The sequence below is a fragment of the Gorillibacterium timonense genome, from assembly GCF_001457415.1.
GTDB lineage: Bacteria > Bacillota > Bacilli > Paenibacillales > NBRC-103111 > Gorillibacterium > Gorillibacterium timonense.
The window spans coordinates 288,358-346,028 of sequence record NZ_LN881724.1 but is presented as its reverse complement, the minus strand read 5'-3'; the positions used below and the strand labels follow the sequence as shown (position 1 = coordinate 346,028).

Here is a 57,671-nt window from a genome sequence, read left to right as displayed (position 1 = left end):
TTGGGGCACGTACGACTCCTTCGCAAGCATCTCCGCGATGCCCGCGTCTACATTCTCAAACTCGTAAGTGATGACATGACTGACGCGGGCGAGTTCCCTCGCAGCCTCGGCGTCGTCGTATGCGGCCGTGATTTGGCGGTCCGCCGTCTGCCCCATCGGGGAATCCGCGGACGGCTCCAGCGTCACGAAGCGATACCCCATCGCGCGGCCCGCGATCGCCAGCATTCTCCCGAGCTGTCCGCCGCCCAAAACCCCGATGGTGCTGCCGGGAAGTATCCGCGGAGCAAGGGGCGATTTATCGGAGCTTGCCGCAGCGGGCTGCTGAGCGGCGACGGCTTTCGCGGCAGCATCGCCAGATGTTGCCGCCTTCGGCTGCTCAGCTGCGGCTCCTACGGACGGCTCGGTTGCACCCGCAGCCCCACCGGTGCGCTCTGCCTCGCCTTCGAGCGGCATCCGACCCGCCCCCGTTTCGTTCGGCATCACTGGTCGCCCTCCAATCCGAGCTTGTCGCTCGACTCCAACACCGTCGCCTTGATCCGCTCGCGGCGTTCGCTCACGCGCTGTCTGAGCTCGGGGTCGATCGTTCCGAGAATCTGCGCGGCGAGCAAGCCCGCGTTGACGGCTCCCGCCGTTCCGATAGCTACCGTAGCCACGGGAATGCCTCCCGGCATCTGGACGATAGACAACAGGGAGTCCAGCCCGTTCAGGGTGGACGTCTTCACCGGTACTCCGATGACCGGAAGAACGGTTTTGGCTGCCACCATTCCCGGCAGATGCGCCGCTCCGCCCGCTCCCGCGATGATGACGGCAAGTCCACGCTCCTCCGCCGTCTCTGCATACTGGAACATCAAGTCCGGCGTACGGTGCGCTGATACGACTTTCTTTTCATATGGGACTTGAAGCTCCTCCAGAATTCGACAGGCTTCCTTCATCGTCGCCCAATCGGACTCGCTGCCCATGATCACTCCGACACGTGCCGGCATAAGTGCCTAATCCCCTTTCTGCAAACAAAAAAGTCCAGCCTGGGTCACATAAGCCCTCAGCCGGACGAGAAAGAGCGCCTGGCCTTGCGCCGGAGCCAGTCCATAACGATACGGTCTGAATTCCATGCCAAAAAGCCAAAGCGGCGATCTTCCTCGTAGTCCAAAAATTTACGGTCTTTGGGTAGAGACTTTCGGGCCATATCCCCGATATTATACGAGAATCGTAATATCATCATTCATAGGCATATCATTGTCAGCGGACCGCTGCCATCAGCCAAAGCCGTGGAGCCGGAATTCCGCCGGTGAACATCTTTTTGCATATTTCGCTTTTCTATCTTACCAGCCGCAAGCAGGAGATGTCAACGAAAGACGAACATTATAAGTTTAAACATTCGTAAAGTTCGTATTTTCGTTACTTTTCCAAGCAAAAAACCTTCTTGTTGTGTTCAGCCTGTCCGGAATGGGTCATTCAGGGGTATAATGAAAGAAACCAACGAAGTCCGGAGGAGAGATCAACATGAAGATTGTCGTATTGGACGGCTACGCCCTGAACCCGGGCGATTTAAGCTGGGACGGGCTGTCTCGCTATGGAGAGGTAACCGTATATGACCGCACCCCTGCCGATCAAGTCATTGAGCGAGCGCTCGGTGCGGAGATTCTGCTGACGAATAAGACCGCGTTCCCTGCCTCCGTTCTGGAGCAGTTACCTGGACTGAGATACATCGGAGTGCTGGCTACCGGCTTCAACATCGTCGACACCGAAGCTGCCAAGCGGCTCGACATCTCCGTCACCAACGTGCCTGCTTACAGCACCGACTCCGTGGCTCAGCTCGTATTCGCCCTACTGCTCGAAGTTGCAAGCCGAGTCGGTCTGCATGATGAAGCGGTACATAACGGAGAATGGGTCGGCAGCACCGACTTTAGCTTTACGAAGGCGCCGCTTATGGAGCTTGCGGGCAAAACCATCGGGCTCGTCGGCTTTGGCAGCACGGGGCGTAAAGTCTCCGAGATCGCTCGCGCCTTCGGTATGCGAGTGCTGGCTTCCACAAGCGGACGCCGAAGCTATCCGGAGACGGAAGGAGTTTCCTTCGTTTCCCTGAATGAGCTGTTCGAACAGGCGGATATCGTCTCCCTGCATTGCCCACTCACACCCGAGACGAAGGATCTCGTCAACCGGGACAGCCTTGCCCGGATGAAGCCCGGAGCCATCCTCATCAATACTGCACGCGGCCCTGTCGTAAACGAGGCCGATCTGGCCGACGCGCTTAATCGCGGACACTTGCTTGGAGCCGGTGTTGACGTTCTCTCCACAGAGCCGCCTCAAGCGGACAACCCTCTGTTGAACGCCCGCAACTGCGTCATTACGCCTCACATCGCCTGGGCCACGAAGGAAGCACGAATTCGGCTCATGCAGATTACGACAAATAACGTCGGCGCTTATCTCCAAGGGACTCCGGTTCACGTGGTGAACGCGTAGCGCTTTGCCGCCGACAACCGGTATCGCCTCGTCTGTGCTAAGCTGAAAATCGCTAACTGACGAATTGGAACACTCTTCGCATAGACAACCGGTTACCCCTCGTCTATGCCACGCCTTCTACGAGATCGATAAACGACAAACGGGAACTCCTCCGATGCTGAGCGCTGGCCGGAAGAGTTCCCGTTTTATTCTGTTCGAGGCAAAGCCACTTCAAATTCCGCGCCTTCACCCGGGCGGCTCTTCACAGCAATCGTACCGCCATGAAGATCGACAATCTTCTTGACGATCGACAACCCGAGACCGTTGCCTTCCGTCGTGCGGTTCCGGGATTTATCACCGCGGTAAAAACGCTCGAATATCCGAAGCTGGTCGGCTTGAGGAATACCCGGGCCGGAATCGGCGATCTTCACGACAGCCTTCCTATCCATCCCTACCGTTCTCTCCTCTACGATCACGCGGATAGTTCCCCCAGAGGGAGTAAATTTTATCGCGTTGTGCAGCAGGTTGATCCAGACCTGGTCCAGGAATTGCTCGTCGCCCGATACCGTTAACGGGGCAAGCTCGACGTCCATCTCCTGCCCTTTGTCGAGCCACTGCGGTTCAAGGGTCAGAACCGCCTTGCGGATCTGACTATCAAGCCGGTAGGCGTGAATGTTGAGAACGGGACCGTCTCCCTCCAGCGTCGTCAGCCGCAGCAGATTGTCACCGAGTCTGGATAGGCGAATGCTCTCCGCTTCAATGATGCTCAAGTAATGCCGCCGTTCGGCTGGGCTAAGTCGGTCATCCTGAAGCGCAACCGCAAACCCGCGGATGGAGGTAAGCGGAGACTGGATCTCATGCGAAACCGTGGAGATGAACTCCTGCCGCATCCCCTCCACCTGCTTCAGCTCCTGAACCATCTCGTTAATGCTCTCGCGGAACTCCCGGAGCCGACCGTCCTCATCTCCCCGTTCCGGCAAAATCACATTGAAATCGCCGCGGGCGACGCGTCGAAGCGCTTCGTTGACTTCTTTCCACACCTCTCGTTTATTGGGACCGACAAAGAGATGAACGAGGAAGGCGCAGAGCATGAAGAGAAACATCCCGATCAAATCAGCGCCGAGGTAGGGGAGAAAGCTTCCTCTGTCCTCCAAGGGTCCGTATCCCGTCCAGCGGAGCACGAAGAAGCCGATTGTGAAGAATAGAGCGGACATCGTAATCAAGAAAAGCACGGTGCCGGATGCCCTGGCCGCTGCAACAAGCCGGGACGACTGCTTACTCATAGACGGCTTCCTCCAGCCTGTACCCTAGGCCGCGGACCGTGGTGATCCGCAGAGTCACACTCCAGTCGATCAGCCTCTCCCGAAGCCGGTTTATATGAACGTCCAGCGTTCGTTCATTTCCGTCAAAATCATATCCCCAGACCGTCTCGATCAACTGCTCGCGGGTGAGCGTACGGCCGAGATGGCTCGCCAAAAGAAAGAGCAGCTCGAATTCCTTCGGAGGAAGCTGCACGGGAGTTTGCCGCACGAGAAGACGATACGCCTGGCGGTCCAGCAGCAGCTCCGCTGCGCTCACTTGGCTGGAAGCCGCGATCCGGTAGCGCTTGAAGAGCGCCTTGACGCGGGCAGCCAGCTCCAGCGGGTCGAAGGGCTTCGCCAGATAATCATCCGCACCCAGCTCGAAGCCGCGCACCTTGTCAGCCGTCTGCCCCTTGGCCGTGAGGAGCAGGATAGGAATGTCATAGTCGCTGCGCAGCCGTCTGCATACCGTCCACCCATCCACTCGCGGCATCATGATATCGAGGACAGCCAGGTCGACTGGGTTGTCTTGCATCAGCTCCAATGCGGCTTGACCGTCTACGGCTTCGTATACCTTGAACCCTTCCTTTTCCAGGAACAGACGCACGAGCTCCCGGATATGCGGATCATCATCCGCGACGAGCACACTTGCCATTCGCTTCTCCTCCTCTCGCCTCTTCAGGATGCGGCAGTTCCGCCTATGCTTTACCTTCGCCGGTCGGTTCGATCAGCTCCATCTCCAGGAGCATAAGCTCCCTGGCATCGGCCATCACCAGCTTGAACACTTCCTCAAACTGCCGGTCCTCATCCGTTTGTTCCAGTGTAGCCGTCTGTGGCTCCATCCGCAATTGGCTGTCGGCAAACTCGCGGTACAGTGCATGGCTGACATACAACTCCTCGTGAGTCCCGGTTCCTGTCACGCGGCCCTTTTCGATGAAGATGATGGAATCGGCATCGATCACGGTAGACAGCCGATGGGCGATCACGAGGGTCGTCCGCCCTTTCATCAGGTTGGTCAGCGCCAGCTGGACCACCGTCTCCGAATGGCTGTCCAGGCTCGAGGTCGCTTCATCCAGCAGCAGAATGCGCGGATTGCGCAAGAGCGCCCGGGCGATGGCGATCCGCTGGCGCTGGCCGCCGGACAGCTTGATGCCGCGCTCGCCGACCTGAGTCGCGTACCCTTCCGGCAGCTCGGCGATGAATCCGTCCGCATAAGCCATCGCTGCCGCCTGTTCCATCTCCTCGTCCGAAACCTCGCGATCCAGGCCGTAGCAGAGGTTGTCTCGAATGGTTCCGGCCAGGAGCGGGCTTTCCTGCGAGACATAGCCGATCTGCTTCCGCCAAGTGGAGAGCGCAATATCGGCAATGTCTGTCTCTCCATAGCGGATCCGTCCCAAGCTCGGGGAATAGAAGCGTTCGAGCAGAGAGAAGAGCGTGGTTTTGCCGCCGCCGCTCGGGCCGACGATCGCCGTTACTTTTCCGGACTCGGCTTGAATCGTTATATCCTGAAGGATCGGCTCTTCCGGTTTGTACTCGAAGGTGATGTGCTCCAGGCTAAGCGTGCTTGCTTGCCCGTTTGCGAATTCTTGTTCTTGATGATGGCTTGATTCCATCGAAGGAGCAGTTACCGGGAGTTCTCTTTTCGACTGAACCGCTCTCTCCGGTTGTTCCGGGAGGCTCTTCTCTTCGGTAAGCGCGATCCCGTCCGCCGCTTCTTCGACTTCCTCCATAATCGCATTGATGCTGTCCGTCGCTCCGACGGCTTTTTGGAACTGGGTGAAAAATTGGGATATTTGCGTGATGGGCAGGATGATCTGGAACAAATACATGATGAACGCGACGAGCGAGCCTGCCGTCATCCTCCCGGAAGACACTTGAACGCCGCCAAAGCCGATCAACGCGACGAGCAGCACGACCATTAGAAACGAAATCAGTGGAGAGATCACCGCCGAGATGCGGGCTTCCTTCAACCCGAGGCGAAACAGTCGTTTGATGCGATCCGTGCCTTCCCCATATTCCGCCTGCTCGGCCCCCGATGCCTTGACGAGACGAATCTCCGTTACCACCCGGTTGACGACCGAGGTCAGCCCCGCCGTTTCCTCTTGAGTCGATTTGGAGATGCCGTACATTTTATAGCCGAGCGGTACCAGAATGACAGCCGCAAGCGGGAAAACCACCAGCATGAGCAGCGTCATCTGCCAGTTCATATAGAAGAGAATGGCGAGCGAGCCTACGATGGAGAGGATGCCGGTGAAAAAACCCGTAATCTGCTCGGTGATCAGTCCTTTGATGATCGCGGTGTCGTTGGTCAAGCGGCTGACGGTGTCCCCCGTCTGTTTGCTGTCGTAATACCCGACAGGGAGCCGGAGAAGCTTCGCCCAGAGCCGCTCGCGAATCGAAGAGACGATGCGGTTACCGCTGTAATGGAGCAGGTAGACCGAAACCGCTCCCGATACGGCTTGAGCGAGAAAAGCGAGGACGATTCCGACAATCTGCCCTCGGCCGAGCGAGCTCAACGAGAAGCCGTTGACGAGGTTCTTCGTGAACAGCGGGATTGTCAGACCGACCAGCGTGTTGATCAAACTGAGCAGAACGGCTGCCGTAAGCCATCCCTTCGGAGGATCGGAGTCGAGCAAAAAGCGTATAAAGCGGCGGACGCGGGTTTTATCTCGGCCAGCTTCTCCGGGATTGGGAATTTCATTTCTTTCCATGGTTCGGTTCACTCCTTAGTCTCGCGGAAAGCCGGGCATCTCGCGATTTTCTCTGTATTTGGTACACGATTCGTGCCTTCTGAGAAGAGCCTGGCGTCGTGGCTGAGGTTTCTGTTCTGTTAGGCCAATGCTGATTTTAAACGCCAAGAAACACAGCAACGCATTCAGTGTACCGGGTCCATGTAAACTCAATTTAAACAGCCCGCTCCCAAGACGGCTTAAAATCGATTCCATGAATCGAAGAATGCCAAAAAAGCCGCAGCATTGCGCCAACGGCTTTGAACCCGATCGGTTTAGTCTTGTCGGTTTAGTCTTGTCGGTTTAGTCTTGTCGGTTTAGTCATTCGTTCCGGTAAAACTCGTTGAGAGCGCGATATAACTTCCGGTATCGGGTATACAGCCGGTTGTAAGCCTCGTGCCGCTCCTCCGAGTAAGGAATGGGTGAGGAGACTCCAACGAGAGAAATAGCGGCGGTCTCAGCAGAAGAGAAACATCCACAGCCGACTCCAGCGAGTATCGCCGCCCCTACCGCAGAAGCATCCCGGTTGTTCAGGATGGAGATCTCCTTACCGAGCACATCGGCGATCATGCGGCACCAGACCGGATTGCGGCTGCCGCCGCCGCCGAGATGAACCCTCCGAACTTGGTATCCGCCAAGCTCGAATTGCTCCATGTTCTCCCGCACGTTGTAAGCCACCCCTTCCAGAACCGAATGCATCAGCAGAGCCGGGCTTTGCCCCGTCGATAACCCCAGCCAGGAAGCGCGGTCGTTTGGATCAAAATAAGGAGTGCCGCTGCCCATCAGAAACGGAAGAAACAGAAGTCCCTGGCTGCCCGGAGGAAATGGTTTCATCTGGCGAGTCCATTCATCGAGCCGGGCATAATCGTCATCCTGCATGGTCAGCTTGCCAGTGAGCATCCGATAGCACCAGTCTACGCCAAGGCCGCCGGTAAACACGCTCCCCATGCCATACATCAAACCCGTAATAGCAGAAGGATGAAAGGTCACGCTGCCGGTCATACAGGAGCTCGGACCTGCTGTCGGCAGTCCAGCTACCGGCATCACGACCTGGGCCGAAGTGCTGAGCGTAACCGCAAGCGTTCCCTCCTGCACCGCCCCTGTTCCAAGCTGGCTGCAGGCCATATCCGCCGCGCCGGCGACGACCGGCGTCCCCTCCGGAATACCGGTTAGGCGCGCCGCCTCCGCGCAAACCAATCCGACAACCACATCCGAATCGTAGATGTGGGGAAACCAATCCGGATTGAGGCCCAACTCGCTGATGAGGGTTCGATCCCACTCTCCCATCACCGGGTTATACAGCAAGCTATTGCCCGCATCGGTGCGATCGGTCCCGATGTCCCCCGTAAAGAGAAAGCGGACATAATCCTTGGGAAACATGATTTTCGCCGTCCGCGCCAGCAGATCGGGATGCCACTTTTTGATCCAGAGCAGCTTGGCCACGGCGAAGGCATCGACCGGCTCGTTGCCGGTCATCTCCACGAATCGCTGCCGATAGACATCGCGCAGAAAAGCGCTCTGCTCGTGCGACCGAGTATCTGCGATCAGAACGCTCGGCATCAAGGGAACGTCCGCATCGTCAAGCAACACCGGCGCACTCATATGCCCCGAGAAGGACAGAGCGGCAATCCTCGCTCCACCCAGCCGCTCCATACAGTCTCTTACCGCCATCGCCGACGCCTTTCCCCATTCCTCTGGCTCCTGCTCCACCCAACCTGAGCGCGGTGAATGCGTAACCGATAAAGCCGATGCGGAAGAGCGAATCTCCCCCTTCGCCGTCATCGCAACGACTTTAACCGCCGTCGATCCGATGTCGACCCCCATCAGCAGCGATTCCATCCTTCAGCACCTCCTTCATCTTTCATATCGTTAACCCGGGTTTACAGATGCTTGATCCTCTGCCGATACTGCTTGATATATTCTTCATTCTGCTCCGCTCCACCCGGAATATTACCGCTGACATAGACTGGCGGCTTTATCCCAAGCTCCACCAGCTTCTGTGCCGCGCCGGTCATGACCATATTCAGAATGATGCTGCCGATGATGGTGGAGCCCGATGCCATTTTCATCGAAGTACCGGGTATTTGAACCAATGCGTCCCCGTGCGGCAAATGATTGTTGATCACAAGATCAGCCAAATCATGAAGCTGTTGTCCGGAAGGATGGCGCGAAGGGTCTTCGAAATAAGAAGAGGAACATAAGGCGATCACCTTCAGCCCCTTCGCCTTCGCCGCTTGCGCCATCTCAATCGGCAGGCTGTTGATGCCCGAATTGGAGATCACGATCATGACCTCGCCAGCCGTCACCGAATAATTAGCGAGAATATGTTCGGCGTACCCCTGCATGCGCTCAATCTTTGAGCTTTTTACCGCGCCTTCATGAAGCATGAGGCTCGTCTCGAAGATCGCGTTAATCGGTACCATTCCACCGGCTCGATAGAAAAAATCCTCCACCAGCAAATGCGAGTGGCCGCAGCCGAACAAATGAACCAGTCCGCCTGAGGCGATGGTATCGGCCACCCAATCCGCCGCTGTATCGATCGACGTCTTCTCTTCTTCCTCTATGACCTGTATCTGCTGCTTAATGCGCTGGACAAAGTCATCTGCAAGTCTAGTCATGGATGATGCCCTCCCCGTTGTTGTATCCGGTCTTCTCTGGATGCATGGGCTTGCCATCCACCCGAAACATCCAGCTCCCCACTGCTCCTTTTCCATCATGCACGTTTTCTTCCTCATCAGCCCCGTTGCTATTTCACTGCCCCCGCCGTCAAACCTCTCACGAAGAACCGACCGACAAAGGCGAAGAAAACAACAACTGGAAGCAAGGTCAAGACAGCACCGGCAGTGGTCCAGCCCCAACGCACCGTATACTGCCCCATGATGGCATTCAGCCCGATCGGCAGCGTACGCAGCGACTCGCTTGAGATCAGAACGGAAGAGAAAGCGAACTCCGTCCAGGACGTGATGAACGCATAGATCGAGATCGTGGCGATACCGGGGCCGATCAGCGGAAGAATGATCTGCAGCAGCGTTCTCATTCGTCCCGCTCCGTCGATGGCGGCCGCTTCATCAAGCGCAATCGGAACGGAGTCGAAGAAGCCCTGCATCAGCCATACAGAAAACGGAGCCGCAAACGTCACATTGATCACGATCAATCCCCACAGGGAGTTCACCAGATGGATCGACGACATCATTTGATAGACTGGCACCAGGAGCAGTGTGCCCGGAAAAATATACGTCGCTAGAATAAGCCGAGATACCAGGAGCCTTCCGGGGAATTTCATCCGGTACAGGGCATACCCGGCGGGAATCACGATCAGGCCAGAACAGAGCATGGTTCCCAAAGCGACCAGGATGCTGTTGGATAAATTCGTTAGATAGGAGGTTTGCTCCAGCAATTCCCGATAATGCTGTAAGGTGAGCGCCCTTGGAAACAGGTCCGGCTTCAGAATCTGGTCTGCGGGCTTGAGAGAAGAAGCAATCACCCAGTAAAACGGAAACACAATCAGAAATGCAATCAGAATCCCGAAAAAGGATCGGATGGCTTTCACGTCGTTCACCTGCTTTCCAAATGGAATATCCGAGCGTATCGTTCAATGTTCCTTCGGAGTTCCGAACTTGATGAACCCTATGACGAAGAGGATCAGGAAGAATGCGGTGACGATAGAGGTTGCCGAGGCTTTTCCGATCTGAAACGACTCGAACGCCTGCTGATAAATGTACACCGGAACGGTCGTCGTAGCTCCAGCCGGTCCGCCGCTGGTCAGAATATAGATCGTATCGAATATGTTAAACGACCATAGTGTGCCGACGATGCCAAGCGCAAACGTAATAGGCCCGAGCGAAGGAAACGTGATTTTCCAGAACTGCTGCCATTTGTTTGCACCATCCACGTCGGCGGCCTCATAGATTTCGTGTGAAATCGTCGACAGTCCCGCCAGCACGATCACCGCCATGAAGGGGAACCAGTGCCAGGTATTGATGAAGATCGTGACGGGAAGCGACCAGGTGGAGTCTCCGATCAGATTGATCGGCTTGTCGATCAGATTCAGTGAAAGCAGCGCATGATTGAAAATCCCGTAAGAGCCGTTGAAGATCCACTGCCAGAAGATACCCACGACGATGGTTGGAATGACCCAAGGGATGATCATCCAGGTTCTCGCCCAGTTGGAAAAACGAGAGGGCTTGTTCAACAGCAAGGCGACGGCAAAAGCGAGCAGCGTCTGAGCGATACTGTTGCCCAGCACCCAAATCAGACTTTTCTTCCAGGCATTCCAGTACGAAGGGGAGGTCAATGTATTCTTGTAATTGTCAAACCCGACATACGTGCCTTTGGTGCCGACAAATCCTGTATTGTAAAAGCTTTCTTTGATCACACTGACCAAAGGAAAAAAGATCGTGACCACAATCCAGATGACAATGGGTGCGACGAGCAGGTAGGGCAGCAATCTGCCAAACCCTTTATTTTTGCCCAGGACCTCCATGTTCTCACTCCTCCAAATGCCCGCTTGCACTCGATGATTGGATAAAAGAGGCGGGAACGCCGTTCCCGCCCGAAAGTGAACCGCTTGTTCTATAGCGTGTTTGTTATTTTACCGCTTCTTCAATCTGGGCTTGTCCCCATTTGACGGCATCCGCTGCCGACATCCCCTTGCTTGTCATTTGCTCCAGCGTTTGGGCGATATAGTTCGGTCCGGCTACCTTTCCGATTTTGCTGGCTACGCCGTCCGTGAATCCGAACAGAGCGCCTTTGCCTGCGGCATCGATCAAGACTTGAACCTGGGATTTGTATTTGCTGATCACCGGATCATTCCAGAAGCTATCCGCCTTGCTTCCATCCTCCGTTACCGGCAGGAACAGTCCCGGTTCGGCATTGACAAACTTCCCGTAGGTTTCCGGTTCAAAGAGGAATTCGAAGAATTTCTTGATCGCTTCTTTTTTCGCTTCATCCTTCGTCAGCACCATAATGCCGTTGGAGTAATAAATGCTGCCTGCCTCGCCGCCGTCGGCAACCGGCATCGGGACAACTCCCAAATCGCTGGCCGGACGACCGGATTCGGATTCGAACGTAGAAAGGTACTGCCCTTTTTCAATGGCCATAGCGGCTTTGCCCGCGTTAAACTGCGCTTGCGGTTCTCCCCACGTGTAGGTGTTGCTGTCCGGCGGAGAGAATTTGAGCAGATCGCTGTACATTTGATAAGCCTTCACGGTTTTCTCATTGTCGAAGGTCACTTGATTGCTGCCGTTGATAATTGACTTAGCGCCGCCTGTAACGAGAAAGCTGTACAGCACTTGGTCGGTTGCCATCGATTTGGACGCCGGTAAGGCAATCCCGTAGGTATTCCCGTTGGTGAGCTTCTCAGCGTCCGTCTTTAGCTCGTCCCAAGTGGAGGGCGGCTGAAGACCGGCGGCGGAGAACAGATCCTTGCGGTACCACAGAGCCTGGACCATGCCGTATACCGGAACCGCCCAGGTATGGTCTTCATACTGATAAGGAGTCAAGGAAGTGGCCTGAAATTTATGAGTGGCATTGATCGAATTGATAATGTCGTCGACAGGCTGAACCACGCCTAGTTCCTTGATCAGCGTTGTGTAGTCAGGAATCGTGAAAAGAAGATCGGGACCGTTGCCAGCCTGTATGGCGGCCGGGAATTTCGAATACGCGTCATCCCAGCTCTGCACCTGCGGCGTAATCTTGATGTCCGGATTCGCAGCGTTGAAGGCATCGACAATTTCCTTGAAACGAGCCACCCGGTTAGGCGGCTCCTCCATGTGCCAGAGGGTAAGCTCCGTCACTTTGCCGCTTGCGGGAGCGCTGCTGTTCTCTGCACTGCCTGTCTTGGTTCCGCCGGATGAACAAGCCGCCAGCACGATTTGCATCGCAGCAAGCATTCCAGCCAAGACAACCCAACCTCTTGATCTCTTCTTCATCTTCTACTCCACTCCCGTTTCAGTAAATTTATCGCTGCGGTCATGCCTTTGGTGTCATGGACCGTTTCGACTACGGTGACAAAAGCTTAAAATCTCTAGCTTAAACGGTATCGGCGCCATGCAACGATCCAAATCCGCAACCGCGGTAACGGGATCATTCAGCCACGAGAAATATACAATACCTGGGTACAGTATAATAATTTGTCCAAAAGCTATTATCCTCTCTCCAGAATCAACACTCGGATGCCAGACCTTCTGCAAAGTGCGGTTCGCGCTAGACAACGTCTCTACGAATTTAATCGTGCTGTGCTCCGGATTCGAATCATTCGGATGGACAGGTCCGGAAGCGGTCCGATCAAACGAGCTTGCCCCACCCGTATTCCTCAAGGTATTCTTTGGACTCTTCGGCAACCCGGTCGAAATCCGTCATGCTGACACCTGAAGGATCGCCCACTCCGTACAAGCCTCCGGTTTGAAATCCTTCCCACTCCACGGAGTTAAAGTGCTTATAGCCGACTTCCTTGAGCGCTTCTGCCATTTCGCGGAAGTCTACGAACCCCGCACCCAGCCAAACATGCTGCGATTGCATAATATTCGGAAAGCCAACCTCGTCTTTCACATGGGTGACCCGAATCCGGTCTCCGAGCTTCCGGATCGCTTCCTTGATGGGCATTTTTGGCTTAACTGTCGTATAGAATGTCCCTACGTCTACACAGGCATACACATTGCTGCGATCTACCAGCTCAAAGAGCTTCAGCATATCTTCAATATTGTTGATCAGGGTTCCTTGGATCAGCTCAATGCTGACGTCAATGTTTCTGGCGGCCGCGTAATCCGCCACCTCTTGGGTTGCCGTAACAACCTGCCTCCACGCTTCCTTGCGGGTCATCAAATTATAGAGAGGCGGATCGTAATAGCCATCTCCAATCAACGTCACCACTGTTCCGGCTCCCATATCGGATGCCGCATCAATCGCTCTCTTAAATTTGGCAATACCGTTCTCGCGGTCGAAATATCGGGGAGTAACGAACGTGGTATGGCAGCCGATGGAGGAGAAGGCTAAGCCTGTCTCATCCATCGCCTTGCGGATCTTTTTGACTTCGGCATCATAATCATGAGGCCGGATTTCCTGAATCTTGGGATAGATGACGTCAAATCCTTCGTAGCCGTAAGAAGCAATTTTGCGAATGCACCAGTCGAGAGGTTTGTCTCCCCAAGAATTCCAAGCGGGACCGGCAATCTCCAATCTGCCCCAGGGCATGTTCGGCCAGATTTCAAACGACAATTTCAAATGATCGGTCATCATGCAAGCCTCCCTCGATGCGTTTAGACTTTCATCTCAATAGAGAACTTATAACGGTCTCCGCGATACAGGGACCTGACATATTCAACGGGACGGTTGGACCCTTCCGTAAATGTCGTGCGCTCGATCAGCATCACCGGATCATGCTGCCCGATGTCCAGTATGCCTGCTTCATCCTGTCGAGCCGTAGAGACTTCAATCGTCTGCAAAGCCTTTACCAGCTTCAACCCGCAAATGTCTTCGAGCATTTGGTAGAGAGAGGCGTTCTCCATGTTCATTTCATAGAGGCCATGAGCCAGCTCGTAGACTAGATAAGATCTTTCCAAGGCTAGCGGTTCCCCGTTCGCCGTTCGCACCCGCACCAGCTCGATCACCTGCTCGCCTTCGGGGATTTGCAGCTGCATGCTGATCGGCTTGCTGGCTGGAATCACCTCCATGCTCACCACCTGCGCTCCCGGTGCAAGACCGCGGCTATGCATATCTGAGCTGAAATTGGTCAGCTTCGTCAGCGGCTGCTCGATCTTCGGCATAGCAACAAAGGTCCCCACTCCGCGTTGACGGTAAAGCAGCCCTTCCTGAACCAGTTCATTAATGGCCTGACGAACCGTCAGTCGATTGATTTCGAATTGCTCCGATAGTTCCCGTTCGGAAGGAATCATCTCGTCCACTTTGTAGACATTCGAACCAATCTGATTTTTCAGGTATTCTTTGACCTGATGATAGAGCGGAACAATGCTCGTTTTATCCACCGCTCTATAGCTTTTATTCATGCACCCTCACCCCTCTCCAGGTTTTGGACTAGATGGATAGTTGTCTATACCAGTTGATGTGTTAATTATAGTAACGTCTATTTCTTACGTCAATCACCAATTTTAGAATAATGATAGATAAATCGCTTTCATATAAAAGTTTATCTATTTTGATGTCATGTTATATAACGTAATTTCCATATGTACACTTCCGACCATAAATTTCCCTTGGAGACTCGTGGAATTCTCTCCTTAAAGATCCTTACCCCAAGCAAACTTTCGATTCGATTAATCTTCTTTCCTAAAAATAGACCTCCGACTCCGAAGTGTACGAACCTCCCGTATGAGATTTCGAACGATGGTAGTAGGGCATTCGGCACCCCGTGAGGTTCCCCACGCGAAGTGAGACAGTGCGTGATGGCTGTCAACCAAACAAAACAGCCTTGGTTCGATGAAATTTCGAACCAAGGCTGCATCTCTTTCATATACCCTGTCAAGCTTGACTGGGAACAGCTTAGGGCATATAGCTATGCCTCAAAGCTCAATCTTTGCTCAGCGACTCGTGAATCGCTTTGGCAGCTTTCTTCCCCGCGCCCATGGCGAGAATGACGGTCGCGGCGCCGGTGACGGCGTCTCCTCCGGCATAGACGCCGGCTTTGCTTGTCTCCATGGTCTCTTCCTCAACGATGATGCCGCCCCAACGCTGAATATCGAGGCCGGGTGTCGTCTGGCGAATGAGCGGGTTCGGGCTCTGCCCGATGGCGATAATGACGGTATCGAGCTCAAGCACGAACTCGCTGCCCGCCTTCTCGCGGGGGCTTCGGCGGCCGGAAGCATCCGGTTCGCCCAGCTCCATCTCCACGCATTCCATGCCCGTCACCCACACGCCGTCTCCCAGAATCCGTTTCGGATTGGCAAGCAGCCGAAACTGGATTCCCTCCTCCTGGGCGTGGTGAATCTCTTCCACACGCGCCGGAAGCTCCTCCATCCCACGCCGGTAGACGATGCTCACTTCCTCGGCTCCGAGCCGGAGCGCAGTCCGGGCCGCGTCCATCGCCACGTTGCCGCCGCCGACCACCGCAACTCGCTTGCCCGTCTTGACGGGCGTCGGGTTGCGCGGATAGTCGTAGGCGCGCATCAGGTTGACGCGGGTCAGGAACTCATTGGCAGAATAGACGCCGTTCAGATTCTCGCCGTCGATTCCCATGAACCGAGGAAGCCCGGCTCCGCTGCCCACGAATACCGCCTCGAAGCCGTCCGCAAACAGCTCATCGACCGTAATCGAGCGACCCACCACCACGTTCTTATGGATGGTCACGCCAAGCTCAGCGATCTTCTCGATCTCTTCTTCCACGAGCGATTTGGGCAGACGGAACTCAGGAATGCCGTAAGTAAGCACTCCGCCAAGCGCATGGAGGGCTTCGAAGATCGTCACCTCGTAGCCCAGCTTGCCCAGGTCCCCCGCGCAGCTGAGGCCCGCAGGCCCGCCGCCGACCACCGCGACCTTGTGGCCGTTCGAGATCGGCTTCGCGCCTCCCGCGACTCCGGAACGGAGGGCGTAATCCGCCGCGAAGCGCTCCAGTCGCCCGATGGCGACCGGCTCGCCTTTTTTGCCGCGCACGCATTCGCCCTCGCATTGGTTCTCCTGCGGACAAACGCGGCCGCAAATGGCGGGCAGGCTGTTCTCCGTCACGATCGTTCGATACGCCGCTTCGAAATCTCCGGCCGCGACGGACTTAATGAACTCGGGAATCGGAACGCTGACGGGACAGCCGTTCACGCACGGCTTATGCCGGCATTGCAGGCAGCGTTCAGCTTCCTCCATCGCTAGCCTCGGGCTGTACCCGAGGGCAACCTCTTCAAAATTGCGAGCTCTCACAACAGGAGGCTGCTCCGGCATCCGCACCTTCTCTTTCGTCATGTTTGCCATACGGTCAACCCTCCTGCTCGATCAAGCATAGATGCTCTTCCATATCCTTATACATGCCCTGGCGGCGGATGCATTCATCGAAATCCACCTTCCAGCCGTCAAAATCAGGTCCGTCCACGCAGGCGAACATCGTTTCTCCGCCTACGGTAACGCGACAGCCGCCGCACATGCCGGTTCCGTCGATCATGATCGGATTGAGCGATACCCCGGTCGGAATGCCCCGCTCCTTCGTGATGCCCACAACCGCTTTCATCATCGGCAACGGCCCGATGCAAATGACTTCGTCATACTCTTTGCCTTCGGCAAGAAGCTTGTTCAGAACATCCGTGACAAACCCTTTCGTTCCTAAACTGCCGTCATTCGTCGCGATATGCACCTCATCGGCAAACGCGCGGAAGTCTTGCTCCAGAATGACAAATTCGCTGCTGCGGCCTCCGAGCACAACGTCGACATTCGCGCCAAGCTCCTTCAGCTTGCGAATCTGCGGATACAGCGGCGCCGCTCCGACCCCGCCACCGATGCCAAGCACCCGCCGCTTCGGCTCGAGATCCGCCGGACGCCCGAGCGGGCCGGCGAAATCGGAGAGGGAATCATCCGCCTGCAAGAGTGACAATTGGCGCGTGGTGAAGCCTACAACCTGATAGATGATCGTGACGGTTTCCCGCTCACGGTCGTAATCGGCAATCGTCAGCGGAATGCGTTCTCCGCCTTCATGGACCCGAACCATGACGAACTGGCCGGGCTCGCATTTTCTCGCAACAAACGGTGCATGGACCACCATGCGTTCTACGGTGTCATTTAATCGATCTTTTTGTAGGATGCAGTACATAGCTCGGTCTCCTAACCCTTTCTAGCATGACTTCATTATATCGGGTGAGGAAAAAGCTGTGGACGGCTAATGTTGACTTTTTGATGAAGTTTCGGGTTAAGCAGACCGCTATGCCGATAGGCAAATCGGTAGATGGAAGACAGGTTACCTCCTGCTGCGATCAAGCCGCTGCTTGGACGGATCCAGCTCGGACCGCCGCCTGACGCGCCAGAATCAGAAAGACCAGCGAAAGCAGCAAGCATGCTGCAGAACCCACGAACATCCATCTGCCGCCGAGAATATCCATAAACGTTCCGAGAAAGGCCGGGCCTACCGTTTGAGCAACGGATGAGAAGAAATAGTAAAGCCCGGTGTACAGGCCGATCCTCCCAGGTCCGGCGAAGCTGACCACAAGGGGATAGGAGTGAATGTTCACGAGCGCCCAGAAGAGTCCTCCTGCCATCAGGATTCCACGGATGGCCGTGAGGTCACGGATCAGAAAAAGCAGCAAGAAGAGCAGGGACAAGCCGCAGATGCCCGTTGTGATGAGGGTTACACGGCCGAATTTCTTGGCGAGAAAGCCGCTCGGTACGGCAAACAGGATGAACGCCAGGCTGAAAAAACCGATCGTGAGCGTAGATGCGCTTGCAGTGAGGCCGAGCGTCTCCACCCCATACGTCGTAAATTGAGCTTCCACACCGCTGTAGCCGACGAACCAGAAGAAGATCGCGAGCAGGATCATCAACGCAGATCGGTCCCGATCCACGAGCACATGACGCAGTCCCGCGAGAATTCCCCGCGGACTGGGAGCTTCATCGGAGGAGTCAACGCCAGCTTGCGGCGAATGCTGCGAATCCGGTTGCTGATGCTCCCCTTGCATTTGAGTCGGCGCTTGAAGCTCCGACGGTTGAAGCTCCAGCTCCTGCGTTGTGGAAGGTTCTTCCACTTTTCCTCCCGAGAACAGAGACTTCAGGGACAGCACCAGAATGACCGCGCATAGGATCAGAACTGCACCGCCTACAAGAAAGGGCAGCGGTTTATTGTCGTCATACAGCTTGGCAAGCACGAAAAGCGTGAAGAGAGAACCGATTCCGCCCATGAGGTTAATGATGCCGTTGGCTTGGCTGCGCTTGTCGGGCGGTGTCAGATCGGGCATGAGGGAGATCGTCGGAGCGCGGAACAGGGTCATGGCGAGCAGGAAGCCGATGTCGATAGCGATGAGGGTAGCGAGATTCGTATAGTGCGGCATAACGAAGAGGAAAAGCGCGGCGATGGGCATCCCGATCATGAGAAACGGAAGGCGCTGCCCGAAGCGCGTCTGCAGCCGGTCGCTCCAAGCGGCGATCAAAGGAATGAGGAAGATATTCGCCAGGTTGTCGATTCCCATAATCGAGCCGCGAATGGCCTTCGATTCGATGAAATCGCCCAACATGAGCGGCATGAAGGAGTTGTACAGCTGCCAAACGACCGAGATGGAAAAGAAGCCGAGTCCGACGACGGCTATGCGGGGGTAGGAGAAGGGCTTCATCGGCTCCCTTCCTCCATCACACGCTTCAAACGAGCCGGATAATTCGTGATGATTCCGTCCACTCCGCAGGCGAGCATTCGCTTCATCACCGCTTCTTCATCCACCGTGTAGGGGCGGACCTTCACTCCAGCCGCATGGGCGCCTTGAACGATCTCCGGGTAGACGCTGTAAAAATACGGATGGAGCGCTGACGCTCCCATTAGACGAGCATAGTTCCACGGTTCATACAAACCGGCGGTATAAAGAATGCCGCGCTCGATGTCCGGGGCAAGATCCGCCAGTTTCACGAGGCTGTAATGATTGAAGGACGAGAAGATCACACGGCTCTCCATGCCGTATTCCCGAACGAGAGCGATGACCTTTTCCTCCATCCCTTCATACAGGATGATTCCATTCTTCAGTTCAATGTTGAGCTCGAGAGCGGTCGGCTGCAGGAACTCCAATACTTCACGGAGAAAAGGCAGACGTTCAACGGGATACTCGGGCATCTGCTTGGCCGCGTTCAACTCGCGCAGCTCCGCCGCCGTCCGAGCCACAACCAGCCCTGTTCCGTCCGTCGTCCGATCGAGCGTCTCGTCATGGATGACGATGAGTTCCCCGTCCTTCGACATTTGAATGTCGAGCTCAATTCCGTCCGCTCCTTGCTCTACGGCGAGACGAAAGGCTGCCATCGTGTTTTCGGGAGCGTTACCGGCTGCTCCCCGGTGTGCAAAGATCTTCGTGTGCTGTTCCATCTTAACCAAACCCTCCTGCAGCTTGAATAGAATGCCCGATTGCCAAATAACGGAATCTTCCTGATACCCGTCCATCATACCCTTCGTTTGTTCGGGGAGTATTACCATCTCTCCATTCCCATGCTACCATAAATCGGAAAAAACTGCGGGCTTCTGCGCGAATAGCCGCCTCGCTGCAGGATACTCCTGCTCCAAGGCGGCTTGCATCTATCCTTTCCATTGCTGCGTACAACCTTCCGGAGCTTCATCTTACGGCTTCGGTTCCCGTCTCCACAAGCTTGACTGCTGGCAGCGTCTCGCAGCCGTTGAAGTCCGCGATCGCCGCCTGCAAAGGCCGAAGGGCTGGAAAGCCGCTGCCTGCAGGAGCGTTCGGTGACCCGACCAGCCGGACGAGAGGCGTCTTCATCGGAAGCAGACCGGAGGCGATGATCACCAGTCGGCTCTCCGCGCCCCACTTCGCTTCCGGCGCCAGATAAGCCCGAATGCCCGGTACGAGAGGAATGGCATGAAGCGACGGGGCCTCTTGCCCTTTCCACCCCTTACCCGGTTCGAAGGCCAATCGGACGATGGCCGCCTTCGAGCGGGAACCGGTATCGGATAGAGAAAGCTCATATTCCGGTGAACCGTGGGTTCCTTGGTCATGCTTGCTCAGCCATATCGTACCGGCGGAGTGATCGGCCTGTGGCTCCGCGTAAGAGCTTGGAATACGGACTTCACCAGTTTGTCCCTCCTCCTTCGGAAGGAACATGCCCGGGAGCGGCGTGGAATCGCCAATTCCTCGTTCATCGCCCAATGCATTCAGGATGGTCGCCGCCACATCTCGGGTGTGCCCTCCGCTGAGCAGCCGTTCGTGATCATCGTAGGAGGACGAAACCGTCCGTCCCGAAGCTCCAAAAAACACCGTCTTGGCGAGCCGACCCCCATGACTGTGCGAGCGACTTCGGTAGGCAGCTCGACCAACCGCCGCCGTTCCGCCGCCGTGATCCGCCACTACCAGCACCAGTGTATCGTCAAGCAGGCCGTTTCTCCGAAGCGCTTCGTAGATTTCACCGACCTTGTGGTCCGCTTTTTCCAATGCGCGGTAATAGCTGCGGGTGAACCAGCCCCGATTGTGACCGGCATTGTCCACCTCGTCGAGAACGAGAAACAGCAGGGACGTGTCAACAGCCTGCCCCGAATCCACATACCGCACAAAGTCCTTCACGAGCTGACCGTCATCTCCGGCAAATTTGGCCACTCCCGCTGCGGGCTCGATGTGGCCGTCCAGCAGATGGCTCCAATGGGCGAAGAAGGCGAGTCGTCTCTCTGGCGCCATCTCCCTCAGCCGGGAGAAGACGGTCGGATAAGCGCCGCTGTAATAGGTTTCTCCGCTTAAGCTGTTGGAGATGCCATGCTTCTTGTAATCGACCCCGGTAAGCATTGCGCCCCAGTTAGGCGAAGAGGAGGTAGGTTCCGTAGAACTTGCCGTGTAACTGACGGCCCCCCGCTTCAGAATGGCACGGAGATGAGGCAGTCGGAAATGATCGGCCATCCGAACGGGTCGGGACGTGAGCATCCGGTAGTAGGGAGCATCTGGGGAAATGGCGTTCCCCGCTCCGTCGATCCCGATGACGACAACCCTTTTGTACGGATAGATTCCAAGCTTTCCGACCATTTGCGCTTCTTGCTCCGTTCCGTCTGCTCCGATCGCCAAGTCTCCGATCGACACCAGTCCATCCCCATTTCGATCTTCCTCCTGCCGGGGGTGAATGCGAACCTGGGCATGGTCCGTTCCGAGCCGGGAGATGGGAATCGCAGCTCCTTGATAAAGGAATCGGGTCCCTTCCAGCACAAAGCTCCCGATTCCCCCCTCTTTCGAAACCGGGCGAAAATAGAGCTCGGCCACACGCGATTTGCGGTATTCCCCTTGGCCCGGTTCAGGAAAAGAATGGTCCGTCTTCACCGCTACTCTCACCCGCCCGGGCTCGGAGCGCACAGGCTCGGAGAGCCCTGTGGCATGATCGAAAGCGAATCGTCTGCGGTCGAACCAGATTTCCGTCTCCATCCGGTCCATACGAACGTTCGGAGTCGTGGAATAGACATGAAGACTCAACCGGATGGATTCTCCGGGACCGCTATGCTCCGTCCCAAGCAGGGAGATCCGCCCTGAGAACGCCTTCGTTCCGTCTTCGGACAACCCGGTTGATTCCGTACTCTGCGCCTCCTGCCGAAACATCGCGGGGATATACCGGCTCGTCAACCCCCTGCTGTAGACACTAGACGGATTGGTTTGGAAAGCCTGTCGGATCCCCACTCCCGTCAGAATGGCGGTCAACGCGAATATCCCTGCCCTTTTCCAGTAAAGCGCTCTGCGAATCATCGAATCCCCCCCGTCCCACACATTTTGTCCCGCGGGAGGAAATTGATTCATCGCGCCAGCCGTCCTATTCCCAGATGGAGGCCTCTAACTCATCGACCAACTTACGCAGCTTACCGGCGATCTTGCGGTTGATGGTTCCGTCTTCGTACATCCGTTGGACGGCGTCACGCTGTTCCTGGATGACCCTGCGTTCAAGCTCGAACGGCTCCTCGCACGCAAAGCTCTTCTTCAGCGTCTCCGTGCCCTGCTCCAGACGGAACCGCATGTGTTCATATCGAGCGATGACTTGATTCGCCATCTTCTCCGAATCCTCGGTTTTTGCGGATTGAATCGCAGCGATAGCCGCATCGATCATGGCCATACGCCCTTTGTTCAAGGCGTCCCAATCCACAGGATTCGACTCCTCGACTTCGGACAGCGCCAGTCCTGTGTTCGGATACCGGCCTTGGGCCGACGGATCCACGAACCATCCGGACACCAGGCGGCCCATTTCCGCAACCGAGTGCATCATCTGGGCGTCGAAGCTTTTTGTAAGTATGGCTTCCAGTTGATCCAAGCGTTCCATGAGTTTATCCGATATGGCTGGATCCAATTGACCTTGCTCCATCAACCGCTCCAGCACTTTGCGTTCTGCCTGCAGTCCCACCCGGCGGAAATGGATCACCTGCTTGATGAACTTGCCCGTCATCGAGCCCTTGGCCCAGTCCTCAGGGCGCATCCGCACTAATTTATCTTGAATCTCGGCCAAAGCTAAGGTACCCTCCGGCGACTCTTGTCGGGCTAACGAGCGCAGCCGTTTCAGGCCGATCTCCATGAGCCGTTTTTCCTCGTCTCGATCCAGTTTGGCATCGGCGGCCTCCGGTACCTTGTCCGCGAGCATGGGCAGCAGGATGCTTGCAAGAAGGAGCGAGACTAAGATGACCCCCGCTGCCAAGGCGAGGATCAGATCGCGTTCCGGGAAAGGAGCCCCGGTTCCGGTAACTAGCGGAATGGAAAAGGCACCGGCCAGCGTAACCGCTCCCCGTACCCCGGAGATGGAGGTGAGGGCGATCGCCTTAAGCGAGACCTCCTCCGAGCTTTTCTTGCTGAAGGACGTATACAGCAAAATCCAGAGAAACCGGATACCCATGAGCATCGCCGTAATGATCAGCACATAGCCTACCACCTGCCAGTTGCTGATCGCTTCATTCCGGTAGATGACCTCCATCACGTCAGGCACCATCAGCCCGAGCAGCAGGAACACAAGGCCGTTCAGGATGAACAGCAAAACCGACCAGGTGCTCGCCGAGACAAGCTGCAGCTTGTAATCGGGGGAAGTGGCGCGGTCCTTCTTAACCGCATAGACAACCCCGGCAGCGACGACAGCGAGAATGCCGGACACGCCGATCTCCTCGGCCACCAAATAGATCACAAAGGGAGCGACCAACTGCAGCAGCACGTGAATGGTCACGTCTTCCATCCCTAGACGGCGAACCCATGCGCCGAGACGAATGATCAGGAAAGCCACAACGGCGCCTACGAGAAGGCCTCCCACCGCGATCAGAACGAAGCTGAGCGCCGCCTTCGGCAAGGAAAAGGTTCCGGTTACCGCAGCCGCCACTGCGAACTTGAAGGCGACGAGTCCGGAAGCGTCGTTCATAAGCGCTTCGCCTTCTAATATGCGGTGAATGCGTTTCGGGAGATGAACCCGGCCCGACATGGAGCCGACCGCCACCGCATCGGTCGGAGATAGAATGGCGGCGAGGGCAAATGCCGCGGCAAGAGGAATCGAGGGAATGAGCGCGTGGATCGCGTACCCTCCGGCAACAACCGTAATGAAGACGAGCCCCAAGGCGAGCAGAAGAATCGGCGCGCGCAATTGCCACAGCTCCTGGCGCGGGGTCCTTCTCCCGTCGTTGAATAATAACGGTGCGATGAACAGCACAAAGAACAATTCGGGCTCCAATTCCACATGAATATTCAGAGGGAGAAGTGCCAGCAAGACGCCGAGCCCGATCTGAATGAGCGGAACCGGGAGAAACGGAAGAAACCGCTCAATCAGATGAGAAAGCGCAATCAAGATTAACAGGACGAGCACCAGCAAAAAGGTTTCCACAATACTCCACCATCCTTCGTCATTCTAGTAGTATACCCGGACAAACGTCCCATCGCAAAAAGCCCCCTCCGGCTTGAGAGCCGGAAGGGGCTTAGGGTTATACCGAGAGAACGATTGGTGACTGACTTTGAGCTTGATCAGCCTTGGCTGCCGATGAATGCGTAGCGAAGAACGATCAGTACGGCCAGAACCCACATGAGCCAGTGCACTTGGTACTTCTTGCCGTCCTTGCGCAGATTGGCGAGGGTAGCGAGGATGGTATACGACAGGATCCCGAAGGAAATCCCGTTGGCGATGTTGTAGGTGAACGGCATGAACGTGACGGTGAAGAAAGCCGGAATGCCGACGACCAGGTCTTGGAAGTCGATATCCTTGACGGCTTGCATCATCAGCACGCCGACAACGATCAGGGCCGCAGCCGTCGCGCCGCCAGGAATGAGAGCGACGAGAGGAGCGAGGAACAGGGCGAGCAGGAAGCAGACGCCGGTCGTAACCGCGGTCAGACCGGTGCGGCCGCCTTCGGCGATCCCTGCGGAGCTTTCTACATAGGCAGTGGTGGTACTCGTTCCGAGCAATGCGCCGCCGCTTACAGCGAAGGCGTCAACCAGCATGGCCTTGCCGACGCGTTTCTTGCCTTCTTCAGGGTTCTTCATGATGCCGGCGCGGGTTGCCGTACCGACGAGCGTGCCGAAGGTGTCAAACAATTCAACGAAGGTGAACGTGGCGATGATGGTGATGAGGCCATCATCCATAACGCCTTTCCAATCGAAACCAGCGAAGTTCAGTTCCTTGAAATTCGGTACCCAGGTAGCGCCGTTCAGCGTGGAGCCATCGATCTGACCCATGAGGGCCGCGATGATCGTGGTGCCGAGAATACCGAACAGGATGGCGCCCTTCACTTGAAGAACCATCAGGACCGTGATCAGCAGGAGGCCGATCAGAGCGATCTGAACCGTCGGGTTCGACAGGCTGCCCATATGGATAACCGTGTCGGAGCCGCCGAGGTCGGTGAATTGACCGGCATTCACCTTGGCGAAGCCTTCAACCCCGATCGTCATGATGCCGCTGTTCTTAAGACCGATGATCGTGATGAACAAGCCGATCCCGACCGTAATCGCGTTCTTCAGGCTGTCCGGAATTGCCACGATGAGCAACTGACGGACTTGCGTAACGGTGAGTACGATGAAGATCAAACCGGAGATAAAGACAGCGGTCAACCCGATCTCGGGTGTGATCGTGCCGTTGGACGACAGAACGACTGTAGCGAAGTAAGCGTTCAGGCCCATGCCCGGTGCAACAGCGACCGGAAAGTTAACGAACAGCCCCATACATGCGGTGAAGATCCCTGCAGCAAGTGCAGTTGCGAGGAAAACCGCGTACCATTCCAGTCCCGCTCCACTCAGAATGGACGGGTTGACAGCAAGGATGTACGCCATCGTCATGAACGTGGTGATCCCTGCCATAATCTCGGTGCGGATGCTGCTGCCACTTTCTTTCAGTTTAAAAAGTCTTTCCATTGTGCTGCTTGTCCCCCTCGGAAAATGTGGTGAAACACAAAAAAACTCAGGTTCCGGACCTGAGCATGCGAAAAGCAACGAGAAGAAGCCCAAACACGACCGAGATGGGTTTCTTGTCCTTGCGAAGACCGGCCGGATCAAACGACCCTCATCCAGTCATTCCGAGAAGAACGACCGACACGTCCAGCAGCCGACCAAATCGACAAGCCTGCCGTGCTGATGCCCTTCTCTTTTCGTAGCCAGATCATTTACGGTGATCTCGTAGAGACTCCCAGGCCTATCCCCGGAATTATACGAAAAAAGCATTTACACGCTTATTGTAGTGGGCGGCGCATCGGACTGTCAAGATGAAAATCCGAACATTATCTCCTGATTTCGGTACCTTGTTCGGTTTTCCGACACTTGTTTTCCGCGTCATCTTCGATTCAGATCCTCTGCAGCGGATAGAACAGCTCGACCTCGCAGTAATGCTCATCGGCAAGAGAAGCGTCGATTCGCTCAAAGCTCATCCGCTCCCCCTGGCCCAGATCCATCTGCGGCATCCAGACCTGAAAGATATACCTCCATATGTCGCGCAGGGTCGCACTGGAAACCTTTTCCGGACCGTGCAGGCCGATGTATTTGAACACCGCGTACTTTTGTGCGGATACGAAATCCGCTTCCATGCCATTCGGAATTTCGTCCACCCGGGACACCTCGAGAGAAGGCATGTAAAACGAACCGATTGCTCCCTCGTCCGGCAGCCGCGTCAATCCGATATAGACATCCGGGTTAACCGCATGGAGAACCCGGTGCCGCTCGTGATAAAAGAAATCCACTCCCGCGATGTTGGCAGTCTGGCTGCGGGTGTTCTCCTCCTCGACGATCCAGGAGCGGATGCCGACCAGTCGGAAGGCGGGCTTGATCACGATGCTCGGCTTGATGACCACGCCTTCTCCGACTTTGCCCCATTCCGCCGGGTCCAGCTTGTCCACGATGGCTACAGTTGATCTCCCTCTGCGAAATTCAGCAGGCGTCATGCCGAATTCCTTCCGAAACGCTCGGATGTAGGATTGATGGTGATCGAAACCGAACTCTTGGGCGATATCGGCAACCCGCAAGCCGGTGCGAAGCAGATCATCCAGGCTCGCCGCGAGCTTTCGGGAGCGAACATAGTCCATGAGGGAGTATCCGGTCACGCGGCGGAACACTCGATGCAGATGATATTTGGAGACGCAGGCCTGTTCGACGAGTTCATCCAGTGACGTTTTGGACCGAAGCGTTGCTTCCACGTCCTCGATCAGACGTTGCAAGGTTTGGGATAACGGATGCGGGGTCATCGGGTCCTCCAATCGGAGCTGCAAAAAAGAGCAAGAACGGTTCCTTCATTCGCCTTAGCAGCTGATAGAATCCATTATACGCTTATCCAGATTCTCCCGATAAGTACAATATTCACAATACGGAGGTCTTTTATGAAAACGGTTCCTAACGCCACTCTTAGCGAGCTTGCAAGGGCTTACCGGACGGACGCGGCGGCTCTGACCTACTTTAACGGAGGCCATGATTGGTCGGACGGCATTTTGTACACGTACAAGCATGAAGAACAAACCCGTATTTTGAAGGTGATGGAAGTGCCCGCAGCTGAAATCCAGGACAAGTCTGCCGCTCTTGCCGCACGATTAAAATACGTACGGTTCTTAGGTGAGAGGGAGATCCCCATCGTCTATCCCGTCCCGACCGCATCAGGCGAACTGGATGCCCGGAGCATGGCAGGAGACCGCATGTATATCGCTTATTCGTACGTCATGCGGGAAGGGGTTCCCATTTATGAACTCCCACACGAGGAACGCATCACCTTGTTCGCCCGCTGGGGCGAGACGCTGGGACGCATGCATGCCGCCGCTCAGGATTACCCGGACTGGGACCGCCTGCCGGAGGACCCGGAGGGGCGTCTCTTGGGCTGGCAATCGGAGTGGAGCTTCTTCCACTCCTGGTGCAAGGACGAGGAGGTGAAGGAAAGCTGGCGACAATTGAAGACGGAGTTGGACGCCTTGCCGGTCGAACGAACGGGTTTCGGGTTCACCCACAACGACCTGCATATCGGAAACGTGATTGCACATCAGGGTCAGGTGACTGTGCTTGATTTCGATGTATCGAATCCGCACTGGTTCGCCTGCGACCTTGCCATCGCCTTGTACAGCCTGTTTACCTATGCAGCCGAAGGCAGGATGGAGCATCCGTCTGCGGACAACGATGTGTTGAAGCAAGTGATTCGGGCGTTCCTTGACGGGTACGAGAGCGCCAACCGTCTGGATGCCTTCTGGTACGAACGGATCGAGCTGTTCCTCCGTTACCGACGGACGCTCATGTTCTTCGTCTTTTCCGACGAGATGGAACGGAGCAACCCTGAACATCGTCTCGTCTGGCGCAAGCGAATCTTGGAGAAGGCTCCGTTCCCCGAATATGATCTCGGTTTATAGCCCTCCTTTCTCCTTTACGATAATGAGGTTGCCCCATAGGAGAATCTCATCTCCTACGGGCAGCTTCTTTTTTAACTTCTCACCACCTGAGTCGACAAAGGCGTCGAAAGAGGAATTCGTGGCGCGGGTTCCAGTATGATCAAGGCAGCCTGCTTGCCGCACATCGAGTTTATCCGCGATCCCTATCGCGCGCCGAACATCCTTCAGCAGGTTTCCGTCTGCTCTCCAGGGCGCCGTCCGGACGAAGCGTAGCCGCCTCCACAAATGAAATTCTCCTGTCGGCATGCTCCTCTCCGGAACTTGCCGCCACATAAAAAAGCAGCGCCCACATCAGGAAAGTCTCGATCCGCAGCTGCGGCGAAGCGAGGAGAAAAAGGTTCTGATTCGGAGTGATTATGGTCATCACAAACCTTGGTACTCAGGGAGGATTGCTTACAAGTAGTAGACTGCTTATTTGTAATATTGTGCCTGTGCATACCACAACTCGTAATACTTTCCGCTTTCATCAGCAACCAATTGCTCATGACTGCCTTGCTGAACAATACACCCATGATCGAACACAGCGATTTCATCGCAGAAACGACAGGAAGACAGGCGATGGCTAATATAGATACCGGTTTTATCTCCAACAATCTCGTTGAATTTCCTATAGATTTCTGCTTCTGCAATGGGATCTAGCGCTGCTGTTGGCTCATCCAGAATGAGAAATGGGGCCTCCTTATAGTGGGCACGTGCAATCGCAATCTTCTGTGCTTCGCCGCCGGAGACTTCGACACCCTGCTCATCAAAATCCTTATACAGGTAGGTGTCGAGCCCGTTTGCCATTTCATCCAGTCTTTCCGAAAAGCCGGCTTTGTTCAGGCAATCCATAACTCTTGCCTTGTTATAATTCTGATTGGAAGCGACATTCTGTCCCAGCGGAAATGCTAGCAGCTTGAAGTCCTGAAAGACCACGGAAAGAATTGACATATAATCGTCGTACTTATATTTGCGGATGTCAATGCCGTTGAGCAGAATTTTCCCTTCTGTCGGATCGTAAAGACGGCATAGCAATTTGATAAATGTTGTTTTACCTGAACCGTTCATACCGACAACCGCCAGACGCTCTCCAATCTTGAATTTCATGGAAACATGGCGTAATGCGTATGAATCAGCACTCGGATACTTAAAAGAAACATCACAGAATTCAACCTCGTAGTTACGGTCTGCTCGTTTTTCTGTGGTCAGGCTTCCTTGATACATCTTGTTCGGAATGTCAAGAAACTCATAAGTTGTACGCAGAAATGCGGTATTGTTTCGCATATCTCCGATTGTTGCGATGAGCGCAGCAACCCCGTTGGATAAGGCCGTAATCGAAGTAATATATTGTGTTACTGAGCCAATACCAAAGGCTCCGGCCCACGCTTTCAGGCAAACATAGACATACACAACGCCTATCAAAAGGGTTCCGATTGCTTCGGATGCAGCATTTAAAATACCCATCGAACCGGAAGCATACTTTGCTATTTTTGAGCCGGGTGTCAAGATCTTTTCTTTCATGGAATAATGCTCGCAAATCATCTGTTGATTGTACATTCTGATGTCAAGCGCGCGATGACGATCTTGAGCCATAAAACTGAAGAAACTAAAAAAACGATTCCCCATCTTTGCGTCATCGGCGGATTTTACCCAGTAGCTGTTCGCTTTGTTGGAACATACAGGCGCAATAAAGGTGACAAGAAGAAGGATGGATATGATGGCTACAGCAAACACGGGATGATTTAAGAGGGTCAGTTTCCCTGATTCAGCAGGTACACCTAATGTAAATACGCTAAACGTTAAGGCGATTGCACTTGCGATGCTGATCATGGAATTTACCGTTGTTTCAAAATAACCGACAAGCTTGCCTATTCCCCAGCCAGTCCATTGTTGATTCTGAGAAATATGTGAACGCAGATCGTGCGTATGCTGCTCATCCAATATGCAAAAATCCATAGTGAGCATCTTGTCTGTATAGATTTTATTCTGGTTATACCAAAAAGCGGCGTGTCTGCAATTCTTCCACCTGGACAATACCGCATTCAAAAGAGCCAATAAGGAAGTGCAGACAACGGTGATGATGACGAGTCTCCACAGCACTTCAGGATTTCGTCTACCGGCAAGCTCGTTGATAACCTGTGCCGAAAGATAAATTCCAACATAGGGGGTGATGGAACCTACGACTGAGCAAACCAGCGATGAAAGAAACATCTTTGGACACTGCTTATTTAATATTTGATATGCCCGGTAATTTCGTGCAAGTGCCTCACGAAAGGTTATTTTGTCCGTTTTTTTATTCATCACCGAAGTCACTCCCTTCTTTGTAGTACTTGCTTTGAATATGGAATAAGTCTGCATACTTACTCCCTTGCTCCATGAGGGATTCATGAGTTCCTTCTTCGGCGATGCTTCCATCCGCAATAAAGATAATGCGGTCACAAAATCGTGTGGACGCTAATCGATGGGAAATGTAAACCGAGGTGCACCCAGCGGTCATTTCGTTGTATTTCAAATAAATATCGTTCTCCGCAATGGGGTCAAGTGCGGCGGTCGGCTCATCCAATACCACAATCGGTGCAGCCTTATATAAGGCTCGGGCAAGCATCAGCCGCTGCGTTTCACCGCCCGAGAGTTCAATCCCGTCCTCATATACCTGTCGTCCAATGCGCGTCTGATATCGGTCCCGCATACTTTCCACTTTCGCCGTAAGACCGGCCTTTTCAATACATTCCTTAACTCGCGGCCAATCGATCCACTCATCTGATTGGGCTACATTTTCTGCGAGTGTAACTTCCAGGAGCGAGAACTGCTGGAATACAGCAGAAAATAATTGGTAATAGTCAAATCGGTTGTATTCCCTAATATTTACTCCGTTTAGCAAAACTTCTCCCTCTGTGGGATCATAAAAACCACAAATCAGCTTTACAAGCGTGGTTTTACCAGCACCGTTCAAGCCCACAATGGCAAGCTTCTCACCCGCAGGAATGATCAGATTCAGCTTATGTAAGGTGTCCTGTTCTGCACCGGGGTGACGAAAGCTGACATTTCGAAGCTCAATTTCATAGGTGTCGTTAGTCCCTCTCGTCAAAGGCTTACCCTCATCAAAAAGGAATGGCTCCGGTGTTTCAAGAAATTCTCGAACCGTAGAAATATCGAGGCTTTGTGTATGCAGAGTGGAAAAGCTGGAGAGAATCCCGGTGATCCATGTGGTAAAACCGCCCACAGCGGTGAAATAAAGCAAAAATTTCGATGCAGGCAGTCCAGTGTTGATTGTCATGGTAATTAAGAAGAAATACGCAATTCCGTTTCGGAGAAGGGACAGCACGATATCCATCACATTTGCCCAGATATAAATTCTCTCTCTTCGGGTGATAAACGCTTCATACGTACGCAAGGTACTGCTGTAAACATCTTCAAGCCAAGGGCGCATTCCAAAGATCCGAATATCTTTTGCCAAATGGGGTTCCTCCGCTTTTTTGCAAACGTAGGTCATTTTTTTGGAGTATTCGGATTCTTCCTCCCGATGACGGAATCCCCACTCGTTAATTCGCTTATTTACAAAATAGCCAGCAACCGTTGTGATCAGAATAACAGCAACCAGAACGATGTCCAAAGAGGATAATAAAATCAGATAAATGACAAAACCAACGGTATTTTTCAACAAATCGGATAAGGTATTCCATATAGCTTCAGTTGCCTGATGATTATCGCTAACGGCTATGTTGGACTTTTCCAATTTTTTTAATACAGCGGCATCTTCCGTGTTAGGAAAAGAGGTTGTTGAAACCTTATGGTGTATCTTATTTAAAATGCTTAATCGGACTTCTATTCGTCCGAACAGGGTGTTTGTTAAAACATAAGCCTTTAAGCTTGCCAGTACCAACAATAAAGCTGCAAATAAAACAATTGTGATAACCAATTCAGGCAATGGCACTACTGCCTCAACCTTTTGTAGAATCACAGGGGCCATAATCAATTCGGCCAGATTTGTGGCTACCGCAAGAAGGGCAAGGATCAGGCATAGGTACAAGACACTTTTTCGAACACGCCATGCCTGGCCTATCATATGGGCAGAGTTTTGCCACAAGGTATAGTTGGGTTGCTCCTTCAGCCTTTCTGTTTTTCTCATCTTCATCACCTCATCCCAATACTATCACCCCAACGATCTATTTCTTATTTTGGGGATGAAGCGCCAGATTGGGGTGACGAATGGCAAGCTTGAGGTAACAGAATTTCTGTGGTAAATGCTCCGTCCTCACTATTTCGACTTATATATCCGTCGTGTCTTTCAATTATGTTATCCATGCGAACAAGTCCAAAGCCGTGCCCCTCGCCCTTGGTCGTGCGAAACCGTCCATTGATTTTAGTGCGCTTTTTTGAGGCCGTGAAATTGGTAAAGGATATATAGAGCTGTGTATTTTTCATATCCATATAAACACGGATCATACGCTGCTCTTCGGGAAGTTCAAGACTTGCTTCAATAGCATTGTCAAATAGATTGCCAATGATGACACATAGATCAAGCTCGGAGGTCTTCAAAGCAAGCGGAATATGCGCATCTGCCTGCACCGGAATGTGCTTGGAGTTTGCAAGTGAGATTTTACTGTTCAGAATAGCATCTGCCATGGCGTTACCTGTTTTTATGACGGTATCAACCGTGGAAAGGTCGGTATCCAGGGCATCAAGATAAGCTTTTATCGCCTCCATGTCACCGGACGCAGCATATGCCTTCATGGTTTGAATATGGTTACGGTAATCATGACGCCAGCCACGAATCTGCTTATACATGTTATCTACTTCGGCATAATGCGTTTCAATAAGCTCCCGCTGATAGGCTGCAATCCGCTTGTCCATTTGTTTGGAAAACATACATCTATCGCTGCTCCTTTAGTTGTGTGAAATGATGGCTCGATTCAGCGGCTCATATTGCCCTCTTGGCAACGGGATTCCAGTACCGTCCGAAAGGTAGACTTCTGTTTTCGTCACCCGCTGAATATAGGTCAGATTTACAAGGAACGACCTTCCGGCACGGTAGAAACGGTCATCGAATTCCGCCTCGAATTCACCGAGTGTCTTCTTCACGGTATAATCCTGCTTAGCGTGAATGGTCACATAGTTTTGGCGCACTTCAAGATAGCGTATCTCATAGAAAGGGATACGTACCATTTCGCCGGATAATTCAAGATGAAGAACTCGCCCGTTCTTCTTGATTTTTTGCGTTGCTCGTTTTAATACATCAACGAGCTTTTCCTTGTGAACCGGCTTCATTAGATAATGAAGCGCCGATACATCGTATCCTTCTGTAACATAGTCGGAATAGCCCGTAATAAAGACGATCTGTACGGCCTCATTGTCTCTGCGTACTTCCTTTGCAAGCTGAACGCCGTCCATACCGCCCATCTCGATATCCAGAAGCAAAATATCAAAGTTTTTATCATCTGCATAGTGAAAAAGAAAAGCTTCCGCAGACGAATATGCTTTTATTGTGACCGAGTTCCCGGATGCCTTTGCCCAATCGGCAACAAGGACGGAAATGTACTCCTGATCTGTCGTACTGTCATCGCAAATCGCAATATGATAATTCATTTTACCGCCTCACCTTCAGACGGAATGAAATCCACAATATCCCCGATCGTAACGGCTAAAGCTTCACAGATGCGCAGTAGCACCATCATATTAACAGGCTCGTTCTTGCCAAGCTTTGCAAGTGTTGCCGGACTGATCTCGGAAAGCGTTAAGAGATCCGTTCGCTTCATATCCCGTTCGGCAAGACGGATCCAAAGCTTTTTGTAAGTAATCTGCAGGTTTGATTTTTTCATTGTGTTCACCTCGTAATCAGTATAAGACGGAGCAAAAGATCGATCAACAATTACAGATATTATATTTACAAATGTGAATGTAAATACTTCATTATTGAATAATATATCCGCGTACTTCCTCATACGTTGCCGCTCCCGAATATACTTTTAGATGTGAGCTGACTTACTTCCACCACTTCAACAATTCCTAAAACTTTCTCCACAAAAAACCTGAATCATTCCGGAAGCTGTACCGCGATTCTCGTCCTTCCACTTCTCCCCAAATTGAAAAAACCTCCAGTCCGCATCAGGTGACTGGAGGTTTGGTTAATCAACTAGATCCCGCGCTGATTGCGCAGCTCGACAATCGTTCCTTCCGGCGCTTTCAGTTTGCACAGCTGGCCATTTTCGACCGTATAGATTCGCTTCCCGTTCTTCAGGAGAAAGAGAGAATCATCGAAATCAAGGACGCTTAAGGCCTTCTCCAGCTCTTCCACCCAGATGCAAAAGTGAACCAGTCCTTCGTGATCCGAGCCGCTTGCCGGGTTCAAACGGTCTTTCCCGGTCTGCAACTCGATGTGAAATCCGTTTAACGTCAACCAGGTGTTATAGCTTCTACCATGGAAGCCCGGGGTTTCTTGAACCAATTGGAATCCCAGCTTTTGATAAAAGGCCAAAGATGCCTCGTATTGATTGGTTTGAATACAGATGTGATGAACAAATGCTTCCATTCGCGTCTCCTTAAAGTCCATGCTCATAAGTTTAAAGTCTCGTACAAGTATAAACGTTTCAAACAATCATTCCTATCCGTCCATCATAGTAAAACGAATATGGATTAATTTCCTAAAGTAAGGTAACCTATAATAGCTTACCAAGTTCCTTAACACGAAAGGGGATGTTTTATTATGGCAATGACTTATCGGGTGGTTTTGTCCTAAAACCGAATAACAGGCATACTCGGAAAAAGCGGGGGAAACGCCCGTTTTATTTGGTGTGCCAGCCAAAGTAACCTTTCGTGAATATTGCTGTTTGCGGGATACGATGAAGGTCGTATCGATTTGTGTCCAAATGCCGCGCGACAGCAGCTTCTTTAGAGGCTGCTTGTCCGCGGCATTTTTGCGTCCAAAAAAACAACAGGATGAGGAGCTAACCAAAAGCATGATCGATTTGAAAACCTATGGCTACAAAGAAATAAAAGCAATCCCTGACGGGTTATGGCCCGGGAGAGTTACCGAACTTCAGCGAGATCGGTTCACGGTCATCTCCGAGCGGGGCGAGGTAACCGCTGTGCTCAAAGGCGCGTTCTATCACAGTGCGGAAACGCGAGAAGACTTTCCGTGCGTCGGTGATTTTGTCTTGCTGCGCTTCAATGAAAGCGGGGATTCGCTTATCGTCACGGTATTGCCCCGCCGCTCCAAGTTTTCACGAGCTGATTACGCAGGCCATGCCACGGGCTATGCCAAAACCATTTTGGAACAGGTCGTCGCGACCAACTTCGACTATGTGTTTATCGTTTCCTCTCTGAATGGGGATTTCAAGATCAACCGCATCATGCGTTATCTGACACAGGCCCGGCAGAGCGGCGGCCAGCCGGTCATCATTCTGACCAAGGTGGATCTCGTAGAAGATTTCAATATCCCGCTCGCCGAGGTCAAACAGAGCACACCAGATGTGCCAGTTCACGCCGTATGCAGTCACACAGGCCTGGGGTTAAGCGAACTCGATGCTTACTTGATGCCAGGGAAGACGGTCGTCTTTCTCGGCATGTCTGGTGTCGGAAAATCGTCTCTGCTCAATGCGTTGATGGAACAGGATGTCATGACGGTTAAGGGGATCCGAGAGGATGACAGCAGGGGGAGGCATACGACAACACATCGCCAGCTGTTCATGCTTCCCTCCGGGGCGATGGTTATGGATACGCCAGGTATGCGAGAGCTTGGACTGTTCGATGCAGACGAAGGCATCCGTGCAGGCTTTGCCGATGTGGAGGAGTGGTTTGCGCAATGCAGATTTAGCGATTGCCGCCATCAAGCCGAGCCGGGCTGTGCCGTTCTCGCTGCTCTTGCCAATGGTTCGTTACCTCGTGAACGTTGGGAGCATTATGTTGTCCAGCAGGGGGAGAACAAGTTTGTCCAAAACAAAACGAGCTATCTTATCGAAAAGAGAGCTCGAACCAAATCGATTGCCATGAAGAGCAAACAAACGAAGAAAAACGGAGGATGGAAAAAATGACTATCAAAATAGAAGCACTGATCTCTGCGTTAAGCCACCTGTTCAAAACGAGTATTGTCTCTGCTGATTACCAAACCGTGCCGCTACATGGCGGGACTGTAGGAAGTGTATTCCTGGTAACGGGGATAGCCGAAACGGCTGATCGGAAACCATTGCCTTACCGTATCGTTCTAAAAGTCCAGCAAAAATGGGAACGCTACGCTGATCCGGGATCGTGGCGTCGGGAATATGATCTCTATGTATCTGATTTAGAGTCCACGTTCTCGGATGATCTCCGCTGGCCGACCTGTTATCACGCTGAAATGAACGAAGATGAAACGGAATTCCAGCTGTGGCTGGAATACGTAGATGGCGTATCCGGTTTAGACTTGACCGGTGACATGTATGAACAAGCCGCGCTGGAATTAGGACGATATCAAGGCAAGCTGTTTGCCGAGCAGCCAACCGTACTGCAGAGCCTGACCAACCTGAGCCATGCGGATCTCATGAAAAAGACGTATCTGCATTACCGGTCCTGGCCTCTCGTCTACAACTACATTCGCTCGGAGGATTGTGAAATCCCGAAGCACTTGCGGGACATGCTCATTGCCATCGATGAGAACTCAGACGAGATCTTCTCCCGCATTGAACAATTGCCCCTCGTGCTCTGCCATCGGGACTTCTGGGTGGCCAACCTGATCCATACGGGCGGAAAAATCGTTGTCCTCGACTGGGATACCAGCGGATGGGGCTACCTGGGTGAAGATCTCGCAAGCCTGATTGCGGATGAAACGGGTGTCGATCTCATGGTCGACTACTACCATCGCTGTGTTCCTGCGTATTACAAGGGATTTTCGGAATATGCGGATGTCCCTCCGGTCGAAGAGCATTGCGTCTATGAAATGATCCTGATTGTCTTCGGGTATCGTCTTGTGGAGTCGTATCTCCACGTAGAGGACGAGGTCGAGAAGAAGAATGCCCTCCGAACTCTCCAACAAGTCTATGAAATGAAGAATAAGTAAAAAAGAACTCCGAAATCCCTGAAACGTTGGCGGGATTTCGGAGTTCTTTTCATTATTCCGCACATGTGGAGTCGGCCCGCTTAACAAATCGAAAGTCATCGCTAATCCTTATACCCCTAAAGGAAACTCACTGAATAATAGAGTGGCTGTGAATATAAAATTCTTCATGACTTGGCTGGTATTTTTTCTCCAGGATTTCTAAACCCACGTCAAAGCGCTCGGCTTCTTGTTCGTCTATTTCAAATGCAGGACTTTGATAGTACACCCATTTTCTTCCGTCCAAGACATCTGGTTTGAGTTCCTTTACCATCATTGCCGCCGGATATATCCCATTTTCATGACAAACATTGTATTTTTTACAACTCTTAAAGCCGCGGCTTACATAATTATTCGGATTTCCGAATATGACAATCACGTCATAACCAAGTAAGGCCGCCTGTTCAAAGGAATACTCCAATAGTTTTTTTCCATACCCCTTTCTCTGATATTCTGGCAAAATGCAAACCGGACCGAACGTAAGGATGCTTTTTTCTTCCCCAGACTCATCCACTAGTTTTGTCTTTGTATACATGATATTCCCGATGATCTGATTATCCACTTCAAGGACCAGAGCCAACTCAGGCAGAAAGTCTTTGTGGGATCGCATAACATGAACTAAATAGTGTTCGATACACCCCGGAATATATAGATTCCAAAAGGCGATCCTTGTGATTTCTTCTACTTTCTCATAATCTGTTTCTTCTTCATTCCTAATCTTAACTATTTGTCTCATGTAAACCCCCACAATATTCCTAAGACTAATTTTTGTGTTAATAATTTTGGTTATCTGTTAAATATATTCCTATTCGGTGATATTGTACCATATATCACTGGAGGTATTCTTTTCATCTTTGAGGCTGACGTTCTTTGAATTTGGTCATAAAAATACTCCCTTCTATTTGCAAACAACGCAGATAAAAGGGAGTATTTTTTTGTACTGGATTGATGCAATCTATTCCCACTCGATCGTAGCGGGCGGCTTGGATGTGATGTCATACACCACGCGATTGACGTTCTCCACTTCGTTGACGATGCGGACCGAAATCTTCTCCAGCACGTCCCAGGGAATACGCGCCCAGTCGGCGGTCATGCCGTCAATGGAGGTTACAGCGCGGATGCCGACGGTGTAGGAGTAGGTACGGGCATCTCCCATGACGCCAACACTCTTCATGCCCGGCAGGGCGGTGAAGTACTGCCAGATTTCGCGTTCGAGTCCAGCCTTGGCGATCTCTTCGCGCAAGATAGCGTCCGATTCGCGAACGATCTCCAGCTTGTCCTCCGTCACTTCGCCAAGCACGCGGATCGCGAGGCCTGGGCCTGGGAACGGTTGACGCCATACGATGGCATCCGGCAAGCCCAGCTCGGAGCCGACCTTGCGGACTTCGTCCTTAAACAGCGTCTTGAGCGGCTCGATCAGCTCAAACCGAATGTCTTCCGGCAAGCCGCCGACATTATGGTGCGACTTGATCGTTTGAGCCGTTGCGGTTCCACTCTCGACGATGTCGGTGTAAAGGGTCCCTTGAGCGAGGAAATCGAAGTTGCCCAGCTTGGCCGACTCCTCGTCGAATGAATAGATGAATTCGTTGCCGATGATCTTGCGCTTCTGCTCCGGATCGCTCACGCCCGCAAGCTTGCCCAGGAAGCGTTCTTGCGCGTCGACCTTCACCACGTGCATGTCGAATTTGCCGACGAAGGTCTCCATCACCCCGTCTGCCTCGCCCTTGCGCAGCAGACCGTGATCGATGAACATACACGTCAGCTGATCGCCGATTGCCTTGTGGATCAGGCGCGCCACGACGGATGAATCCACACCGCCGCTCAATGCGCAGAGCACCTTGCGGTCTCCGACCTGATTGCGGATTTCGCGCACGGCATCCTCAATGAAGGTCCCCATGTTCCAGTCGCCGGTACAGCCGCAGATGCGGTACAGGAAGTTGTGGATCAGCTCGTTTCCGTAAACCGAGTGGCGAACCTCCGGGTGGAATTGCACGGCGAAGAAATTTTTGTCCGTGTTGGCCATCCCGGCGATCGGGGCGTGTTCGGTGCTTGCCGTGACGGAGAAGCCTTCCGGTAGCAGCGTGACCTTGTCGCCGTGACTCATCCAGCATTGCTGCTGCTTGTCCAAGCCTTCCGTCAGGCGGCAAACGTCCGCGAAGTCCACCATGGCCTTACCATACTCCCGTTTCTCAGCGGGGCTGACCTTGCCGCTCAATTGCTCAGCCATCAGCTGCATGCCGTAGCAAATGCCAAGAATCGGCAGGCCAAGCTCGTAGACCGCCGGATCCACCTTCGGCGCATTTTCTTCGTATACGCTGGAAGGACCGCCGGAGAAGACGATTCCCTTCGGAGCGAGCTCGCGAATCTTTTCGATGGGGGTGTTGAACGGAAGCAGTTCGCTATACACGCCAAGATCACGGATCCGACGAGCGATCAATTGATTGTACTGACCGCCAAAATCCAGCACGACGACGATTTCATTCGGTTTACTCAAGGTTGGGCCCCGCTTTCTGCAGTTTCAAATTGTGACTATTATAGTTGACATGAATTGACCGCGTCAAGGAAAGGGGTTCGTTTCCAGGCAGGGGATTCCTCTACTCCGAAGCGGAAACTTCTCCACGAGGCTTCCGTCTTTTGGAAAAGGCTACCCGACTTCTTCCCATTCGGCGCTTAAGCTTGCCGGATTCGTGAGCGGCTGTCCGATTTCCCGGCTTCCGGGCGTAGCACTCTCGCTCGGAGAGGCGGATCAAGTCCTGCAGCGTCTGCTCGTCTTCGATAGGCAGCGGGCTTAGTGAGGCTACATATTCCCGCACCGTTTGGGATGCGGACCTTGGCCCATACAATCGATAGGCTCGCTTCCAGGCACGGGCCAGCTCTTTCTCGGCGGCGGCCGAAATCAAGTGGCGTTCAAAGGGAGCATCCTGGCGCTTCGAGAGGAGTTGCCTCCTATGCCGACGGGTATACCGTACGGAGACAACGACAGCAAGCGAGAGCAGCAATAGCGCCGCGCCCGGATAGAACCATCGCTCTCGCGGATGGCGGTCCAGCCAAGCCTTGACCGGCTGCCAGATATCCAGATACGCCGAGATAAAGAAGGCATCCAGACGCTCCTTCCCCTTGTTCAGCCAGGGGCCAAGCCAGTCATCGAGGGATTCGATGCCTGTGAGGCTAAATCTCCCGCTTGCTGATGGTTCGGATGTCCCGCCTCCGGGAACGGGGGAAGGCGGTGTCGGGTCAAAAACAGCCCAGCCGATTCCGGCAAAGTACACTTCCACCCAAGAATGGGCGTCGCTGTTGCGGACGATGACGTTGTAGGTGGAAGACGGCTCGCTGCTAGTCGCAACCTTCGTGTCTGCCGCGCTTTCCGTTGAGCCGGCTGCAACCGCCGGACTTGCCGCGCTTCCCGTCCCTCCATCCGTCGTTGTCCACTCGCCGGGAGAAAAGCCCTTCACATACCGGGCGGGTATACCTGCTGCACGGAGCAGCACGGCCATTGCCGTGGAGAAGTAATCGCAATAGCCGACCGGATTCTCAAACAGGAAGTGATCGACAAAATCAGTCCCCGTCTTCGGAGCTTCGGCTTGCAGGCTGTAGGTATAATGGCTCTTCAGATACTGTTCAATTGCGAGCGCCTTGTCATAGGGGGTTACGGCCGAAGAAGTAACCTGGGCAGCCAGTTCACGTACCCGCAGAGGAAGCTCGTCCGGAAGCTGCAAATAAGCATCCGCAATGCTTTGCGGGTATTCTCCTTCACTGCTGCGAAGCAACAGGCGGTCCTGCACGGCGGCTCGGGTTACCGCCCGATAGCTTGCGGGAGCTTCGCCTCCGTTCACCATCGCTTCGCCGGTGTCGGATGAGAGCCTTATACGCTCCAGCGGGTAACCATCTCCATTCGCGCTGAGAGCAGAGTCCAACGCAACCAGTTCGCCTCCGATAAGCAGACTGTCGCTCTGTAAGCCGACCCGCCGTACTTCTTGGACCAGCAAGTCAGCATTAGGGCTAACAGATGAAGCCTCCCCGTTCCCGTTTGCCCGATCCGCAAGATTACCCGTAAAATACGCCCTCTCTCGGTTCCCGACAGTCTCTATCCGGGGCGAAATCAAATCCTCATCCCCGTTCCCGCCATTCGGCAGCGACTCCCAGCCCGTGCCCGTGTACACGCCTTTGACTGTTCCACGCCAATAGGTCGGCTTCGAAACACGCGCCGTGAACGCAATGGACGAATCCGGCTCTAGGGGGCCGCCAAGCCGACTGGCTTCCCGGCTGTAGCCGACCTTGCCGCTAGCTATGGCTGCGTGATTTCCATCTGCTGGCGGCATTTCGAATCGGCTGGTGATGGATGAGGCCAGCCAGCCCCAATCAAGCGGCGCCTGACTCGTCGGCTTGTCCGCACCAGCAGCCAGTCCGCCAGCCAATGAGAGGCCGATGAGGAGGATACCTGCGGGCAGCCACGCCGCAAGGATCGGCTTCTCCGGCGCCGCATTCGCCATACCGCTGGCCTCCCGTGAATGCATCCTCAGCGAGACGAAATTTTGCAGTCCTGCGAAGGTTAGGCCGATGGCGGCGGTCCGAACAAGACCGTGCGACGTATCCAAGCCCGCAGCAAGCTCCGCTAGCACAAGCCCGCTAAGCACAGCGCCACTCAACCACAGCGGCCGGCAATATTCGACGAGCCAAAGCAGCACGGCGGCGAGAGCCATCCAGCCGAGCAGAAAGGCGAATGTCCGGCTTTCCAAACTTACGGCATCCCAAGCACCGCCTCCGGCGAGCAAAACATCTTCGGCAACCCCCCGAAAAAAGCCCGACGCTGGACCGAAGCCCGGGAAGATGCCGCGATAGAACAGCCGCCCGATCGTCCACAAGCAAACAGCGGTCACGGCAGCCGGTTTCAGAAGCCGAGGGAGCGGTAACGCGGTTACCAGAAGACCGAAAGCCAATGCGGCGTAGAACAAGCCGCTATTGAATACTTCGTCCATAGCGGTCAACTGCAGAACAGCCTGGAGGCATTCACGCAGAAGCGCAAACACGAAACCGGCATAGAGCAGCCTTGCGCCGGTTCCGATTCTTCCTTCGCTTGAAGTCTCAGGAGCCGGAGGGGACAGGAGCGTGCGCTCGAGATTCGGCTCGTTATTCATCTTAAGCGATAGTGCCATGTAGGGCTCCCCCTTTTGCTCCCGAATCGTACACGGTGCAATAAGAGCAGCCGGAGCTGACGAATCTTGCCTCCGGTCGAGAATCGTCTCTATTCGGCGCTTCCGCATCCCGATCCGCTTTTTGAACGTGAACGAAGACTACCCTGCGCGATCTCGCAGCCAAGCGTTCACAGCCTGCAGCGAGTCGGTCGTCGGGATTTGCGCTTATGACATAAACGCTGCACGCTGCAGGAAGCTCATTCGCTTGCTTGCAGATAAACGCTTCCGGAGCTTCATGTCTCGCAGCATCTTCAGCAGGCTTCGCCAAAGCTGCCAAAATGAGCAGCAGCTCCTCCAACCCGTTCCTGCGGTACCCGGATGCTGTCGCACATCCTCTTGCAGCCGAAGCTTCCCCGCTCTCCCCCACGCAAGCGAAGCCTAGCTGCGCGCCTTGTGCGGCAGCTTGAACAAGCAAACCTGCCGCCGCTTCAATCTCCGTCTCAAACAACTCCCTGTTCCGATCCGCAAGCAGGACAAAGACGCGGTCCGGCTGCCGAGTCTCCGAGTCCACCGTTTTAAGCGACCCGGTCCGGGCCGTGGCAAGCCAATGAATGGATCGAAGCGGGTCGCCGGATTGATGATCGCGAATGCTCTGGGATGGCTCAGACCCGATAACACCCGGGCGAGAATCGCCGGCGGCTCCTCCGGAGCCCTTCCAATCGCTCATCCGAGGAGGCGAGAGCGGGATGGGCAGCACGGCAAGCTCAGCATCCAGCGGAAGCCGCTTCGTCACGATAAGCAGTCCGAACAAATCCCCCGTCGATAATTCGATCCCCTCGTGGCGATACAGTCCCCGTTCGGTGTCACGAATGACATAGCGGCAGCCCACCGATCGCCTCTTTCCCGGGTAAAGCAGCCGAGAAGAGCGGTATTTCGGATTCCCGGCAGCATCCTTCCATACTCCGGTCACACGGAGCCAAGGCACGGGGAGCCAGCCCGCAAGCCGAAGATTCAGCTTCACCTGGACGTCCTCTCCCGCCACGATCCGTTCCGCCGAAACCCTCATTCCTCCGCAGGCCCCTTTCAGGCAAAGAGCGGGCATGAGAAGCGCATAGAGCAGTAGAACTCCCAAGCTGCCTGCCAAGAACCAAGGAACGAAGCCACCGCGAACCACTCCGATACCAACAGCAGCCATCCAAAAGAGCGCATACGCCGCGAACAGCCGATAGCGTTCCATAACCCCCTCCCTCACGAACGTGCCCCCCGTCCCATCGGAATGCCTGGAACGGCAGTCCTCTCCAAGGTTTCGTTCACAAGCTCCTCTGCAGATCGGCCGGCATAGCGTGCCGCGGACGTGAGCAGAATTCGATGAGCAAAGGCGGGCACGGCAAGCTCTTTGATATCATCTGGGATTACATACGGCCTTCCTGCCATGAAGGCTTTGGCCTGAGCCGCCCGCATCAGTGCGACGGATGCCCGCGGACTCGCTCCGAGCGCCGCATCCCGGTGTGCCCGGGTATACGCCGCGAGCCTTGCGATGTATTCGCAGAGCGTTTCGTCGACATAGATTTCATCGACTTTGACCTGCAAGGCTAGAAGCTCCTCTCGCATGAGAACCGGACGCAGGCTTTCAAGAGGGGTTTGCGCTGCCCGTCGGCTGAGAATAACCGTCTCCTCCTGCAGCTCCGGGTAGCCAAGCCGGACCCTCAGCATGAAGCGATCAAGCTGTGCCTCGGGCAGTGAGAAAGTTCCTTCTGCCTCAACGGGGTTTTGAGTGGCGAGAAGGATGAAGGGCTCCGGGAGGGTATGCCGCTCTCCGTCCGCCGTGATCTGCTTCTCTTCCATCGCCTCCAGCATAGCGGCTTGCGTCTTCGCCGGAGTGCGATTCAATTCATCCGCCAGCACCAGATTCGCGAACAGCGGTCCTTGACGGAATTCGAAGCTATGAAGAACCGGATGGTAAACAGACGCTCCTGTCACATCGGAAGGAAGCAGATCCGGCGTGAATTGGATTCGTTTAAAGCTGCAATCGAGAGAGCGGGCCAGGGCTTTGACGAGCAGCGTCTTGCCGGTTCCGGGGACGTCTTCGATGAGGACGTGACCGCGAGCCAAAATCGAGACGACACAAAGCTCGATCGCCCCGCGCTTGCCGACGACCACCCGTTCTACGCTGCGAATAAGATTGTTTGTAAGGATCTCCGGCTGATCCCACTCCCGGAGTGAAGTTGTTCGATTGTTCGGTAAGATGGACATAAGGAAAGCCTCCACATTCGTGATAGCTTCCATTTTTCCCATCCCTCTAGCAATTTACACCCGTTCGGCAAAAAGAGTATAGAGCTTCGGTAGAGTCGGCCTCATCGATCCTGCAGCCCGGACAAATACAACAAGCGCGGCGAACATTCCGCTTCGACGACGCCCCCCGTTCCGCTGACAGCGAATCCCGTTATACGACCACCGAGCAATTCAATCGCTGTACGAAGAGCAATTCGCTGCTCTCCACTTGGCCCATTCGGAAGCAAGAGCAGCGGAGCGATCGTCTCCTTCCGGCCCGGGGCAGCGGCGATGACCGAATGATCCGAACCTCGCAGGATGAGGCGAGACAGTCCATATTGCAGAACGGCAGGCTTTGAATAGGGCTCCTCCTTGTACCAAGCCCCCAGCTGGGAAGCCAACGCAGGCACGGAAATCATGAATCGTCCGGCGGTCAGTTCATATTCCTTTTCCGAAAGGGTCCATACGGTCCCGTTTAGACGCACGATCAGCTTCCCCTTCTCCACAGAAAGCGGCTCCTTCCCTCCAACGGGCGGCGATAAGCCATCCGGTTGTTTCAAATGGAACGGGTCTCCAGCCGCACCGCTAGATCCTGTGCTTCCCGCTATTCCGCCTGTCCCCTTGCTAGCTGCAGAGCCTCCAGACGTCCTGATCGCGCTCTTGCCGCCTGCTTTTATGGAATCCGCTTGCGCTCCGTCCGCTAGCAACCGACTTGGCTTCCCATAGAGAGAAGCATGGGTTCGCGAAGCCTCCAGCAGCTTGGCGAAGGTCTCCTTTCCCATCGACCGCTTCCACTTCGCCTTGCCGAGCCGAAACTGGACGGGTGACACATCCGAGTCCAGCTTTTCAAACCGGTAGCCGTTCTCTTTGAAGTGGCGGATGATCGCGGGCAGCGCCTTCACCGTCTCCTCATGCCCCGCTCCGTCATGCATCAGCACGACCATTTGATTTTTCAACGGCGCTTTCAGAACTGCATTCTCGATGGATTCCGCGGGTACCCCGCGGCGGGACGCATCGGTGCTGTCTACATTCCAGTCGAACACCCGATACCCCGCCTGTTCGAGCAAATAAAAGTAAAAGGAATCGAAGTTCGTATAAGAGCCGCCCGGGGGACGAAGCAAGGATGTCCGAATGCCGGTGATTTTGAAGAGGATATCCTCCGTCTTCGAGACCTGTCCCCAAAATGCCTCATAAGAGCCGTACAGCTCTTTGTAGACATGATTGTAGCTGTGATTGCCCAGCGCATGCCCTTCCTCCACGACCCGTTTGACGATCTGCGGCCGCAGCTCAGCGAGCTCGCCCAATTCGAAGAACGTTGCCTTGACTTCCTCCGCCCGCAAAATATCGAGCACTTCCGGCGTCAGCTTGCTCGGCCCGTCATCGAAGGTCAAATAAACCACCTTCTCGCTGGATCTATCGGCAGCCCCATCAGGAGTAGAGGCCGCTGGAATCAGCTTTCCGGAGCTAAGAGTTTGATAGAGTTCCGTAGTCAGGGACGAATCCCCTGAGGCTTGCGCTTCGGCCGAGGCCACTGCGGCTCCGGCGTCTCCCAGCAGCAAGAAGACGGCCATAACAGCAGCCGTCATCTTCGTAAGCCAGGATTGTTTCGAATTGGCTCCGTTCATGCGATTTCCCTCCGTTATCCCCGCACTCGAAAACAAGTGCTATCAATTCACGATTGATAGAGTATATGGGAGAGAAACGGCGGTTATTCCTCATGGATTCTGCGGGTAATGCTGCGAGATCATCCTCACCGTCTTTTTGTCACGAAGCAGCGGCGCTCTGCTCTCCTTCGGCTGTAACCAGCTCCAAACCTTATCCATCACCAGACTCATGTTGGAACGGCCTTCCTCATCCAGCAAATCCGTGCGGAAGTAATCGGTGTGGCCTCCCCGGATGACAACGGGCTCCGACTTGCGCGGCGCTCCGATGCACGGTCTTCCCCACCACGTGACGTAATCGCCGATGCGGCCCGCTTTGCGCAGGCTCTTCACCTTCCCCTGCCAATCCGAAGCGATGCTATGCACCGGCGCTCCGACAAGGATCACCTGTTCAACGGTATAGCCCCGATCCTCCAAAAGCTTCGCGGTCTTGTAGGCGGCGACCCCTCCGCCGCTGTGTCCGATGAGGACGAGGCTTCCTCCCCCGCAGCGGTCGTAATCCTTGCGGATTTCCCGAAAGGCCCGGTATCCGCCCGCATTGCGGTAATACTTGACGTACATATCGCGGCTGACGCGAAGCGCCTGGCGAGCCAGGAAGCGGTAGAATCGCTTCATCGGCACATCGTCCATCCATCCGTAGGGATAGATATCGCGGACATGGACCGGAGTGATTCCAACCGCTGCATAGCGGCGAACGATGTCGGCCATCGCCGGACCGAACAGATTCCCCGACCGCCAAGTTCCGATCCCCGACAGAAAATACACCGACTTAACCGGCTCCGCAGCCGGTTGATACTCCAATGCCTGATCGGCTCCGTTCATATTCGTTCGCACCTCCGCTCCGCTTCTCCCCATACATTATTCTTCAACCTCGAATTAGGCTCCTCAAACAAGCGGTACCCGCACGGACAGAATTCAATAGAAAAAAGCTCGCAAGCGAGTAAACCGGCCTGTTGCGGTCTCTCTCTTCCAAGCCTTTCGCGAAGAAACCGGTTGGTTATTTCGCCATACTAGAGGTTTGAAGACAAGCTTTTGGTCTACCCTGTCCTTACCGGGCTGGCACCTCTGCCTTCAATGCCTCAAGCGCAGCCTCCACGTGACCGGCCACCTTCACCTTGCGCCATTCCCGAAGAAGCGTGCCATCCTCTCCGATCAGGAACGTGGAGCGTTCGATTCCCATGTATTCGCGGCCGTAGTTTTTCTTGAGCTTCCAAACCTCATAGGCTTCCGCAGCCTGATGCTCTTCATCCGAAAGAAGCACGAAGGGCAGCCCGTACTTCTCTACAAAGCGGGCATGAGATTTCGCCGGGTCTGCGCTCACCCCGACAATCACCGCCTGGAGATCGGCAAATTCCTTATGCCGGTCGCGGAAATCGCAAGCCTCCGTCGTGCAGGTCGGCGTCATGTCTTTCGGATAAAAATATAAGATCACCTTTTGTCCGCGAAAATCGCTCAGTCGTACCGTCTGTCCGCTCGCTGAGGGAAGCTCGAAATCCGGTGCTGCTTGTCCCACTTCAATCGCCATTCGTCCATCCCGCCTTACCGCCGTCAACAACAGCTTTTTGCTTTCATTGTAACAGACTTCGCCTTTTCATAAAAAGAAGCCGCCCCGAAGCGGAACCGCAATCCGCGATCGAGCGGCTGTTTCCCGTATCCCCCCAAGCATCAGAAGCTGGATGCCAACCAGAAAATGCCGTAACCCACAAGCAGGAACAAGACAACCAAACAAACGCTAAATCCGATCTCCGGACCGTAATGCTCAAAGACGTAATTCAGCTTTTCCCTCCGGGACAGGTCTTCATATACCTCCACCTCAAGCTTGCGGTACCCGGTCAAGGCATGATAAGCCTCTGTCACTTTGGAAAAGATCGGTCCGCCCGGATAGGAGGGCTCGTCGTCGCCCTTGTTCTTGTGCCGTTTGGCGAGGAGAAGGTACTTCGATTCGATCTCCTCTTCCCCCGCTTCTCCGGCTAGCCCTAACACAGTAAGGGCTTCCGTCCGTTCGATCATGTCACCTGCTCCTTTCTATGGATCGCTTTGACGCTGACAGGATCTGCCGATACCATAAGGATGAGCGCACAACTTGGCGTTTATGCATGCGGGCGAATGAGATTCGACAAGGCCTGACATACTTTTCGTATTGCAGCCCGTTACGGAAACACCGTATAATAGAGCAGGTACTGCCCTTTTTTCGCATTTCAGTGGGGATCTGATCCCAAGCAGCATGATATCCGTCACAATGAACAGGGCCTATCGCCCGCCCCCGGAAGGAGTTTGCAAATGCGCAAAGCAATGAAATGGCTCGCGCTGACTTTGTCTTTTGTTGTGATCATCTCGGTTGGTTATTATGGATATTCTTTATACAGTTCCTTAAACGGCCTGCACAAGGGCGGAGCGATTTCGAACATCTTCGACGGCAAAAAAACCGAGAACCTCGGCTACCAGGAACCGGCTTCCACTTATGTTCCGCCTGAATGGGTCGGAAAAGACCGCGTGAACATCCTGCTTCTCGGCGGAGACTCCCGCGGCAAGACGGACGGCGAAATTCCCCGATCGGACTCTATCATGATCGCTTCAATCGATCCCGTCACGAAGAAAGCGGCGCTGTTCTCGATTCTCCGTGATACCTATGTGGCCATCCCCGGCCATGGAAAAGAGCGGATCAACGCCGCTCTCGCTTACGGCGGACCGAATCTCGCCGTCGAGACTGTGAGCAATTTTACCGGACTTGAAATTCAATATTATGTCTACACCGACTTCCAAGGCTTCATGTCCCTCGTCGAATCAATCGGCGGGATCGACATCGATGTCGAGAAGGATATGGATTATGAGGATGCCTGGGACGGACATGAGTTCGACATCCATCTGAAAAAGGGCTACCAGCATCTGGACGGCAAAACGGCGCTTCAATACGTTCGTTTCCGCCATGACGCCACCTCCGACTTTACGCGGACGGAGCGTCAGCGCAAGTTCATGACGGCTGTCGCTCAGAAGATGCAGACCACGACGAACATCTTGAAGCTTCCGAAGATTATCTCTGCGATGGATCCTTACATCGAAACGAACCTGTCCGTCAACGACATGCTTCGCCTCGGAACGCTCGGCTACAAGGTGCTGGCTGGCACCGTGACTGGGCAGCAGCTTCCGCCGACGGATCTCGTCCAGGATCTGCGCGTAGGCGGTGCGCAAGTCGTCGGCACAGACGAGGAAGCCGTACGTGCGTTCATCCAAGATTTCCTTGAGAAGCAGTTGGCAACGCCCGAACCATCCTCGTCGACGGCCCCTTCGGGCTCGACTGCTCCAAGTTCAACTCCACCTGGAGCGTAGCCCGCTTACATGTTCTGCTGGACTGATGAAGCGAAGTGAACGGGCACAGGTGAAGTCTCCCGTCGAACTGCTGACCCCTACTGCCCCTTACGGACACAAGTAGGCGGCTGAAGGGTTCATTAACCAACTAACCCTTACCGTTATTGTGGACAGTATACGTATGAATGAGATAGCTCCGGTGAATTTTCCGGTTAACAGCAATTTCAAGTCACATCGCAAGTCCCTCTAACCACACCTATAGCTTGATTGGTCAAGTCTTCGTTCCGGCGTCAAACCGCCTGCGAAGACTTGCTCCGTTCACGGGTCGTTGTTCCATCCTTCCCTTCTAAATTGATTTGCATTTACGCCCGTACCATCAAACCCAGCCTAAGGAGGCATATACATGAATCGAACCCGTTCCGAAGCGTTATACCAGGAAGCCCTCACCCATATCGTCGGAGGAGTGAACAGCCCCTCCCGTTCCTTCAAGGCGGTCGGCGGAGGCGCACCGGTCTTCATGAAGCGCGGGCAAGGAGCCCATTTCTGGGATGAAGACGGCAATCGCTACATCGACTACCTGTGTGCCTACGGGCCGATCATTCTCGGTCATGCACATCCCCATGTCACGGAGGCGATCACCCGAGCCGCGCAGACCGGGATTCTCTACGGTACGCCGACCGAGCTGGAAATCCGCCTGGCCAAGATGCTGAAGGACGCGATCCCGTCGATGGACAAAGTGCGATTTGTCAACTCCGGCACCGAGGCGGTGATGACGGTCATCCGGGTAGCTCGCGCCTTCACCGGCCGCAGCAAAATCATCAAATTCGCCGGCTGCTATCACGGCCATTCCGATCTCGTGCTCGTCGCGGCCGGCTCCGGCCCGTCCACCCTTGGCACGCCGGACAGCGCCGGGGTACCGCAGAGCATCGCCGGAGAGGTGATCACCGTGCCGTTCAACGACCTGGACGCGCTGGCCGTCGCCCTCGAGCGTTGGGGCGCGGAGACCGCCGCCGTCATGGTGGAGCCCATCGTCGGCAACTTCGGCATGGTCATGCCGCAGCCTGGCTTCCTCGAGGGGCTCGGCAAGCTGGCGCGGGAGCACGGCGCCCTCGTCATCTATGACGAGGTGATCACCGCGTTCCGCTTCCACTACGGCTCGGCGCAGACGTATGAGGGCCTCGTGCCGGAGCCGCTGCGTGCGGCGAGCCTAGACGGCCCTGCAGTGGGCAGCGCGGATGCATCCGCCGAAGAAGCCCGCGCCGCCTTCTTCAGCGCCATCGAGCCGGACTTGACCGCGCTCGGCAAGATCATCGGCGGCGGGCTGCCGATCGGCGCCTACGGCGGGCGCCGCGAGATCATGGAGCAGGTTGCCCCGCTCGGCCCGGCGTATCAGGCCGGGACGATGGCAGGCAACCCCGCTTCCATCGCGAGCGGCATCGCCTGCCTCGAGGCATTGGCGGAGCCGGGCGTCTATGCGCAGATGGACAAGCTCGCCATCCGGTTGACCGAGGGGATTGCCGAGTCGGCCCGCCGCCACGGCATCCCGCTCACGGTGAACCGGATTCGCGGCTCCTTCTCCACGCATTTTTGCGATCACCCGGTCACGAATTACGACGAGGCGAAGGACACGGACGGCGCCGCCTTCGCTCGCTTCTTCCGGCTGATGCTGGACAAGGGCATCTGCCTCGCCCCATCGAAGTATGAAGCCTGGTTCCTGACCACGGCCCACACAGAGGCTGATATCACCTATACCTTGGAAGCGGCGGAAGCCTCCTTCGCCCGAATGGCGGAACGAGCCGACTAACTCGCTAGCACGATCAATCCGCTTCTCGCGTCCCACTTCCTTACAAGCAACCCCGAATGGCGGAACGAGCCGACTAACTCGCTAGCACGAACACCCTTTTCCCGAATCGTGTGTGTTGGTGGCAGTCTTGAATGACGCCGTAGGTTGTTCCATATCGGTAGAACCCGCCTCCCTATCGCATATCTACTCGTTTGCTCAGATGGCAGCCCGGATTTCGCTCCGCGGCTGCTTTTTTGCGCTCGCAGCCGCTCTCTTTTTCCTCGAAAACCACGCTACATTCTGCCTTAGTGAGCTGCACCGAAATTTACAGGTGGATTTTTCTAGCAACGGAAGCAGCAGCAGCTATTTAGCTCAAAAAGGTACCTTTACACATCTAACGGAACTGGATGTAGTTATTTGACTTACTTCTGAGTGAATATCGGCGATTGACTCCCGTTAGCTGCGTATATCTCCGTTACATTTTTGAATCCTTACCTATCGAGTCAATAGCTGCGATAGCCGCCGTTAGAAATGGAGCGCAAGTTCTGCTTCTTGTCCGAGCCTATAGAGCCTATAAGAACGCTATTAGGGACTGCTCCAGAAGCCAACGCAGCCCATTGAAAAAGCCGCCCCATCGGGACGGCTTCGGACAAACTCACTTACCTATATGTCGATTCTTCTCTTAAAACGATGAAAGCCCTGCCTCTCTTCCATCCTTGCGGCTCCGATGACCGCGCCAGTGTGAATTAAGCTGTTCGCGCCTGTCTTTAGAATCGTTTCACCGGTGGGTTCTGAAATCCTGGAAGGAAGGATAATGCGGCGTAGCGGGGAAAGGATTCGGTTAACAGTCAAGTAAGGGGTTAATTGAGTTTGATACAAAGAGTTACTATACAGCATTTTCAGAAAGTTGTCAAACTCTTCGCTTGACGAACATTCGATTATACCTTTTCTTTCTCTTTTAACCTTGTGCGCAAGCTCCTATACTGGAAAACGAAAGTCAAATCGAAATCTCGGGTGGCTGTGCGCTGTGAACCATCCGTTAAAGAGAGGGTGGTTTCTATGGCCCATAACCCCTATATCATACTGGAGCGTTACCCGACAGTCGAGGAGCACCGGGCCTTATGGGAAGCGGTCGGCTGGGGGCCGATCGATCCCGAAATGGCCGAGGCATCGCTTGCGAGTTCGGTCTACGCCATCGTTGTCGCTTGCGATCATAAGATCGTTGGCATGGGTCGCATTGTCGGCGACGGGGCGATGTACCACTACATTCAGGACGTAGCTGTACTGCCCACGCATCAAAAGCAAGGAGTCGGGGGACTGATCACCCGGCATCTCATCGACTACATCAAAAACCGGCGGCATCCGGGAGGAATTGCCTTCGCGGGATTATTCGCTGCCCAAGGCTCGGAGTCTTTTTATGAAGGATTCGGATTTCAAAATCACGCGCCGGGCATGACCGGAATGTTTACCGTATACAGGGAGGAATAACGATTAACACTTTTCAAGAAGATTTGTTGATCCCTTGGGGCTGGAGCCTCAAATGGGCAGAAGCATTTGAACCTTACGCCGCGCTCGGCTATGTACCAGGACGGGTTACGGCGGAGCATAAGCAGCTGTACACGGTGCAGACCGAACGTGGCGAGCTGCTCGCCGAAGTGACAGGCAAGTTCCGATTTGCCGCATCGGAGCGGCAGGATTACCCGGCCGTCGGAGACTGGCTGGCCCTTGCCCCCCGCTACGAAGAAGGGCGCGCCACAATTCATGCTATTCTTCCGCGCCGCAGTAAGTTTTCCCGAAAAAACGCCGGATTCACTACGGATGAGCAGATTGCCGCCGTCAATGTGGATACGGTGCTGCTCGTCGCCGCTTTGAACCATGACTTCAATCTGCGGCGGCTGGAACGCTACCTCATTCCGGCTTGGGAGAGCGGAGCTCAACCGGTCATCGTGCTTAGCAAAGCCGATCTGTGCCCCGATCCCTCCCTCTACCTCGCCGAGACCGAAGGGGTTGCGCCAGGCGTTCCCGTTCATGCGGTGAGTGTTGTGACCGGAGTGGGGATGGATCAGCTTGCTCCTTACCTCGGAGCCGGCCAGACCCTCACCCTGCTCGGCTCTTCGGGGGCAGGAAAGTCCTCTCTGACCAATTACTTGGCTGGGAGCGACATCATGGCGACGCAGGCCATCCGGGAGGATGACTCCCGCGGACGCCATACCACCACCCACCGGGAATTGATCCAGCTTGAGGGTGGAGCGATGATGATCGATACGCCCGGAATGCGGGAGCTTCAACTCTGGGCCGCGGAGGACGGTCTTGGCGAAGCCTTCGCTGACGTCGAAGAGCTGGCGGAAGCGTGCCGATTCGGCGACTGCACCCATCGCAAGGAGCCCGGCTGCGCCGTTCGGGCCGCTCTTCAGGCCGGAACGTTGGACGAGTCGCGCTACGAGAACTACCGCAAGCTGCAAGCGGAGCTGGCGTTCGTCGCCCGCAAGGAACAGCAGAAGCAGCGCATCCTCGAGAAGGGCACCCGCAAGAACGCACAGCCCTCTCGCAGCAATGTAAGAAGCACGCAAGCTGACGACTGACCAAGTAAAAAGGAACAGGAGAAGCCCCAACCGGGACTCTTCCTGTTCCTTTTCTACTTAAGAGTGTTTTTGAAAAATCGCAGAATCGCCCGAAATCCCGTTGAATCACCTAAACATGGATAAGAATTGCCTGATGGAGAGCCGCTTTCACTTCCATCGGGTTAAACCCGCTCAATCGGGAACGATCCTGCTTGATGGTCTGAGTCCACTCATCCCTGTGTCCTTGCCCCGCTTCTTGAACCGTGCCGCCTCACATTCATCCCGCTTCTTCTCTTAGATTCTTGGGAACAATTGTTGAGGAAACTTTACCCACCTGCGCAGCGTCTATTTCTCATCATCCTATTGACGAGGTGACTCATGAAAAAGTTTATGCTCGGCTTGCTCTGCGGTGCGCTGCTTGCCAGCTCCACCGTTGCATTCGCCGCTTCTCCCCTTCAAGCCCGCTTGTTTCCCGCAGGATTCACTATCAACGGCAAGGAGGTGCAGCTGGACAAAGCTTACAAGGTTCTGGAGGCGGACGGTCATACCTATGTGCCAGTCCGATTCGTTGCCGAGAATCTGGGAGCAACGGTGGGATACGAGGCGGATTCCCATCGAGTCTACATCCAGAACGGCCCTCTGACCGTCGGCGACCCGAATTTCCCGGGCGTGTCGGTCGGCAACCTGATCTTGACCCGTTCAGGCAAGAACACTAGTGTCATCGGGCAGCTTCAATACGCAGGGGTCGGGAATACCAAGAACAGCTTGGAAGCGAGTCTGACCTTCTATAACGCCGCGAACAAGAAACTCGGCAGCGCAATCTTGAAGGGCAGCTTCGGAGTGGACACACAGACATTCACAACAACGGCAGCCGGTGATCTGAGAGGGTATCAAACCGTCATCCTGCAAGTAACGTCAGAGAATGGGAAGTCCGTAACCCCCGCCTCCACCCTCCTCTACGAGAACAAGGAGTACGGCTTCGCCCTCGCCCTGCCCGCCGCTGCCTGGAAGGATAAGTTCACCGTGGAGAAAGAGGTGGACCCTGAAACTCAACTTGTCACCCTCGGCTTTATCGACAAAGCCAATCAACAAACCGGCGGAGTCGTATTCCGCATCCAGATCTATCCGAAGAAGCTTTGGAACGAATCCGGTAAAAGCATCCTGGAGATCGTACCCTCCTGGCAGATCGGAGAAACCCAAGACCGGGTCTACGCCATGATTGCCGCATCGGATGTTCAATACAATCTGCAGGATGAGGCCCTCGCAAGCGAGTACGAGGCGATGCGCCGATCCATGGAGCGCATTCGTGTCTCCTTTGCAGCGCTTCAATAGGCGCACCGGTCCCGGTCCATCCGTCAGCTGCAACATCGACATGAACGGTTGAAATGTTGCACAAAAAGCAACATTTCTTACCCAATAAGCTAGTGGGATGACGGAATTCCCGTTGGGATGGGCTTGGCTAGGGTGAGATATCCATGGCGTTTAAGTTGATAAAGCCAGAATCCGAACGGGTAACCGGAGAGTTGCTTCAATCCTGCGAGCGGATCCTTCAGCGGAGTTGTGCTCATCATCTGGCCCTCTCCGATCTCCCTCAACCGAAAGACTCATAAAAAGGACCTCATTTCCCAGTAACCATGGGAAATTGAGGTCCTTTCATTCGTTGTGTAAGTTGTCTCCCTAGTAAGTAAAGGCTTCTTCGACAACCTCTCTCCTCTTAGCAAAGCCACTAATCAGGCCGCACGCACCGTGCGCCTTGCAGAGTACCATTTCCAGCCGAGACCTGCGAGATCGGTAACGACACCTGCGACAGTCAGCATCAGGAAGGGCATCATGCCCAGCGTGTAGCGGGTTTCCGGAATGAACAGCAGCTGCACGCCGAGAAACAGGAAGAAATGGACGGCCAGGAAGCGGTAAGGCCTGCGGATAAACGGCATGATCGCCGTCAGCGACATTCCCCAGTAGACGAGGAACTTGTGCAGCGTGCGCAGGACATTTTCCCAAGGCTTAAAGTCAAGGTATACAAAGTAATGCGCAGCATAGATACCGCGGAGGAACATCGCCTTCGTCTTCCCGGTCGTAAACCAGCGAATCCACGTGTTGGGGTCGTCCTTCAAGCCCTGCTTGATCCGTTCGATCCCAAGCTCCGTCTGATGATCATAATCGATGTCGTTCCACGGGATCGATTTTTTGAAGTAAGGCTCGGTCCCGGCGAGAAACGGGTTGCCGGAGCCCTGCGACAGCAGGATGAACTTGTCCATCGTGATCAGGTTGCGAATCCACCAAGGAAGCATGAGGATGGCGAAGGCGCCCGCTCCGATCGCGATCTGCTTCAGGAACAGCTTCTTGTGCTTCGCCCACAGGAACAGGTAAGGAACCACCGTGATGATGATCGTGTTGGGACGGACCAAGGTGGCCGCCGCCGCCAGCGCTCCCGCGATGATATGATCGGACACGCGATTGTCCTGGATGACCCGTATCTGGTAATAAATCGTCGCGAAGAATAAGAGCAGGAATAGATTTTCCGTCAAGATAAGGCCCGTTACAAAGAGATAAGGCCCGTAGATCGTTGCGATTGCAGCTGCTATGAGCCCCGCCCAACGGTTAAACAGGCGGCCGCCGATCAAGTAGATGAAATAGATCATCCCTACCGAGAAAAAGCAGTTGAACACCCGAATCACCGTCAGCGTGTGATTCATGTCCGCATAGCCGAATACTTTAAAGATCCCGACGAGAAACAACGGCCAGCCCGGGGGAACCTTGGCGTTCGGCGTTTCGGTCTTGTAGCCGTAGACGCCGTCCTCGATAATTTGAGCCGCCATGACCGTGTAGTAGTACTGGTCGTTCTTGATCTCTGGAAAATTATACTTCGTCACATAATCAAGACGCATGAGGAATGCGACAGCCAAAACGATCACAATCAGGTATTTGGCTGCAGCTTTGAAACGATTGCCACTTGCTGCCACGGATTCGGTCAGCCCCTTTTCAACGGATGGTGGAATGCACAGAACGAGCCGTGCAAGCTACTGATGATTTTATCATTGCGGCTTAGTCAACTCAATCCGCTTGTGCTTTTTATCATGAACCAGTCCTACCTTGGCGACCGTGCAAAATTCCCGCAACGGGACCATCAGCTCATCACCTTTCACCTCAGGCTCCAGGCCGGACAGCGGCAAGGCGCTGCCGTTTACATTCAGAATCCCCTTCGTCTCCCGGTTTTCCAGCGTCTTATCCCCCTGCTTCATCCGGTTGATCAAGGTCTCGGGCTTCTCTCCCGCCTTCGAGCCATTCATGCGGAAGCCGATCAAGTCCGAGCGGGTGTCGATACCCTCCATGGTGGTGAACATGACCTCAATGCCAAGGGACTTGGCAACCTCCAACGTGGTCAGGCTGTATTTTCCGTAGGGAAAGCAGAGGATGTTACGCGTATTGTCGAGCTCGGCCTTAAGCCGCTCATTCGCCTTTGCCAGATCCTTCGTGATCCGGTCGCGATACTCCTGTGGGGTTTCCATCCGCTTTTCCTTCTTGAGGTATTGCGCGTGCATGAGAGCGGGCTTTTGCGAGCCCTTCTCGTCGACGGGAACCGTGATGTGCTGATTGTACGTGTGGCTGTAAAAGCTCATGCCATCCTGCTTCATCTTTCGGACCTGATCCCATTTCAGCTTCGGAGAACCGGCAAGCTTGGGATTGTCCACTCCCGACACGATCAGGAAGTTGGTCGCTGGGTAACCGAACTCTTTGAGGATCGGATAGGCATACGTATAAAAAGTTTCATAGCCGTCGTCAAACGTGATCAGCACGGCGTTATCGGGAACCTTGCCCTTGTTCAGGAGAAAATCGACGTATTCATCCATTGAAATGACATGAAACCCTTCCGTTCGGAGCAGCTCCATCTGCTTCCGGAAATCGGCGGTCGTGACGGAGGAACGGCCCGGCTGCTCCTTCAGTGAAATATCGTGGTACATCAACGGCAGAACTCGGTCGGAATAATAAA

At 54.4% G+C, this 57,671-nt stretch carries 47 protein-coding genes and 2 riboswitches (2 of these 49 only partly in view); of the genes, 9 read left to right on the top strand and 38 right to left on the bottom strand.

Annotated features, from left to right (window positions below):
• Together purK and purE are read right to left on the bottom strand one after the other, a co-directional pair.
• Positions 1 to 480 carry the start of a 5-(carboxyamino)imidazole ribonucleotide synthase gene (purK, locus tag BN2684_RS14270; protein ID WP_108722219.1) on the bottom strand. 861 nt of this gene lie to the left of the window's left edge, so 480 of the gene's 1,341 nt are visible here — the first part of the coding sequence; its start codon is at positions 478 to 480; its stop codon lies beyond the left edge, outside the window.
• On the bottom strand, positions 480 to 983 hold the full coding sequence (purE, locus tag BN2684_RS14265) for a 5-(carboxyamino)imidazole ribonucleotide mutase (protein WP_058302844.1): 504 nt from the start codon (positions 981 to 983) through the stop codon (positions 480 to 482). Before purE ends, purK begins: the two co-directional genes overlap by 1 nt.
• Before the next feature lie 136 nt (positions 984 to 1,119).
• Positions 1,120 to 1,221: riboswitch (purine riboswitch) on the bottom strand.
• A 279-nt stretch (positions 1,222 to 1,500) separates the two neighbouring features.
• Between purE and BN2684_RS14260 the strand changes: the two genes are divergently transcribed.
• Positions 1,501 to 2,460, top strand: coding sequence for a D-2-hydroxyacid dehydrogenase (locus BN2684_RS14260; protein ID WP_058302843.1), 960 nt, complete (start codon positions 1,501 to 1,503; stop codon positions 2,458 to 2,460).
• A gap of 185 nt (positions 2,461 to 2,645) precedes the next feature.
• Here the strand turns inward: BN2684_RS14260 and BN2684_RS14255 are convergent, their stop codons facing one another.
• From BN2684_RS14255 to BN2684_RS14170, 18 genes are all read right to left on the bottom strand, one after another.
• On the bottom strand, positions 2,646 to 3,722 hold the full coding sequence (locus BN2684_RS14255) for a sensor histidine kinase (RefSeq protein ID WP_058302842.1): 1,077 nt from the start codon (positions 3,720 to 3,722) through the stop codon (positions 2,646 to 2,648).
• Positions 3,715 to 4,395 carry a response regulator transcription factor gene (locus tag BN2684_RS14250; protein WP_058302841.1) on the bottom strand — a complete coding sequence of 227 codons (681 nt, stop codon included), beginning with the start codon at positions 4,393 to 4,395 and terminating at the stop codon, positions 3,715 to 3,717. The genes BN2684_RS14255 and BN2684_RS14250 overlap by 8 nt, the downstream gene beginning before the upstream one ends.
• A gap of 43 nt (positions 4,396 to 4,438) precedes the next feature.
• Complete coding sequence (locus BN2684_RS14245; RefSeq protein ID WP_082651980.1) at positions 4,439 to 6,451, bottom strand: ABC transporter ATP-binding protein; 2,013 nt, start codon at positions 6,449 to 6,451, stop codon at positions 4,439 to 4,441.
• Between the two features lie 339 nt (positions 6,452 to 6,790).
• Complete coding sequence (locus BN2684_RS14240) at positions 6,791 to 8,308, bottom strand: xylulokinase (RefSeq protein WP_058302840.1); 1,518 nt, start codon at positions 8,306 to 8,308, stop codon at positions 6,791 to 6,793.
• A gap of 41 nt (positions 8,309 to 8,349) precedes the next feature.
• Positions 8,350 to 9,087 carry a sugar isomerase domain-containing protein gene (locus BN2684_RS14235; RefSeq protein WP_058302839.1) on the bottom strand — a complete coding sequence of 246 codons (738 nt, stop codon included), beginning with the start codon at positions 9,085 to 9,087 and terminating at the stop codon, positions 8,350 to 8,352.
• Positions 9,088 to 9,215: 128 nt separating this feature from the next.
• Entirely contained in the window at positions 9,216 to 10,019 is an 804-nt protein-coding gene (locus tag BN2684_RS14230; RefSeq protein ID WP_058302838.1) for a carbohydrate ABC transporter permease, read from the bottom strand.
• 42 nt (positions 10,020 to 10,061) lie between these two features.
• Positions 10,062 to 10,952 (bottom strand): carbohydrate ABC transporter permease, encoded by an 891-nt coding sequence (locus BN2684_RS14225; protein WP_058302837.1) that lies wholly within the window; start codon positions 10,950 to 10,952, stop codon positions 10,062 to 10,064.
• A 103-nt stretch (positions 10,953 to 11,055) separates the two neighbouring features.
• Positions 11,056 to 12,399: an ABC transporter substrate-binding protein gene (locus tag BN2684_RS14220; RefSeq protein ID WP_082651977.1), complete on the bottom strand. Its 1,344-nt coding sequence runs from the start codon at positions 12,397 to 12,399 to the stop codon at positions 11,056 to 11,058.
• Between the two features lie 355 nt (positions 12,400 to 12,754).
• On the bottom strand, positions 12,755 to 13,702 hold the full coding sequence (locus BN2684_RS14215; protein ID WP_058302835.1) for a sugar phosphate isomerase/epimerase family protein: 948 nt from the start codon (positions 13,700 to 13,702) through the stop codon (positions 12,755 to 12,757).
• 23 nt (positions 13,703 to 13,725) lie between these two features.
• Positions 13,726 to 14,472 carry a GntR family transcriptional regulator gene (locus BN2684_RS14210; RefSeq protein WP_058302834.1) on the bottom strand — a complete coding sequence of 249 codons (747 nt, stop codon included), beginning with the start codon at positions 14,470 to 14,472 and terminating at the stop codon, positions 13,726 to 13,728.
• 520 nt (positions 14,473 to 14,992) lie between these two features.
• Positions 14,993 to 16,381 (bottom strand): NADPH-dependent glutamate synthase, encoded by a 1,389-nt coding sequence (gltA, locus tag BN2684_RS14205; protein ID WP_058302833.1) that lies wholly within the window; start codon positions 16,379 to 16,381, stop codon positions 14,993 to 14,995.
• Positions 16,382 to 16,385: 4 nt separating this feature from the next.
• Complete coding sequence (locus BN2684_RS14200) at positions 16,386 to 17,210, bottom strand: sulfide/dihydroorotate dehydrogenase-like FAD/NAD-binding protein (protein WP_058302832.1); 825 nt, start codon at positions 17,208 to 17,210, stop codon at positions 16,386 to 16,388.
• Positions 17,211 to 17,370: 160 nt separating this feature from the next.
• Complete coding sequence (locus tag BN2684_RS14195) at positions 17,371 to 18,717, bottom strand: MFS transporter (RefSeq protein WP_058302831.1); 1,347 nt, start codon at positions 18,715 to 18,717, stop codon at positions 17,371 to 17,373.
• Positions 18,714 to 19,451, bottom strand: a complete 738-nt coding sequence (locus tag BN2684_RS14190) for a glycerophosphodiester phosphodiesterase (RefSeq protein ID WP_058304554.1) — start codon at positions 19,449 to 19,451, stop codon at positions 18,714 to 18,716. The genes BN2684_RS14195 and BN2684_RS14190 overlap by 4 nt, the downstream gene beginning before the upstream one ends.
• 244 nt (positions 19,452 to 19,695) lie before the next feature.
• On the bottom strand, positions 19,696 to 21,810 hold the full coding sequence (locus tag BN2684_RS14185; RefSeq protein WP_159065805.1) for an alkaline phosphatase family protein: 2,115 nt from the start codon (positions 21,808 to 21,810) through the stop codon (positions 19,696 to 19,698).
• A gap of 64 nt (positions 21,811 to 21,874) precedes the next feature.
• Complete coding sequence (locus BN2684_RS14180) at positions 21,875 to 23,905, bottom strand: Na+/H+ antiporter (RefSeq protein ID WP_058302829.1); 2,031 nt, start codon at positions 23,903 to 23,905, stop codon at positions 21,875 to 21,877.
• Positions 23,906 to 24,042: 137 nt separating this feature from the next.
• The gene (locus BN2684_RS14175) at positions 24,043 to 25,422 is read right to left on the bottom strand and encodes an NCS2 family permease (protein ID WP_058302828.1); all 1,380 of its coding nucleotides are present in this window, start codon (positions 25,420 to 25,422) and stop codon (positions 24,043 to 24,045) included.
• Between the two features lie 216 nt (positions 25,423 to 25,638).
• Positions 25,639 to 25,739: riboswitch (purine riboswitch) on the bottom strand.
• A 108-nt stretch (positions 25,740 to 25,847) separates the two neighbouring features.
• Entirely contained in the window at positions 25,848 to 26,741 is an 894-nt protein-coding gene (locus BN2684_RS14170; RefSeq protein WP_058302827.1) for an AraC family transcriptional regulator, read from the bottom strand.
• Between the two features lie 132 nt (positions 26,742 to 26,873).
• Between BN2684_RS14170 and BN2684_RS14165 the strand changes: the two genes are divergently transcribed.
• The gene (locus BN2684_RS14165; RefSeq protein ID WP_058302826.1) at positions 26,874 to 27,881 is read left to right on the top strand and encodes a phosphotransferase enzyme family protein; all 1,008 of its coding nucleotides are present in this window, start codon (positions 26,874 to 26,876) and stop codon (positions 27,879 to 27,881) included.
• On the opposite strand, the gene BN2684_RS14160 is transcribed toward BN2684_RS14165, so the two are convergent.
• From BN2684_RS14160 to BN2684_RS14130, 7 genes are all read right to left on the bottom strand, one after another.
• Positions 27,876 to 28,145: a hypothetical protein gene (locus BN2684_RS14160; RefSeq protein ID WP_058302825.1), complete on the bottom strand. Its 270-nt coding sequence runs from the start codon at positions 28,143 to 28,145 to the stop codon at positions 27,876 to 27,878. The genes BN2684_RS14165 and BN2684_RS14160 overlap by 6 nt on opposite strands.
• Positions 28,146 to 28,331: 186 nt before the next feature.
• Positions 28,332 to 30,200, bottom strand: coding sequence for an ABC transporter ATP-binding protein (locus BN2684_RS14155; RefSeq protein WP_058302824.1), 1,869 nt, complete (start codon positions 30,198 to 30,200; stop codon positions 28,332 to 28,334).
• On the bottom strand, positions 30,193 to 32,028 hold the full coding sequence (locus tag BN2684_RS14150) for an ABC transporter ATP-binding protein (protein WP_108722216.1): 1,836 nt from the start codon (positions 32,026 to 32,028) through the stop codon (positions 30,193 to 30,195). Before BN2684_RS14150 ends, BN2684_RS14155 begins: the two co-directional genes overlap by 8 nt.
• A 44-nt stretch (positions 32,029 to 32,072) precedes the next feature.
• The gene (locus BN2684_RS14145; protein WP_058302822.1) at positions 32,073 to 32,768 is read right to left on the bottom strand and encodes a sensor histidine kinase; all 696 of its coding nucleotides are present in this window, start codon (positions 32,766 to 32,768) and stop codon (positions 32,073 to 32,075) included.
• Positions 32,769 to 32,786: 18 nt separating this feature from the next.
• On the bottom strand, positions 32,787 to 33,485 hold the full coding sequence (locus tag BN2684_RS14140) for a LytR/AlgR family response regulator transcription factor (protein WP_058302821.1): 699 nt from the start codon (positions 33,483 to 33,485) through the stop codon (positions 32,787 to 32,789).
• Positions 33,482 to 33,841 (bottom strand): helix-turn-helix domain-containing protein, encoded by a 360-nt coding sequence (locus BN2684_RS25005; protein WP_234340243.1) that lies wholly within the window; start codon positions 33,839 to 33,841, stop codon positions 33,482 to 33,484. The genes BN2684_RS14140 and BN2684_RS25005 overlap by 4 nt, the downstream gene beginning before the upstream one ends.
• Before the next feature lie 191 nt (positions 33,842 to 34,032).
• Complete coding sequence (locus BN2684_RS14130; RefSeq protein ID WP_058302820.1) at positions 34,033 to 34,428, bottom strand: VOC family protein; 396 nt, start codon at positions 34,426 to 34,428, stop codon at positions 34,033 to 34,035.
• A gap of 427 nt (positions 34,429 to 34,855) precedes the next feature.
• On the opposite strand from BN2684_RS14130, the gene rsgA (BN2684_RS14125) reads away from it, so the two are divergent.
• Positions 34,856 to 35,929 (top strand): ribosome small subunit-dependent GTPase A, encoded by a 1,074-nt coding sequence (rsgA, locus tag BN2684_RS14125; protein WP_058302819.1) that lies wholly within the window; start codon positions 34,856 to 34,858, stop codon positions 35,927 to 35,929.
• Positions 35,926 to 36,930 (top strand): aminoglycoside phosphotransferase family protein, encoded by a 1,005-nt coding sequence (locus BN2684_RS14120; protein ID WP_058302818.1) that lies wholly within the window; start codon positions 35,926 to 35,928, stop codon positions 36,928 to 36,930. Before rsgA (BN2684_RS14125) ends, BN2684_RS14120 begins: the two co-directional genes overlap by 4 nt.
• A gap of 127 nt (positions 36,931 to 37,057) precedes the next feature.
• Here BN2684_RS14120 and BN2684_RS14115 read toward each other — a convergent pair whose 3' ends face one another.
• The 9 genes from BN2684_RS14115 to BN2684_RS14075 all read right to left on the bottom strand — a co-directional run bounded on the left by BN2684_RS14115 (position 37,058) and on the right by BN2684_RS14075 (position 48,040).
• Positions 37,058 to 37,702: a GNAT family N-acetyltransferase gene (locus BN2684_RS14115; protein ID WP_058302817.1), complete on the bottom strand. Its 645-nt coding sequence runs from the start codon at positions 37,700 to 37,702 to the stop codon at positions 37,058 to 37,060.
• Positions 37,703 to 37,921: 219 nt separating this feature from the next.
• Positions 37,922 to 39,460: a glutamine-hydrolyzing GMP synthase gene (gene guaA, locus BN2684_RS14110; protein WP_058302816.1), complete on the bottom strand. Its 1,539-nt coding sequence runs from the start codon at positions 39,458 to 39,460 to the stop codon at positions 37,922 to 37,924.
• Positions 39,461 to 39,560: 100 nt separating this feature from the next.
• Positions 39,561 to 42,119 (bottom strand): transglutaminase TgpA family protein, encoded by a 2,559-nt coding sequence (locus BN2684_RS14105; protein WP_058302815.1) that lies wholly within the window; start codon positions 42,117 to 42,119, stop codon positions 39,561 to 39,563.
• Positions 42,103 to 43,335 carry a DUF58 domain-containing protein gene (locus tag BN2684_RS14100; RefSeq protein WP_058302814.1) on the bottom strand — a complete coding sequence of 411 codons (1,233 nt, stop codon included), beginning with the start codon at positions 43,333 to 43,335 and terminating at the stop codon, positions 42,103 to 42,105. Before BN2684_RS14100 ends, BN2684_RS14105 begins: the two co-directional genes overlap by 17 nt.
• Before the next feature lie 11 nt (positions 43,336 to 43,346).
• A complete protein-coding gene (locus BN2684_RS14095; RefSeq protein WP_058304552.1) occupies positions 43,347 to 44,351 on the bottom strand; it encodes an AAA family ATPase in 1,005 nt (334 codons plus the stop codon).
• A gap of 101 nt (positions 44,352 to 44,452) precedes the next feature.
• Positions 44,453 to 45,994 (bottom strand): polysaccharide deacetylase family protein, encoded by a 1,542-nt coding sequence (locus BN2684_RS14090; RefSeq protein ID WP_058302813.1) that lies wholly within the window; start codon positions 45,992 to 45,994, stop codon positions 44,453 to 44,455.
• A gap of 90 nt (positions 45,995 to 46,084) precedes the next feature.
• Positions 46,085 to 46,885, bottom strand: coding sequence for a thioesterase domain-containing protein (locus BN2684_RS14085; RefSeq protein ID WP_058302812.1), 801 nt, complete (start codon positions 46,883 to 46,885; stop codon positions 46,085 to 46,087).
• 193 nt (positions 46,886 to 47,078) lie between these two features.
• Entirely contained in the window at positions 47,079 to 47,555 is a 477-nt protein-coding gene (gene bcp, locus BN2684_RS14080) for a thioredoxin-dependent thiol peroxidase (RefSeq protein WP_058302811.1), read from the bottom strand.
• Positions 47,556 to 47,695: 140 nt separating this feature from the next.
• Positions 47,696 to 48,040: a hypothetical protein gene (locus tag BN2684_RS14075; RefSeq protein WP_058302810.1), complete on the bottom strand. Its 345-nt coding sequence runs from the start codon at positions 48,038 to 48,040 to the stop codon at positions 47,696 to 47,698.
• 270 nt (positions 48,041 to 48,310) lie between these two features.
• Here BN2684_RS14075 and BN2684_RS14070 point away from each other — a divergent pair, with 270 nt between their 5' ends.
• The 5 genes from BN2684_RS14070 to BN2684_RS14050 all read left to right on the top strand — a co-directional run bounded on the left by BN2684_RS14070 (position 48,311) and on the right by BN2684_RS14050 (position 55,012).
• Entirely contained in the window at positions 48,311 to 49,357 is a 1,047-nt protein-coding gene (locus tag BN2684_RS14070) for an LCP family protein (RefSeq protein WP_058302809.1), read from the top strand.
• Positions 49,358 to 49,739: 382 nt separating this feature from the next.
• Positions 49,740 to 51,140, top strand: a complete 1,401-nt coding sequence (locus BN2684_RS14065; RefSeq protein WP_058302808.1) for an aspartate aminotransferase family protein — start codon at positions 49,740 to 49,742, stop codon at positions 51,138 to 51,140.
• A gap of 1,038 nt (positions 51,141 to 52,178) precedes the next feature.
• The gene (locus BN2684_RS14060) at positions 52,179 to 52,607 is read left to right on the top strand and encodes a GNAT family N-acetyltransferase (RefSeq protein ID WP_058302807.1); all 429 of its coding nucleotides are present in this window, start codon (positions 52,179 to 52,181) and stop codon (positions 52,605 to 52,607) included.
• 23 nt (positions 52,608 to 52,630) lie between these two features.
• Positions 52,631 to 53,701 carry a ribosome small subunit-dependent GTPase A gene (gene rsgA / locus BN2684_RS14055; RefSeq protein ID WP_058302806.1) on the top strand — a complete coding sequence of 357 codons (1,071 nt, stop codon included), beginning with the start codon at positions 52,631 to 52,633 and terminating at the stop codon, positions 53,699 to 53,701.
• Positions 53,702 to 54,058: 357 nt separating this feature from the next.
• Entirely contained in the window at positions 54,059 to 55,012 is a 954-nt protein-coding gene (locus BN2684_RS14050; RefSeq protein ID WP_058302805.1) for a copper amine oxidase N-terminal domain-containing protein, read from the top strand.
• A 398-nt stretch (positions 55,013 to 55,410) separates the two neighbouring features.
• Here the strand turns inward: BN2684_RS14050 and BN2684_RS14045 are convergent, their stop codons facing one another.
• A complete protein-coding gene (locus BN2684_RS14045) occupies positions 55,411 to 56,643 on the bottom strand; it encodes an ArnT family glycosyltransferase (RefSeq protein WP_058302804.1) in 1,233 nt (410 codons plus the stop codon).
• 72 nt (positions 56,644 to 56,715) lie between these two features.
• Positions 56,716 to 57,671, bottom strand: partial view of a polysaccharide deacetylase family protein gene (locus tag BN2684_RS14040; RefSeq protein WP_058302803.1) — the 3' portion only. 247 nt of this gene lie beyond the right edge of the window; the window shows 956 of its 1,203 coding nt (coding positions 248-1,203); its start codon lies off the right edge, out of view; the stop codon is at positions 56,716 to 56,718.

Excerpts from the sequence above, each read along its gene's own strand:
- purE (WP_058302844.1), bottom strand. The coding sequence starts at position 983 with ATGCCGGCACGTGTCGGAGTGATCATGGGCAGCGAGTCCGATTGGGCG.
- BN2684_RS14260 (WP_058302843.1), top strand. The coding sequence starts at position 1,501 with ATGAAGATTGTCGTATTGGACGGCTACGCCCTGAACCCGGGCGATTTA.
- BN2684_RS14255 (WP_058302842.1), bottom strand. The coding sequence starts at position 3,722 with ATGAGTAAGCAGTCGTCCCGGCTTGTTGCAGCGGCCAGGGCATCCGGC.
- BN2684_RS14250 (WP_058302841.1), bottom strand. The coding sequence starts at position 4,395 with ATGGCAAGTGTGCTCGTCGCGGATGATGATCCGCATATCCGGGAGCTC.
- BN2684_RS14245 (WP_082651980.1), bottom strand. The coding sequence starts at position 6,451 with ATGGAAAGAAATGAAATTCCCAATCCCGGAGAAGCTGGCCGAGATAAA.
- BN2684_RS14240 (WP_058302840.1), bottom strand. The coding sequence starts at position 8,308 with ATGGAATCGCTGCTGATGGGGGTCGACATCGGATCGACGGCGGTTAAA.
- BN2684_RS14235 (WP_058302839.1), bottom strand. The coding sequence starts at position 9,087 with ATGACTAGACTTGCAGATGACTTTGTCCAGCGCATTAAGCAGCAGATA.
- BN2684_RS14225 (WP_058302837.1), bottom strand. The coding sequence starts at position 10,952 with ATGGAGGTCCTGGGCAAAAATAAAGGGTTTGGCAGATTGCTGCCCTAC.
- BN2684_RS14220 (WP_082651977.1), bottom strand. The coding sequence starts at position 12,399 with ATGAAGAAGAGATCAAGAGGTTGGGTTGTCTTGGCTGGAATGCTTGCT.
- BN2684_RS14215 (WP_058302835.1), bottom strand. The coding sequence starts at position 13,702 with ATGACCGATCATTTGAAATTGTCGTTTGAAATCTGGCCGAACATGCCC.
- BN2684_RS14210 (WP_058302834.1), bottom strand. The coding sequence starts at position 14,472 with ATGAATAAAAGCTATAGAGCGGTGGATAAAACGAGCATTGTTCCGCTC.
- gltA (WP_058302833.1), bottom strand. The coding sequence starts at position 16,381 with ATGGCAAACATGACGAAAGAGAAGGTGCGGATGCCGGAGCAGCCTCCT.
- BN2684_RS14200 (WP_058302832.1), bottom strand. The coding sequence starts at position 17,210 with ATGTACTGCATCCTACAAAAAGATCGATTAAATGACACCGTAGAACGC.
- BN2684_RS14195 (WP_058302831.1), bottom strand. The coding sequence starts at position 18,717 with ATGAAGCCCTTCTCCTACCCCCGCATAGCCGTCGTCGGACTCGGCTTC.
- BN2684_RS14190 (WP_058304554.1), bottom strand. The coding sequence starts at position 19,451 with ATGGAACAGCACACGAAGATCTTTGCACACCGGGGAGCAGCCGGTAAC.
- BN2684_RS14185 (WP_159065805.1), bottom strand. The coding sequence starts at position 21,810 with ATGATTCGCAGAGCGCTTTACTGGAAAAGGGCAGGGATATTCGCGTTG.
- BN2684_RS14175 (WP_058302828.1), bottom strand. The coding sequence starts at position 25,422 with ATGGAAAGACTTTTTAAACTGAAAGAAAGTGGCAGCAGCATCCGCACC.
- BN2684_RS14170 (WP_058302827.1), bottom strand. The coding sequence starts at position 26,741 with ATGACCCCGCATCCGTTATCCCAAACCTTGCAACGTCTGATCGAGGAC.
- BN2684_RS14165 (WP_058302826.1), top strand. The coding sequence starts at position 26,874 with ATGAAAACGGTTCCTAACGCCACTCTTAGCGAGCTTGCAAGGGCTTAC.
- BN2684_RS14155 (WP_058302824.1), bottom strand. The coding sequence starts at position 30,200 with ATGAATAAAAAAACGGACAAAATAACCTTTCGTGAGGCACTTGCACGA.
- BN2684_RS14150 (WP_108722216.1), bottom strand. The coding sequence starts at position 32,028 with ATGAGAAAAACAGAAAGGCTGAAGGAGCAACCCAACTATACCTTGTGG.
- BN2684_RS14145 (WP_058302822.1), bottom strand. The coding sequence starts at position 32,768 with ATGTTTTCCAAACAAATGGACAAGCGGATTGCAGCCTATCAGCGGGAG.
- BN2684_RS14140 (WP_058302821.1), bottom strand. The coding sequence starts at position 33,485 with ATGAATTATCATATTGCGATTTGCGATGACAGTACGACAGATCAGGAG.
- BN2684_RS25005 (WP_234340243.1), bottom strand. The coding sequence starts at position 33,841 with ATGAGGAAGTACGCGGATATATTATTCAATAATGAAGTATTTACATTC.
- BN2684_RS14130 (WP_058302820.1), bottom strand. The coding sequence starts at position 34,428 with ATGGAAGCATTTGTTCATCACATCTGTATTCAAACCAATCAATACGAG.
- rsgA (WP_058302819.1), top strand. The coding sequence starts at position 34,856 with ATGATCGATTTGAAAACCTATGGCTACAAAGAAATAAAAGCAATCCCT.
- BN2684_RS14120 (WP_058302818.1), top strand. The coding sequence starts at position 35,926 with ATGACTATCAAAATAGAAGCACTGATCTCTGCGTTAAGCCACCTGTTC.
- BN2684_RS14115 (WP_058302817.1), bottom strand. The coding sequence starts at position 37,702 with ATGAGACAAATAGTTAAGATTAGGAATGAAGAAGAAACAGATTATGAG.
- BN2684_RS14105 (WP_058302815.1), bottom strand. The coding sequence starts at position 42,119 with ATGGCACTATCGCTTAAGATGAATAACGAGCCGAATCTCGAGCGCACG.
- BN2684_RS14100 (WP_058302814.1), bottom strand. The coding sequence starts at position 43,335 with ATGGAACGCTATCGGCTGTTCGCGGCGTATGCGCTCTTTTGGATGGCT.
- BN2684_RS14095 (WP_058304552.1), bottom strand. The coding sequence starts at position 44,351 with ATGTCCATCTTACCGAACAATCGAACAACTTCACTCCGGGAGTGGGAT.
- BN2684_RS14090 (WP_058302813.1), bottom strand. The coding sequence starts at position 45,994 with ATGAACGGAGCCAATTCGAAACAATCCTGGCTTACGAAGATGACGGCT.
- BN2684_RS14085 (WP_058302812.1), bottom strand. The coding sequence starts at position 46,885 with ATGGGGAGAAGCGGAGCGGAGGTGCGAACGAATATGAACGGAGCCGAT.
- bcp (WP_058302811.1), bottom strand. The coding sequence starts at position 47,555 with ATGGCGATTGAAGTGGGACAAGCAGCACCGGATTTCGAGCTTCCCTCA.
- BN2684_RS14075 (WP_058302810.1), bottom strand. The coding sequence starts at position 48,040 with ATGATCGAACGGACGGAAGCCCTTACTGTGTTAGGGCTAGCCGGAGAA.
- BN2684_RS14070 (WP_058302809.1), top strand. The coding sequence starts at position 48,311 with ATGCGCAAAGCAATGAAATGGCTCGCGCTGACTTTGTCTTTTGTTGTG.
- BN2684_RS14065 (WP_058302808.1), top strand. The coding sequence starts at position 49,740 with ATGAATCGAACCCGTTCCGAAGCGTTATACCAGGAAGCCCTCACCCAT.
- BN2684_RS14060 (WP_058302807.1), top strand. The coding sequence starts at position 52,179 with ATGGCCCATAACCCCTATATCATACTGGAGCGTTACCCGACAGTCGAG.
- BN2684_RS14050 (WP_058302805.1), top strand. The coding sequence starts at position 54,059 with ATGAAAAAGTTTATGCTCGGCTTGCTCTGCGGTGCGCTGCTTGCCAGC.